At 57.3% G+C, this 57,671-nt stretch carries 51 protein-coding genes (1 of these 51 only partly in view); 16 read left to right on the forward strand and 35 right to left on the reverse strand.

All coding sequences use genetic code 11. The annotated features are described in order from the left end of the window. The 10 genes from ABLQ08_RS10685 to ABLQ08_RS10730 all read right to left on the reverse strand — a co-directional run. Window positions 1-1,280 carry the 5' portion of an NAD(P)H-dependent oxidoreductase subunit E gene (locus ABLQ08_RS10685; RefSeq protein ID WP_352941634.1) on the reverse strand. 601 nt of this gene lie to the left of the window's left edge, so only the first 1,280 of its 1,881 coding nucleotides appear in the window; its start codon is at window positions 1,278-1,280; its stop codon lies off the left edge, out of view. 207 nt (window positions 1,281-1,487) lie between these two features. Further along, complete coding sequence (hypF, locus tag ABLQ08_RS10690) at window positions 1,488-3,800, reverse strand: carbamoyltransferase HypF (RefSeq protein WP_352941637.1); 2,313 nt, start codon at window positions 3,798-3,800, stop codon at window positions 1,488-1,490. A 121-nt stretch (window positions 3,801-3,921) separates the two neighbouring features. Then, on the reverse strand, window positions 3,922-5,079 hold the full coding sequence (locus tag ABLQ08_RS10695) for a M56 family metallopeptidase (protein ID WP_352941640.1): 1,158 nt from the start codon (window positions 5,077-5,079) through the stop codon (window positions 3,922-3,924). Then, window positions 5,066-5,461 carry a BlaI/MecI/CopY family transcriptional regulator gene (locus ABLQ08_RS10700; protein WP_352941643.1) on the reverse strand — a complete coding sequence of 132 codons (396 nt, stop codon included), beginning with the start codon at window positions 5,459-5,461 and terminating at the stop codon, window positions 5,066-5,068. Before ABLQ08_RS10700 ends, ABLQ08_RS10695 begins: the two co-directional genes overlap by 14 nt. A 181-nt stretch (window positions 5,462-5,642) precedes the next feature. Then, window positions 5,643-5,921 carry a DUF2160 domain-containing protein gene (locus ABLQ08_RS10705; RefSeq protein WP_352941646.1) on the reverse strand — a complete coding sequence of 93 codons (279 nt, stop codon included), beginning with the start codon at window positions 5,919-5,921 and terminating at the stop codon, window positions 5,643-5,645. Further along, entirely contained in the window at window positions 5,921-6,718 is a 798-nt protein-coding gene (locus ABLQ08_RS10710) for a carbohydrate ABC transporter permease (protein WP_352941649.1), read from the reverse strand. Before ABLQ08_RS10710 ends, ABLQ08_RS10705 begins: the two co-directional genes overlap by 1 nt. An 11-nt stretch (window positions 6,719-6,729) precedes the next feature. Further along, window positions 6,730-7,596, reverse strand: a complete 867-nt coding sequence (locus tag ABLQ08_RS10715; protein ID WP_352941652.1) for a carbohydrate ABC transporter permease — start codon at window positions 7,594-7,596, stop codon at window positions 6,730-6,732. After that, on the reverse strand, window positions 7,593-8,684 hold the full coding sequence (locus tag ABLQ08_RS10720; protein WP_352941655.1) for an ABC transporter ATP-binding protein: 1,092 nt from the start codon (window positions 8,682-8,684) through the stop codon (window positions 7,593-7,595). The genes ABLQ08_RS10715 and ABLQ08_RS10720 overlap by 4 nt, the downstream gene beginning before the upstream one ends. Before the next feature lie 11 nt (window positions 8,685-8,695). Next, window positions 8,696-9,760 carry an ABC transporter ATP-binding protein gene (locus ABLQ08_RS10725; protein ID WP_352941657.1) on the reverse strand — a complete coding sequence of 355 codons (1,065 nt, stop codon included), beginning with the start codon at window positions 9,758-9,760 and terminating at the stop codon, window positions 8,696-8,698. 128 nt (window positions 9,761-9,888) lie between these two features. After that, on the reverse strand, window positions 9,889-11,628 hold the full coding sequence (locus tag ABLQ08_RS10730) for an ABC transporter substrate-binding protein (RefSeq protein ID WP_352941660.1): 1,740 nt from the start codon (window positions 11,626-11,628) through the stop codon (window positions 9,889-9,891). Window positions 11,629-12,183: 555 nt separating this feature from the next. Between ABLQ08_RS10730 and ABLQ08_RS10735 the strand changes: the two genes are divergently transcribed. Continuing rightward, the gene (locus ABLQ08_RS10735; protein ID WP_352941663.1) at window positions 12,184-13,239 is read left to right on the forward strand and encodes an NAD-dependent epimerase/dehydratase family protein; all 1,056 of its coding nucleotides are present in this window, start codon (window positions 12,184-12,186) and stop codon (window positions 13,237-13,239) included. A gap of 230 nt (window positions 13,240-13,469) precedes the next feature. Here ABLQ08_RS10735 and ABLQ08_RS10740 read toward each other — a convergent pair whose 3' ends face one another. From ABLQ08_RS10740 to ABLQ08_RS10750, 3 genes are all read right to left on the reverse strand, one after another. Next, on the reverse strand, window positions 13,470-14,606 hold the full coding sequence (locus tag ABLQ08_RS10740; protein ID WP_352941665.1) for an ABC transporter substrate-binding protein: 1,137 nt from the start codon (window positions 14,604-14,606) through the stop codon (window positions 13,470-13,472). A gap of 146 nt (window positions 14,607-14,752) precedes the next feature. Next, window positions 14,753-15,607, reverse strand: coding sequence for a tryptophan 2,3-dioxygenase (locus tag ABLQ08_RS10745; RefSeq protein WP_352941668.1), 855 nt, complete (start codon window positions 15,605-15,607; stop codon window positions 14,753-14,755). Window positions 15,608-15,802: 195 nt separating this feature from the next. Continuing rightward, entirely contained in the window at window positions 15,803-16,906 is a 1,104-nt protein-coding gene (locus tag ABLQ08_RS10750) for an ABC transporter substrate-binding protein (RefSeq protein ID WP_352941671.1), read from the reverse strand. Between the two features lie 311 nt (window positions 16,907-17,217). Here ABLQ08_RS10750 and ABLQ08_RS10755 point away from each other — a divergent pair, with 311 nt between their 5' ends. From ABLQ08_RS10755 to ABLQ08_RS10770, 4 genes are all read left to right on the forward strand, one after another. Continuing rightward, entirely contained in the window at window positions 17,218-18,126 is a 909-nt protein-coding gene (locus ABLQ08_RS10755) for a hypothetical protein (RefSeq protein WP_352941673.1), read from the forward strand. Window positions 18,127-18,237: 111 nt separating this feature from the next. Further along, window positions 18,238-21,570 carry a DUF2126 domain-containing protein gene (locus ABLQ08_RS10760; protein WP_352941675.1) on the forward strand — a complete coding sequence of 1,111 codons (3,333 nt, stop codon included), beginning with the start codon at window positions 18,238-18,240 and terminating at the stop codon, window positions 21,568-21,570. A gap of 41 nt (window positions 21,571-21,611) precedes the next feature. After that, entirely contained in the window at window positions 21,612-24,017 is a 2,406-nt protein-coding gene (locus tag ABLQ08_RS10765; RefSeq protein ID WP_352941677.1) for a circularly permuted type 2 ATP-grasp protein, read from the forward strand. 42 nt (window positions 24,018-24,059) lie between these two features. Next, window positions 24,060-24,935 (forward strand): transglutaminase family protein, encoded by an 876-nt coding sequence (locus ABLQ08_RS10770; protein WP_352941679.1) that lies wholly within the window; start codon window positions 24,060-24,062, stop codon window positions 24,933-24,935. A 12-nt stretch (window positions 24,936-24,947) separates the two neighbouring features. On the opposite strand, the gene ABLQ08_RS10775 is transcribed toward ABLQ08_RS10770, so the two are convergent. The 9 genes from ABLQ08_RS10775 to ABLQ08_RS10815 form a co-directional block, all read right to left on the reverse strand. Beyond that, the gene (locus ABLQ08_RS10775; RefSeq protein ID WP_352941681.1) at window positions 24,948-26,006 is read right to left on the reverse strand and encodes an ABC transporter ATP-binding protein; all 1,059 of its coding nucleotides are present in this window, start codon (window positions 26,004-26,006) and stop codon (window positions 24,948-24,950) included. Between the two features lie 14 nt (window positions 26,007-26,020). After that, window positions 26,021-27,310, reverse strand: coding sequence for an MGH1-like glycoside hydrolase domain-containing protein (locus ABLQ08_RS10780; protein ID WP_352941682.1), 1,290 nt, complete (start codon window positions 27,308-27,310; stop codon window positions 26,021-26,023). A gap of 40 nt (window positions 27,311-27,350) precedes the next feature. After that, entirely contained in the window at window positions 27,351-28,583 is a 1,233-nt protein-coding gene (locus ABLQ08_RS10785; RefSeq protein ID WP_352941684.1) for a carbohydrate ABC transporter permease, read from the reverse strand. After that, window positions 28,580-29,884 (reverse strand): carbohydrate ABC transporter permease, encoded by a 1,305-nt coding sequence (locus ABLQ08_RS10790; RefSeq protein WP_352941687.1) that lies wholly within the window; start codon window positions 29,882-29,884, stop codon window positions 28,580-28,582. The genes ABLQ08_RS10785 and ABLQ08_RS10790 overlap by 4 nt, the downstream gene beginning before the upstream one ends. A gap of 182 nt (window positions 29,885-30,066) precedes the next feature. Beyond that, window positions 30,067-31,416, reverse strand: a complete 1,350-nt coding sequence (locus tag ABLQ08_RS10795) for an ABC transporter substrate-binding protein (RefSeq protein ID WP_352941690.1) — start codon at window positions 31,414-31,416, stop codon at window positions 30,067-30,069. 2 nt (window positions 31,417-31,418) lie between these two features. Continuing rightward, window positions 31,419-32,525: a LacI family DNA-binding transcriptional regulator gene (locus tag ABLQ08_RS10800; RefSeq protein WP_352941692.1), complete on the reverse strand. Its 1,107-nt coding sequence runs from the start codon at window positions 32,523-32,525 to the stop codon at window positions 31,419-31,421. A gap of 386 nt (window positions 32,526-32,911) precedes the next feature. Beyond that, window positions 32,912-33,322 carry a D-ribose pyranase gene (rbsD, locus tag ABLQ08_RS10805; RefSeq protein WP_352941695.1) on the reverse strand — a complete coding sequence of 137 codons (411 nt, stop codon included), beginning with the start codon at window positions 33,320-33,322 and terminating at the stop codon, window positions 32,912-32,914. Window positions 33,323-33,345: 23 nt separating this feature from the next. Continuing rightward, window positions 33,346-34,527, reverse strand: coding sequence for a GAK system CofD-like protein (locus ABLQ08_RS10810; protein ID WP_352941697.1), 1,182 nt, complete (start codon window positions 34,525-34,527; stop codon window positions 33,346-33,348). 132 nt (window positions 34,528-34,659) lie between these two features. Then, window positions 34,660-35,916: a glycerate kinase type-2 family protein gene (locus tag ABLQ08_RS10815; RefSeq protein ID WP_352941699.1), complete on the reverse strand. Its 1,257-nt coding sequence runs from the start codon at window positions 35,914-35,916 to the stop codon at window positions 34,660-34,662. A gap of 200 nt (window positions 35,917-36,116) precedes the next feature. Here ABLQ08_RS10815 and ABLQ08_RS10820 point away from each other — a divergent pair, with 200 nt between their 5' ends. Then, a complete protein-coding gene (locus tag ABLQ08_RS10820) occupies window positions 36,117-36,506 on the forward strand; it encodes a DUF427 domain-containing protein (RefSeq protein ID WP_352941701.1) in 390 nt (129 codons plus the stop codon). Window positions 36,507-36,512: 6 nt separating this feature from the next. On the opposite strand, the gene ABLQ08_RS10825 is transcribed toward ABLQ08_RS10820, so the two are convergent. The 7 genes from ABLQ08_RS10825 to ABLQ08_RS10855 all read right to left on the reverse strand — a co-directional run bounded on the left by ABLQ08_RS10825 (window position 36,513) and on the right by ABLQ08_RS10855 (window position 41,116). Then, window positions 36,513-36,950, reverse strand: coding sequence for an SRPBCC family protein (locus tag ABLQ08_RS10825; protein WP_352941703.1), 438 nt, complete (start codon window positions 36,948-36,950; stop codon window positions 36,513-36,515). Then, on the reverse strand, window positions 36,943-37,290 hold the full coding sequence (locus ABLQ08_RS10830) for an ArsR/SmtB family transcription factor (protein ID WP_352941705.1): 348 nt from the start codon (window positions 37,288-37,290) through the stop codon (window positions 36,943-36,945). Before ABLQ08_RS10830 ends, ABLQ08_RS10825 begins: the two co-directional genes overlap by 8 nt. Window positions 37,291-37,361: 71 nt before the next feature. Continuing rightward, the gene (locus ABLQ08_RS10835; RefSeq protein ID WP_352941706.1) at window positions 37,362-37,733 is read right to left on the reverse strand and encodes a phosphate acetyltransferase; all 372 of its coding nucleotides are present in this window, start codon (window positions 37,731-37,733) and stop codon (window positions 37,362-37,364) included. Further along, window positions 37,730-38,119 carry a MaoC/PaaZ C-terminal domain-containing protein gene (locus ABLQ08_RS10840; RefSeq protein WP_352941707.1) on the reverse strand — a complete coding sequence of 130 codons (390 nt, stop codon included), beginning with the start codon at window positions 38,117-38,119 and terminating at the stop codon, window positions 37,730-37,732. The genes ABLQ08_RS10835 and ABLQ08_RS10840 overlap by 4 nt, the downstream gene beginning before the upstream one ends. Window positions 38,120-38,121: 2 nt before the next feature. Then, a complete protein-coding gene (locus tag ABLQ08_RS10845; protein ID WP_352941709.1) occupies window positions 38,122-39,663 on the reverse strand; it encodes an AMP-binding protein in 1,542 nt (513 codons plus the stop codon). A 42-nt stretch (window positions 39,664-39,705) separates the two neighbouring features. Next, a complete protein-coding gene (locus ABLQ08_RS10850; protein ID WP_352941712.1) occupies window positions 39,706-40,479 on the reverse strand; it encodes an enoyl-CoA hydratase/isomerase family protein in 774 nt (257 codons plus the stop codon). A 10-nt stretch (window positions 40,480-40,489) separates the two neighbouring features. After that, entirely contained in the window at window positions 40,490-41,116 is a 627-nt protein-coding gene (locus ABLQ08_RS10855) for a TetR/AcrR family transcriptional regulator (RefSeq protein WP_352941714.1), read from the reverse strand. Window positions 41,117-41,620: 504 nt separating this feature from the next. On the opposite strand from ABLQ08_RS10855, the gene hemA reads away from it, so the two are divergent. From hemA to ABLQ08_RS10905, 10 genes are all read left to right on the forward strand, one after another. Further along, the gene (gene hemA, locus ABLQ08_RS10860; RefSeq protein ID WP_352941717.1) at window positions 41,621-42,838 is read left to right on the forward strand and encodes a 5-aminolevulinate synthase; all 1,218 of its coding nucleotides are present in this window, start codon (window positions 41,621-41,623) and stop codon (window positions 42,836-42,838) included. A gap of 622 nt (window positions 42,839-43,460) precedes the next feature. Further along, the gene (locus tag ABLQ08_RS10865; RefSeq protein WP_352941720.1) at window positions 43,461-44,195 is read left to right on the forward strand and encodes a DUF1194 domain-containing protein; all 735 of its coding nucleotides are present in this window, start codon (window positions 43,461-43,463) and stop codon (window positions 44,193-44,195) included. 165 nt (window positions 44,196-44,360) lie between these two features. After that, complete coding sequence (locus ABLQ08_RS10870; RefSeq protein WP_352941723.1) at window positions 44,361-45,608, forward strand: cation:proton antiporter; 1,248 nt, start codon at window positions 44,361-44,363, stop codon at window positions 45,606-45,608. A 74-nt stretch (window positions 45,609-45,682) separates the two neighbouring features. Next, window positions 45,683-47,293: a glutamate synthase-related protein gene (locus tag ABLQ08_RS10875; protein WP_352941725.1), complete on the forward strand. Its 1,611-nt coding sequence runs from the start codon at window positions 45,683-45,685 to the stop codon at window positions 47,291-47,293. 19 nt (window positions 47,294-47,312) lie between these two features. Further along, window positions 47,313-49,289, forward strand: a complete 1,977-nt coding sequence (locus ABLQ08_RS10880) for a thiamine pyrophosphate-dependent enzyme (protein WP_352941727.1) — start codon at window positions 47,313-47,315, stop codon at window positions 49,287-49,289. An 82-nt stretch (window positions 49,290-49,371) separates the two neighbouring features. Then, a complete protein-coding gene (locus ABLQ08_RS10885; protein ID WP_352941730.1) occupies window positions 49,372-49,593 on the forward strand; it encodes a hypothetical protein in 222 nt (73 codons plus the stop codon). Then, on the forward strand, window positions 49,590-49,763 hold the full coding sequence (locus ABLQ08_RS10890) for a hypothetical protein (protein WP_352941732.1): 174 nt from the start codon (window positions 49,590-49,592) through the stop codon (window positions 49,761-49,763). The genes ABLQ08_RS10885 and ABLQ08_RS10890 overlap by 4 nt, the downstream gene beginning before the upstream one ends. After that, window positions 49,760-50,827, forward strand: a complete 1,068-nt coding sequence (locus ABLQ08_RS10895) for a Rieske 2Fe-2S domain-containing protein (RefSeq protein WP_352941735.1) — start codon at window positions 49,760-49,762, stop codon at window positions 50,825-50,827. Before ABLQ08_RS10890 ends, ABLQ08_RS10895 begins: the two co-directional genes overlap by 4 nt. Beyond that, window positions 50,824-51,585: a hypothetical protein gene (locus tag ABLQ08_RS10900; RefSeq protein WP_352941738.1), complete on the forward strand. Its 762-nt coding sequence runs from the start codon at window positions 50,824-50,826 to the stop codon at window positions 51,583-51,585. Before ABLQ08_RS10895 ends, ABLQ08_RS10900 begins: the two co-directional genes overlap by 4 nt. Beyond that, window positions 51,582-51,827, forward strand: a complete 246-nt coding sequence (locus tag ABLQ08_RS10905; RefSeq protein WP_352941739.1) for a hypothetical protein — start codon at window positions 51,582-51,584, stop codon at window positions 51,825-51,827. The genes ABLQ08_RS10900 and ABLQ08_RS10905 overlap by 4 nt, the downstream gene beginning before the upstream one ends. A 2-nt stretch (window positions 51,828-51,829) precedes the next feature. On the opposite strand, the gene ABLQ08_RS10910 is transcribed toward ABLQ08_RS10905, so the two are convergent. The 6 genes from ABLQ08_RS10910 to ABLQ08_RS10935 all read right to left on the reverse strand — a co-directional run bounded on the left by ABLQ08_RS10910 (window position 51,830) and on the right by ABLQ08_RS10935 (window position 57,571). Continuing rightward, window positions 51,830-52,624, reverse strand: coding sequence for an alpha/beta fold hydrolase (locus tag ABLQ08_RS10910; RefSeq protein WP_352941741.1), 795 nt, complete (start codon window positions 52,622-52,624; stop codon window positions 51,830-51,832). After that, complete coding sequence (locus tag ABLQ08_RS10915; protein ID WP_352941743.1) at window positions 52,621-53,682, reverse strand: branched-chain amino acid ABC transporter permease; 1,062 nt, start codon at window positions 53,680-53,682, stop codon at window positions 52,621-52,623. The genes ABLQ08_RS10910 and ABLQ08_RS10915 overlap by 4 nt, the downstream gene beginning before the upstream one ends. Window positions 53,683-53,698: 16 nt before the next feature. Beyond that, window positions 53,699-54,727, reverse strand: coding sequence for a branched-chain amino acid ABC transporter permease (locus ABLQ08_RS10920; RefSeq protein ID WP_352941745.1), 1,029 nt, complete (start codon window positions 54,725-54,727; stop codon window positions 53,699-53,701). Continuing rightward, complete coding sequence (locus ABLQ08_RS10925; RefSeq protein WP_352941748.1) at window positions 54,724-55,449, reverse strand: ABC transporter ATP-binding protein; 726 nt, start codon at window positions 55,447-55,449, stop codon at window positions 54,724-54,726. The genes ABLQ08_RS10920 and ABLQ08_RS10925 overlap by 4 nt, the downstream gene beginning before the upstream one ends. Continuing rightward, complete coding sequence (locus ABLQ08_RS10930) at window positions 55,449-56,219, reverse strand: ABC transporter ATP-binding protein (RefSeq protein ID WP_352942592.1); 771 nt, start codon at window positions 56,217-56,219, stop codon at window positions 55,449-55,451. The genes ABLQ08_RS10925 and ABLQ08_RS10930 overlap by 1 nt, the downstream gene beginning before the upstream one ends. Window positions 56,220-56,371: 152 nt before the next feature. Beyond that, on the reverse strand, window positions 56,372-57,571 hold the full coding sequence (locus ABLQ08_RS10935; RefSeq protein ID WP_352941751.1) for a substrate-binding domain-containing protein: 1,200 nt from the start codon (window positions 57,569-57,571) through the stop codon (window positions 56,372-56,374). Window positions 57,572-57,671 lie beyond the last annotated feature (100 nt).

Genomic DNA, 57,671 nt, shown 5'->3' on the forward strand with positions numbered 1-57,671 from the left:
AGTTTGGTGCCGTGCGACCCATCCGTTCCCATGTCATGGAACCATTGCGCCCCGCGATCGAGAACTCGGGCAGCATGACAGAAGGTCTCCACGTTGTTGACCACGGTCGGATAGCCGAGATAACCGCGATTGACGGGAAAGGGAGGACGGGTTTTCGGCTCACCCGGCAACCCCTCGCAGGAGCTTATCAGCGCACCTTCCTCGCCGCAGATATAGGCACCGGCACCCAGTTGCAGGCGAACGTCGAAATTGTAGCCCTTGATGCCCAGGATGTCCCGGCCCAGCAAGCCCCGCCGCCGCCGGTCCTCCAGAACCTGTTCCAGGTGTTCGCGCAGATAGACATATTCCCCACGCAGATAAAGGATGCCCTCTCGCGCGCCCACCGCGCGTGCTGCAATGGTCATACCTTCAATGACGAGATGCGGACGCTCCGTCAAAAGCACCCGGTCCTTGAAGGTGCCCGGCTCGCCTTCATCCGCATTGCAGATCACGAAGTGTTTCTCGGCCCGTTCACTGGCAGCAAAGCGCCACTTTCTGCCGGTGGCAAACCCGGCCCCACCGCAGCCGCGCAGCCCGCTTTCTTCAATTGCGGATATGATCTGTGTCGGCCTCATGCCTGCGGCCTTGTTCAACCCGGCCTCATCCGGCACCGGACCAAGCAGCACCTCCCCTGCATGCCGGATGTTGTTGTCCACCATCCGCAGGGCCTGCTCGAGGGGTGTCAAATTGCCAAATCGATCGCTGACAAGTTGTTCCGGTGTTTGGCCTGCCTTCAGGGCTTCGGCGCAAGCCTTCGCCGTTTCAGGTGTCAGCCTGGTCAGCACCACGTCATTGATCATCGCGGCAGGCGCCTGATCACACATGCCAATGCAAGGGGTGTATTCCAGGGAGAACCTGCCGTCTGGTGACGTTTCCCCTACAGCAACACCGAGCGCTTCTTCAAAAGCGGATGTGACGGCTTCAAGTCCCGCGTAGCGATCCACGATGTCGTCGCACAGCCGGACCGTGATCTGTCCTTTGGGAGTTAGTGACAGGAAAGAATAGAAACTTGCAACGCCTTCGACTTCGATCCGGGTCAGGTCCGTTTCTGCAGCGATCAGGTCCATGCTTGACGCGGATATGCAGCGAAACCGATCCTGCACTTCGCGCAGAATATCCAGCATGCGATGCTTGTCATTGCCGAAGGCCCCGCAGATCCTGGAGATCTCGTCAGCAGATGCAGGAGCAACTTCTCGCCCGGGGCCGTTCACCCCGCCGGAACCACCGCGACCATTTTCCATGGCGCATCCTCTCCCAATTTTCAGGTGCGGCGCGTCACCGCTGAAATCAATTTGAAAGGGATGGACGTCTCCATGCAACCGGAAACTGCCAATCCGATCATAAAAACCTCGAACACCCTTACGTTTTCAAAGGAGAGGGTTATGGTCAATGAGGCATGTCAACGTGTCGGGTTCGAAGATGAATTTCAGAAAATCAATGCATACCCATCAGCGTGCGAAATGGCGCGCTGCTGCAACAACCGCCTGACCGAGGGCCAATCCACCATCATTGGCAGGAACAAGCGTCTGGTTCAGAACCTCATGACCGCTTGCTTTCAGTCGTGAGGTTACTCCGTCACGCAGAATGGCGTTCTGAAAGGCGCCGCCGGAGAGCACGATGCGATCGGCTGGCCGCGCACCAGACTGCTCCAGGGCCGACACCAGCCCGTCGATCAATCCGAGATGGAAACGTGCTGCAATCCTTCCGGCAGAAACACTGCTCTTGAGATCGCCGATCAGTGCCATCCAAAGCTCCTGGAACGATATGACGACGGGAAGCGACGTCGACACCTGGAACGGATATCCCTGCTCCGTGCGCATGTGCGGCCGGGCCAGAGTTTCAAGAAGCATTGCAGCCTGACCTTCGTAGCTTTGACAGTCAAACCTGATCCCGAGAGCAGCTGCAACGCTATCAAACAACCGGCCAGCGGAGGAAGACAGCGGTGCATTGACGCCTCTTTCGATCATCCGATTGAGCAGTTCCAACGGCTTTGCTTGAACAGCATCGCGCAATCGGGTTCCGTGCAGTCGGTCGAGATAATCTGGACCGAAAGTTGTGTGAAGATGCGCTGCAAGGTTCCTCCAGGGCTCCCGCACCGCCGCATTTCCACCCGGCAAGGGAACCGGACGGAAATGACCCAGTCGCGTGAAGCCGGACAAATTCCCTTTCAGAAATTCTCCTCCCCAGACCGTACCGTCCTCACCCCAACCAAGACCATCAAGTATGCACCCGAAAACGGGGTGACTGAGGACCATCGGGTTTTGCTGTTCGGCAAGACAGGCTGCCATGTGGGCGTGGTGGTGCTGCACATCAACGAGTTTGGCTCCGAACTCCTTTGCAAGCGCCTTTCCGTGCGTCGTCGAAAGATACTGCGGATGGCAGTCGACAGCGACGATCTGCGGACGGAACTGATAGAGATCGCAGTAGAGCCGCAGCATCTTCTTGTAGTCGGCAAATGTCGCTGCATCTTCCAGATCCCCGATATGCTGCGACAGGACTGCATTGCGGCCGTTCAAAAGACAGAAAGCGGACTTCAGCTCACCTCCCATGGCAAGCACCTTTGGCGCAGCTGCAAATGTCTGCGGCAGGTGAATGGGTACGGGCGCAAGGCCACGGGCCCTGCGCAGAACCGTGGGGCCGGATCCATCGAGCCTCAGCACACTATCATCGAGCCGATTGACGATCTCGCGGTCGTGCATCAGAAGCCCGTCGACAATTCCTTCCAGACCGCGCCTTGCCTGGTCATTGTCTGTCTCCTGCGGGTTTTCAGACAAGTTGCCTGATGTCAGTACGATCGGCCGATCGAGCTGTCCAAGAAGCAGATGATGCAGAGGCGTATTCGGCAACATGAAGCCAAGCCGGTCGTGACCATCTGCAATGCCGTGCGCAAGCTGCTCTCCGTCTTTTTGCAAAAGCAGGATCGGTGCAGCGGAACTCTCAAGCAGATCCGCCTCCTCATCGGACAAATGGCAATAGGAGCGGATCTGATGAAGATCCCGGGCCATCAACGCCAGAGGCTTGTCCGGTCTTAGCTTGCGCCGGCGCAGCTCCTCTACGGCCCTCTCGTTGCCAGCATCCACGGCAATCTGGAATCCGCCCAGACCCTTGATCGCCAGGATTTCTCCTGCGTGTAGTCGATTGGCTGCGGCCGCGACCGGATTACCGGAAACGGCTTCACCACCCGATGTTTCGAACCATAGTTTTGGACCACATTCCGGACAGGCGATTGGCTGCGCGTGAAACCGGCGGTCTTCGGGATTTTCGTATTCCGCGCGGCACTCCTCGCACATCGGAAAATCCGCCATGGAGGTCGAGGTCCGGTCATACGGAATGTGCCGCAAGATCGACAGGCGGGGCCCGCAATGTGTGCAATTGGCAAACGCATATCCATGCCGGCGGTCTGCCGGGTTCAGGACCTCTGCAAGGCATTCCGGACAGGTGGCGGCATCCGGAACAGCACCTGTTGCAACCTCGCTCTCGTGACTTTCTTGGATCAGGAACTCGCCGGCATGCAGGTCACCGGAAATCTCAGCAAGTTCGATCTGATCGATACGCGCCAGCACCGGCAAGTCGTCACTTAACCGGTCTAGGAATGTCCCGACCGCAACAGCAGATCCGCACACCTCGATCAGAACACCACGCCCGTCATTGAGGACATATCCGGACAGCGACAGGTCCCGCGCCAGCTTCCAGACGAACGGCCGGAAACCCACACCCTGCACCAATCCCTTTACCCGAACGCGTTTGCCGATCTGTGTCACGTGCTGAAACGACCTTCAAAAAAGCTGCTCCTTTCAGAGCCGAATTGGCACCTGAAATCAAGCAGCTTCCAAAGCGTCCGGCGGGATCTGCAGGAGCCGGGCAGCAAGCTGCCCGGATTGATCAGCGTAGCGGACGTTGCCCGAAGGAATTGATCGTTTCCAGCCGCTCCAGGTTGACGATGGCAGAAAGCATCAAACGGTCCTGGCTCCAGTCGGCAGGTTTCTGGATGGACATCGAGATCAGCAGGATCACGGCGATCATCGGCAGAACAGCAAGGCAGGCAAGCCCCCAATGCGGGCGAAGACGGTTCGTTTCCAGAAGGGCTTCGACCCGGCGCCGGAGCTTCTGGGCAGGCGACCGGCGTAGCAGACGATCCTGCACTTCGAGCAGGGCCACAGAAGCGACATTGCCCACACGATCACGGGCGGTCTGTGCCTGCCGCTTGCGCAATCCTGCCTGCGCGGCACGCAGCAGGCACATGCAGTAAGCCTTCAGGTCGACCTGGCTGTGTTCGGCAACCTTCTGGTCGCAAGCCAGCTCACGCAGCCTCTCGACCTCCGACTTCCAGACATAGAAGAACGGATTCCAGAAGAAGAATGGCCGCAGAAGCTCCAGACCGATTTCCCAGGCAACATCACCCTGACGCAGATGTTGAAACTCGTGCTTGAGGACAAGTTTCAGGTCGTCAGGCTTTGCCAGCAGCTCCGATGGAACGACGACATAATGGCGAATGAGCCCACGGGCCGAGAACGGGACAATTGCCCTGTCGGACAACAGAAGCTGCACCCGGCCGTTCCGGCGCCAGTCATGGCAGGTCGAAAGCATCCGGTTCAAACGCACGAAGTTGATGACCAGTCGCGTTCCAAAACCAATGAAGCCGGCAATCAGGAACAATGCAATGCCGAGCCCCAGACCGGGAGTCATCGTCAGGATGCTCTCGGTGAAGCGACTTCGAAGTCCCAGGAGCGCCTGAAAGTCTTCCGCCGGAAGAGCAATGCCGCCACGCAGGTACTGCGAGACCGCATAATCCGCCAGATTGATCGAAAGCGCTGCGGGAACCATTTCCACCACCAGCAAGTGCTGATAAACGGCAACGACTGCCGGAGACAGGATGATGACAGCAAAAAGCCCGTTCAAAAGTCCCAGTTGCACCGTGAATGCAAGCCGTCTTCCGAAGCGGGCCATACTCAGCTTGACCGTCAACCACACCACCGCCGTAAGGGCCAGCGTGATGTTCAGATCAATGTAAATGTCAAAGACCTGGTTAAGTAGCGTCATCTGTCCTCCTCCTGTCCAGCAACGCTCTAATTTCCTCCAGATCGTTCTCCGATAGTTCGTATTCATCAACGAGCCGCGCCACCAGAGATGCGGGCGTGCCGTCGAACAGCTTGTCAGAAAGATTTCTGAGAGAACGGGACTGGTAGGTGTCCTTGGTCAGCCGAGGGGAATAGATGAATGTTTTGCCTTCTTTCCGGCTGTCCACGAAGCCTTTTTCATCCAGGATCCGCATGATGGTGGCACAGGACGTATAGGCCAGTTTTCTCTCCGGCGGCAGACATGCAAGGATGTCCCGCACGGAGCCCTCGCCGAGCTTCCAGAGTTCGGTCATGAACTCCAGTTCGACTTCGGTCAAAAACTCGTTGCTTTTACGCTTTCTCATTACTGCCCTGCACCGATTGCGGTATGGATGTGGCCAGGAGCGAGAGATATCAGACTGTCTCTGATTGACGTCCTCTCCCCCCAACGCACCTATTCATGCACCATAAAATCAAAAATTACTATTCTTTTAGTCGTCAAACATTCAATGCCATGCCCCGACAATCAGGGGCATGGCAGTATGGTCAAACCTTCCAGAAGCAGAACACACCCCAGCCAAGGCTAAGTGCCAGTGGCCACCAGAGCGGATAGCCGATCAGGCCCAGCCAGGCGAGGAAGATATAGGCGGTTCCGAGCAACGTTATGAAGAGACGGTCGCCCCGTGTCGTCGTCAGCCCCAGAACTCCCCGGCGGGCATCCCCACCCGGAAACTTGATTTCCAGAACCGTCAGGATGCCAACAGCCGTGAAGATCCCGACAAACAGAAGCGCCGTCGGCCATGTCCATGCCATCCAGCCAAGCATTACACCCTCCCCAGGGCAAAGCCCTTGGCAATGTAGTTACGGACAAAGTAGATGACGATGGCGCCGGGAATGATGGTCAGGGTCCCGGCGGCCGCCAGAAGCCCGAGTTCATAACCGGCGGAGGAAGCGGTCCGGGTCATCACGGCGGCAATTGGTTTGGCGGCGACCGCAGTCAGCGTCTTGGCCAGCAGCAGCTCCACCCATGAGAACATGAAGCAGAAGAAGGCAGCGACACCAACGCCGGACTTGATCGCAGGCAGGAAGATCGTCACGAAGAACCTCGGGAAGGAATATCCGTCCACATAGGCTGTTTCATCCAGCTCCTTTGGCACGCCCGACATGAACCCTTCCAGGATCCAGACCGCCAGAGGCACGTTGAAGAGGCAGTGAGCGAGCGCGACAGCAATGTGCGTGTCGAACAGACCGACGGCCGAATAGAGCTGAAAGAACGGCAGGGCGAAGACGGCGGCGGGCGCCATCCGGTTGGTCAGCAGCCAGAAGAACAGCTGCTTGTCGCCGACAAAGGAATAGCGCGAGAACGCATAGGCGGCAGGCAGTGCCACCAGAACGGAGATCACCGTGTTCATCGTCACGTAGATGATGGAGTTGATGTATCCCCAGTACCAGGTCGGATCCGTGAAGATCTCGATATAGTTGGCAAACGTCCAGGTTTGCGGAAACAGGGAGAACCCGGCCAGAATCTCGTTCGTGGTCTTGAAGCTCATCGCGACGAGCCAGTAGATCGGCAACATCAGGAAGAGGATGTAAAGCGCGGGAACCAGGCTTTTCATGCGCATGATGGTTCTCCTCAGGATTTGTTATCGTTCAACGTCATCAGCGTGTAGAACAGCCAGGAGGCGAACAGCGTGATGGCGAAGTAGATGAGCGACATGGCAGCTGCCGGACCGAGGTCGAACTGACCAAGAGCAATCTTCACCAGGTCGATGGAAAGCAACGTGGTGGAGTTACCCGGTCCGCCACCGGTCAGAACGAACGGCTCGGTGTAGATGTTGAAACTGTCCATGAAGCGCAGCAGAACCGCGATGGTCAGAACAGTCTTCATCTTGGGCAGCTGGATGAAGCGGAAGATGGCCCAGTTCGAAGCGCCATCGATTTCGGCAGCCTGGTAATAGGCGTTCGGTATTGAAACCAGACCGGCATAGGCCAGCAGGACCACGAGCGATGTCCAGTGCCAGACATCCATGATGATGATGGTCACCCAGGCAGCAACCGGGTCCTGGGTCATGTCATAGGAAATGCCCAGTGTGTGGTTCATGAAATATCCGAGCAGACCGATGTCCGGCAGAGTGAAGATGTTCCACATTGCACCGACCACGTTCCACGGGATCAGCATCGGCAGAGCCATCGTCACAAGACAGAACGGAACCCACGGCCCCTTCTTCGGCATGGCGAGCGCAATCGCGATCCCCAACGGCACCTCGATGATCAGGATCATGAAAGTGAAGAAGAATTGTCGGCCGAGCGCATTATGGAAACGTTCGGATTTCAGCACCTGCTCGAACCAGTCCAACCCCTGCCAGAAGAACAGGTTGTCGCCAAAGGTTTCCTGGACCGAGTAGTTGACAACGGTCATCATCGGAATGAGAGCGTTGAACGCCACCAGCAGCAACACCGGCGTCACGAACCACCACGCGCGTTGATTTTGGGTCTTCATTGGGCACCCTCCCCTGGCGTGCTTGCCAGCCAGCCGTCTTTGTAAAGCCGGGTCTGGGACTGTTTGAATTCAAGGCTCACGGCATCACCGGCACTCGGTGCATCGCCGTCCAGGATTGCATGAACACGGCTGTCATGGGCAATGGCTTCCACCACTTTGTGGCGTCCGATATCCGCAACCTTGCGAACCTGGGCGGCAATGCCGTTGCCGTTGGTCGACACGGATACGAACTCCGGACGAATGCCGATTTCCGCTGCCCCGTTGCTGACCCCGCTGGCAGGTCCTTCCAGGCGGATCTGTTCACCGCCGAAGAAGGCCGCGCCATCCCGGACATCGCAGGGAAGCACGTTCATGCCCGGCGAGCCGATAAAGTGACCCACGAAGGTGTGGGCGGGCCGCTCGAACAGTTCCACGGGAGTGCCGATCTGGACGACTTCACCTTCCTGCATCACCACCACCTGATCGGCGAAGGTCAGCGCTTCGGTCTGGTCGTGGGTCACATAGATCATGGTCGCCTTCACCCGCTGATGAAGCTCCTTCAGCTTGGAGCGAAGCTTCCATTTCAGATGCGGATCGATCACGGTCAGCGGTTCATCGAACATGACGACATTGACGTCTTCACGAACGAGGCCTCGGCCCATGGAAATCTTCTGCTTGTTGTCGGGTGACAGGTTTGCAGCCCGCGTCGACAGCATGTCGGTGACTTCCAGCATCTCGGCAATCGAAGTGACACGGCGCTTGACGATGTCTTCATCCCGCCCGCGGTTGCGAAGCGGAAAAGCCAGATTGTCGTACACGGTCATGGTGTCGTAGATGACAGGAAACTGGAACACCTGCGCAATGTTGCGCTTTGCCGGCGGCAATGCCGTCACATCCTGATCGTTGAACAGGATCTTGCCTTCAGAAGGCACAAGCAGACCGGAAATGATGTTCAGCAGTGTGGACTTGCCGCAACCCGATGGTCCGAGAAGCGCATAAGCACCGCCGTCTTCCCAGGTCAGGTCGATCTTCTTCAGCGCATAATCCGCATCGCTTTGCGGATTGGGCTGATAGCTGTGCCGCAGGTTGGAGAGTTTGATTTGTGCCATGAGTTCTCTCCTCAAGCCGCCAACTGGCCGTCAGGCGCAAAGAAGAAACAATGGCTCGGATCCAGATAGAATGTGTGGACTTCGCCGACGAAATAAGGATGGACACCCGGAGACAGCGACACCCACGAATGGCCGTCCATGTCGAAATGGGCACTGCTTTCAGAACCACTGAGTTCCGTCACCTGGACGTGCCCTTCGAGGCGCACAGTATGATCGGTCGATTCAACCGGCATAACGTGATTTGGCCGGATCGCGAGCGTGTAAGGTCCGTCCGATAAAGCGGCAACGGCGGGCGAGGCTGTCCAGCGGACGTTGTCGCTAAGGATAACCGTGTCACCCTGCTTGGTGACGGGCGCGACATTGATCGGAGGATTGGAGAACACCTTCGCAGCGTCCAGGTCCTTCGGATTGCGGTAAATCTCGGCGGTCGGACCGAATTGAACGACATTTCCATCCGTCATCAGGGCTGTCTGGCCACCGAGCAGGAGCGCTTCTTCCGGTTCGGATGTCGCGTAAACGACAACCGCACCTCGGCCTGCGAACAGTTCCGGCAGCTGGTCACGCAATTCTTCGCGCAGCTTGTAGTCAAGGTTCGCCAGCGGCTCATCAAGGAAGACCGCGTCACTTTCCTTCACGATCGCACGGGCAAGCGCCGTACGCTGCTGCTGGCCACCGGACAGCTCGTTGGGCTTGCGGTTCAGATAGGGTTTCAGTTTGAGGATGTTCGCCGCTTCTTCCACCCGGCCCTCGATTTCCGACTTCGCAACACCCGCAATTTTCAGCGGTGATGCGATATTGTCGAAGACCGACATATGCGGGTAGTTGACGAAAAACTGGTGCACCAGACTGATATTGCGCTTTTGCGCTGAAAGGCGGGATACATCCTTGCCATTCAGGATGATCTGCCCGGCTGCCAGGCTGTCGAGGCCGGCCATCAGTTTGATCAGCGAGGTTTTGCCCGAACCCGTTTCCCCGAGGAGAACGTTGAAGTGGCCGGGATGAAGGGTCAGGCTCGTGTCTTTGACATGCGTAATGCCTTGCACGCGCTTGCTGACGTTTTTTAGTTCAAGAGACATGAAATCTTGCCCGCGTCCGCACTGGGTCTACTCTTGCGAAGCTCCGGCTTCGCCGCCCGTAACAATCGGATCGGTGAGGGACCGGGGACTTCGCCCCGGTCCGGATGTTGCTAGAGCTTTGCTCCGGCTTACTTCGTTGCCCAGCGGGCAACCAGTTCGTCGTAGTTCACGGTCTTGCCCTGCGGCTTCTCGTTTTCGAGTTTCGCCTTGGGAGCACCTGGCTTGTTCAGCCATTCCTGCGGATCCGACTCTTCGTTCAGACGCGGGCCGCAGCCACCGTAAACATTGGCACGTTCGTCAGCCTGCTGCATGCGGGCCATGACGATGTCCATTTCTTCCGCAAGGCGATCCATCGCTTCCTGCGGTGTGAAGGCACCGGAGTTCACGTCGCCGATCTGCTGCCACCAGATCTGAGCCAGCTTCGGATAATCCGGAACGTTAATGCCGGTCGGGGACCAGGCAACACGGTCAGGCGAGCGGTAGAACTCGACCAGACCACCAAGCTTCGGTGCGCGCTCGGTGAAGGACTCGTGATTGACGGTACTGTCGCGAATGAAGGTCAGACCAACGTGACTCTTCTTGGTGTCGACTGTCTTGGAGACAACGAACTGAGCATAGAGCCATGCGGCTTTTGCGCGGTCTTCCGGAGTGGACTTCAGGATCGTCCAGGAACCCACGTCCTGATAACCGACCTTCTGGCCTTCTTCCCAGTAGGGACCATGCGGGCTCGGAGCCATCCGCCACAGCGGGTTGCCCTCGTCATCCACGGTGTTGTTGCCTTCGGACTTCGGCTTCACCATGTCCGCGGTGAACGCGGTGTACCAGAAGATCTGCTGGGCAACGTTGCCCTGGCTGAGAGCCGGCAGGGACTGGTAGAAGTCAAAGCTCGCAGCACCTGGAGGTGCATAGTTGCGGAGCCATTCGTCCCACTTGCGGATCGCGTAGACAGCCGCCGGGCCGTTTGCTGCACCACCGCGGGAAACGGAAGCACCAACCGGGTTACAGGTGCCTTCCTCCATGCGAATGCCCCATTCGTCGACCGGCACGCCGTTCGGCTCACCCTTGTCGCCGGCACCGGCCATGGAAAGCCAGGCATCGGTCATGCGCCAACCAAGGTCCGGAGCACGCTTGCCGTAGTCCATGTGACCGTAGATGGCAACGCCGTCGATTTCCTTGACGTCCTTGGAGAAGAATTCGGCAATGTCCTCATATGCGGACCAGTTGACCGGAACGCCGAGCTCGTAGCCGTACTTGTCCTTGAAGGCCTTCTTCAGATCTTCGCGCTCGAACCAGTCCTTGCGGAACCAGTAGAGGTTCGCGAACTGCTGGTCGGGCAGCTGGTAAAGGTCGCCATCCGGACCGGTGGTGAACTGGGTACCCATGAAGTCGCCGAGGTCGAGACCCGGGTTGGTAACGTCCTTGGCAGCGCCCCCCATCCAGTCGGTCAGGTTGTAGGCCAGCTGCAGGCGGGAATGGGTGCCGATCAGGTCGGAATCGTTGACATAGGCGTCATAGAGGTTCCGGCCGGTCTGCATCTGGGTCTGAACAGCCTGAACCACTTCACCTTCACCGAGGATCTGGTGATTGACCTTGATGCCTGTGATTTCTTCGAACGCCTTGGTCAGAACTTCCGACTCGTAAGAGTGTGTCGGAATGCCTTCGGACAGAACATTGACTTCCATGCCCTTGAACGGCTCTGCGGCGTTGATGAACCACTGCATTTCAGCAAGCTGCTCATCTTTGCTCAGAACGGATGGCTGGAATTCCTGGTCGATCCACTTCTTTGCCGCAGCTTCGTCGGCAAAAGCAGACCCTGCTCCCGCAAGTACAGCACCAGCTGCAACTGCGGAGAGTAGATACTTACGCATCTGCGTCTCCTCCCGTGAGAATTTAAGAGCCGTGTTTATCCGGCTCGGCATACATGGCCACACCGCCGCCATGTTGTCAAACTAATTTTTTAGTAGATTTTCAATTTGATGGAAGTGAGGTTTAATTTATTGTTTTTAATTATCTTTTTCCATCAACCCTTCCCTGAAACGGGCAACTTCATCGCGACAAAACAACCGTGCAATGAAGTCAGTGTGGCACAATTTTGACAAGAGCTGTAGTGAAAATTGAAGTTTCGGGTCTTTCAGATTGGGTGCGAAGTTGGTTCTTAAAAGCTTCGTTTGCATTGCAAAACGAAAATATAAGAAAGTTTTTGCAATGCAAAATCACCATCGCAGCGCCTCACTTGGCGCGATCTGCAAGCAAATTGGCACCTCTTGCTTGGACGCAAGGCCTTCAGAGCTCTATCTCTCAGCCGCCGGCCAGAGCCTTGTCTTTGGCCCGATGGGTTCGTCCACTGCCGTGACCCGGATGCTGCCGTTGGCGGGGGCAGCCACTCGATGCATGATCAGATGAGCGTTGCGAGGAACAGAAGAATGAACATCTCCACCGATGCACCGGTTCTGGTAACCGGTGCAAGCGGATATGTGGCCGGCTGGCTGGTCAAGGAATTGCTCGAGGCGGGCTTGACCGTGCACGCTGCTGTCCGCAACCCCGGCAACACCGCGGGTTTGGATCATCTGACGAGTATTGCGGGCAGCGCACCTGGAAAAATCAGGTTCTTCAAAACCGATCTGCTCGATGAAGGCTCTTACGCAGAGGCCATGAGGGAATGCTCCGTCGTCTTTCACACGGCATCCCCTTTCACCGTAAACGTCAGGAACCCGAAGAAGGAGCTGATCGACCCCGCTGTCAAAGGAACCCGCAACGTTCTTGAAACAGCTATCAAGACACCGTCAGTGGAGCGGGTCGTCGTGACCAGCTCCTGCGCTGCGATGTACACGGATGCCATGGACTGCCGTGTGGCCCCGGGTGGTGTTCTGACAGAAGATGTCTGGAACACGACCGCTTCTCTTTCCTATCAGCCCTACAGTTATTCCAAGACTCTGGCCGAAAGGGAGGCCTGGAAAATTGCGGCCAGCCAGGACCGGTTCAGGCTCGTCACCGTCAACCCGTCTCTTGTCATCGGCCCGGCGCTCTCGAAAAAACCGACTTCGGAGAGCTTCAACATCATTCGACAGATGGGCGACGGCACAATGAAACAGGGAGCTCCGAAGCTCGGAATTGGGGCCGTCGATGTTCGCGACCTTGCCAAGGCACACCTTGCAGCAGGTTTTCTGGAAAAAGCCGAAGGCCGGCACATCGTGTCCGGTCACAACACCAACCTTCTGGAACTCGGCAAGTCGCTCATCGAAAAATATGGCGACCGCTACCCGATACCGCGCAAGTCGCTGCCGAAATGGATTGTCTGGGCAGTCGGACCGATCGTCGGAGGCATTCCGCGCAAGTTCGTCAGGAACAATGTCGATGTAAAATGGAAGGCGGACAATTCCAAATCCAAGCGCGTTCTAGGCGTTACCTACCGCCCATTGCAAAGGTCCATGGAAGACATGTTCGAGCAGATGATCGAAGCGGGTGTGTTCAGGAATTAGAAACGGATTCCACGTTGACCACCGTCATACCAACCGAGCGCAACGCCAGCTGGAGCCGGGAGATGCAAGCTTTTGTCATTTGGATAGATTAACTACAACAGACTAGGGCTCCCCGGCCCCGGATCTTCGCTACGCTGCGTCCGGGATGACCAATTATAAGATTGTTGCCCCAAAAAAAGCGCGGCCTCACGGCCACGCCTCGTGTTTTTCAAATTGGCCTCTATAGGAGCCTACATCTTACAGTCAGCAGCATAGGCGTCCGAATGTCCGCTCATTGCGGTGCCGATGATCTTGTTGGTGTAGACGTCGCCTTCCTTGATCACTTCGCGAACGTAGATGTCCTGAACCGGGTGGTGGTTCGGACCGAACACGAAGTCACCGCGTGTCGAGCTGAAGTCCGCAGCCTCCAACGCTGCCCTGAAAGCGTCGGCGTCTTTCACGTCGGCCTTTGCCATGGCTGACAGAAGCAGGTTGGCAGTGTCGAAGCCCTGTGACGCATAAAGAGACGGCAGGCGGCCATATTCGGCCTGGAAGCTTTCGACAAAGGCCTTGTTGGTATCGTTGTCGATATCCTTGTTCCACTGGCTGGTGTTCTTCACGCCAAGAGCCGCATCGCCAACAGCCTGCAGAATGCCCTGATCAAAGGAAAATGCAGGGCCGACAACCGGCAGATCGATGCCGCTGTCGGCATATTGCTTCAGGAAGGAAATCCCCATGCCGCCGGGCAGGAAGAAGAACACGCTGTCGGCACCGGAGGCGCGGATCTGGGCGAGTTCGGCCGCGTAATCGGTCTGCCCGAGCTTGGTGTAGATCTCGCCGGCGAGGTCGCCGTCATAAAAGCGCTTATAGCCGGTCAGGGCGTCTTTGCCGGCCGGATAGTTCGGGGCGAGGATGAAGCTCTTCTTGTAGCCTGCCTCCTTGGCATAAGCACCCGCGGCTTCATGCAGGTTGTCGTTCTGCCAGGCAACGTTGAAGTAGTTCGGATGGCAGCCCTTACCGGCTAGCGCGGACGGCCCAGCGTTCGGCGACAGGTAGAACTTGCCTTGAGCAGTGACGGCAGGCACGACCGCCATCGCCAGATTGGACCAGATGATACCCGTCAGGACATCGACTTTTTCCGATTGAACCAGCTTGTCGGCGAGCTGCACTGCGATGTCCGGCTTACGTTGATCATCTTCGACGATAACCTCAATGTCGTCATTGCCGGCTTGTTTGACCGCCAATAGAAAGCCGTCGCGCACGTCAATGCCAAGACCAGCGCCACCGCCGGACAGCGTCGTGATCATTCCCACCTTGACCGGTTCGGCAAGTGCGCCACCGGACAAAATGGCAAGCAGGCTTGCAGCTGCAGCAAGTCGTTTCAACATCTGGATATCCCCTCTTTAATATTCCATGAAGGCTTTCTGCTGAAGCCATTGGATGAACACTCTATCGGCACAATAGCCGATGGCAAACCGGCATTTGGAAGGACCGGTTAACGGGAGACCGAGTGTCGAGCCGCCCCTGCCTCTTCTTAAAGCGCTGTCCTGACGTGCCAGAGTTCGGGAAACAACTCCACTTCGAGCATGCGTTTCAGATAGGAGACGCCCCCTGTTCCGCCGGTTCCCCGCTTGAAACCGATCACCCGCTCAACCGTTGTCACGTGATTGAAACGCCAGCGCCGGAAGTAGTCTTCGAGGTCCACCAGTTTTTCACCCACTTCGTACAGTGCCCAATAGCGCGAGGGATCCCGGTAAACAATCTGCCAAAGATCCATGATTGCCCGCACTTCCCGATGCGGTTCTGCACTTGGTTTGGCAGTCACTTCCTCGGGAACCTCAAGCCCCTGCCGACGGGCAAATGCCAGAACAACCTGATAGAGACTTAACCGGGCGAGCTCACCTTGCAGCAATGCAAGACTTTCCGGGTCGTGCTCGTGCGGCTTGGTCATCACCAGATTTCGGTTGCCGAGTGCATACTCGATCAGACGGTATTGCAGGGACTGGAAGCCGGAAGACAAACCCAGATCGTCGCGAAACTGCGTGTAATCGCTTGGCGTCATCGTCCGCAGAACATCCCAGGCGGAGTTGAGTTGCTCCATGATACGGCTGACCCGTGCAAGCAGTTTCATCGCCTCGGGCATATGGTCAATGGAGATTGCATTCCGAGCAGCATTGAGTTCATGCAGCATCAGCTTCATCCAGAGCTCCGATGTCTGATGCTGGATGATGAAGAGAAGTTCGTCGGGTGCGTCGGATAGAGTTTTCTGCGCCGTCAGGATCTGCTGAAGACCAAGATAGTCGCCATAGGACATCTTGTCCGAAAAGGCCATTTCAGCGCCTTCGGATTCCGGGTCATAGGCACCGCCAGTCTTTTTCTTGTCCGTCATTTCTCTCTCCCACCGGGCTCTCCAGCCTCTCAAGGTTCTATACCTTTGTTACAGGTCTATTGAACAGAAGAGATTTCAGTATCTTAGGGACGGGCTGACCTCGGGCCCGCTCAAATCGGCAAGAGTGGCGAGAACGCTGTAGGTTCTGAAGAAAGATCCGGTTGCCGCCTGCTGGCTTCGTGCAGACACTGCGCGTCAGCTTCCGGCCGCTTCCAGTATCGCCCGGGAGGAAAAGTCATAGTGACTGTTTCCATTTGTGGTTTTGCAGAAGCGGGAGAAATCGATTTTCTCCCAGTTACCGTCTCCAAGCTTGGACAGGTATAGATCGACGTTTTCAGGCGTGATCGGCGACATCTTGAACAGAACGTCGACAAACATTTCGCCGTCAAAGCTTCTGAAAAAATGATCGCGAAGCATGACGATTGACCACGCGCCGGCAAAGAAATGTCCGCCATGGGTCATGGTCATCTTACTGTCGCTGACGGCCTGCATACCGCGAACGGACCAATTAAGGCCCGAGAACAGAATATCTTCACCCGGAATCCGTCCCGCTTCGATGGCGGCTTTTTGCGCTCCGAACGCGATCGCATCATTCGCACCCCAGACAACATCGACCTTGGTACGGGCCAACACACTCTGGGCACGCTGATAAGCGGTTTCTTCGTTCCAGTTCACCGGAATTGCATGAACGAGCCGGACGTCCTGATTGTCCGCCACAGCTCTCATCATGCCAAGTTCACGTTCCAGCCCGGCAGGTGTGCTCGTATCTCCGGTCAATGCCAGAAGACGGATCTCGTCCTTTTCAGGATCGAGCGCACGAGCACGCTCAAACAGCGACTGAGCCATTTCGTACCCGGCGGTTTCGTTATCCGGAACAATGGACGCAACAACGTTATGCAGATCTATGTTCCGGCCTTCCAGAATGAATTTCTGCTTCGGCGTCAGCTTGTTGAGCAGAAAAAACACCTTGCTGGATTTCCCGGCCAAAAGCTGCATAAGCCGGGCTGCGGCCTGGTTCTCGTTGACCAGAATGAAATAGTCGGGAAGATCTCCCTCTTCCAACCGCTGCTGGAGCAACTCTTCCATTGCGTAGGGTTTGCGATTGGCGTTCAGTATTTCCAGATCGACGTTCAGATCCTCGGCAGCAGCCATCATGGAACGAGAGACTTCACCCCAAAAGCCGCTCTTTCCGCCAGGATTAATGAATGTAACGTTGAAATCGGCGGCCTGGACGAGGCCGGAAAACATGCAGACAAACCAAACGCCCAACAAGCGAGCGACCATCATCTTCTTTTGCATCGCGCCTCCGATGATGTCCCGATGTCTTGTGCACCGGCAACCATTCCTGCAGATCGCATCATAACCACAACACGCAAATCCCGCAGAACTAGCTCGTACTTACACACATATTATCTCCGATATGTGTGGATCAATGTGAATGAAAACCAGTTTGCCGCCGCGAAACCTGAACCATCATTCACCTTGAGCTTATTTCACCGGCTCACGGATTGCTACCCCTTTAGAAAGTCACGCGAATTTACCGCTAGGTAAGAAAAGCAACCGCACACTCCCGGCCAGGATTTCGGTTGAAGGGCGGCATCGGATCTCAAATGCTCAGACTTTTCGCAGCATGCATGTTGATTGTTCTCGGTTTTTCTGCGTTCGCGCCAGCGCAAGCCGAATTTCCCATTCCTGCGAGAATTGTCACACTCAAGCCCCATGGACAGGAAGACGGCAGGTACAGATATGTGGAAATCCTGCTCGAAAAAATCCTCGGAAAAGCCGGTTCGCAAGCCAAGGTCGCACAGGCCCAAACCCGCTATTCCAGGGACAGGCTTCTTCAGGAGTTGATCAAGGGTGAAAACATCCATGTGATTGCTGAAGCCCCCAAACCCGGTTGGGAAGAACAGTTGCTGCCAATCCGGATTCCGATCAGAAAAGGACTTCAGGGCTACCGGCTGTTTCTCATAAACAGACAAGATCAGGCAGCATTGGCCAATGTGAACTCACTGGAAGAACTGCAGGACTTCGCCACCGGCTCCGGAGCGCAATGGTCGACACGCAGCGTCATGGAGCAGGCTGGTTTTCAGGTCGTCACCAGCGAAGACTACGAGGCTCTTTTCAAGATGCTCAAGCTGAGGCGTTTCGTAACATTTGGCCGGGGGATAAACGAGGTCTTCAAGGAGCAGGAAAGTTTTGCAGGCGGCAACGGGGATCTGATCGTCGAAAAAACCTTGTGCCTCTTCATACCACTTCCGACCTACTTCTTTGTCAGCCCCGCCCATCCCGAACTTGCAAAACTCATCGAGCTCGGACTGAAACAGATGATTGCGGACGGCTCTTTCGATCAGCATTTCCTGACATTTCATCATGCCGATCTTTCTCGCGCGAACCTGAGCAAGCGCAAGATCTTTTCGATCTCCAACCCCAATTTGAGCGGTCAGACGCCGATCGGCGAGCCCTCCTATTGGCTCGATCCTGCATCGCTTGGAGACCTGCAACAGGAAAACGACAGTTGAAATTGGTCAGGATGCTCAAGCAATTGCCCGGAGAATAGCGTGGTACTGAGAGGAATTTTGTGAAAACCTAGAATCCGGCTTTCTACTCCAGTAGCTGATCGGGGTCTTGGTATGTCCATTCAAGCAAGCGTCTATCACCTGACCCATTACCGTTACGACCGTCCGGTCACACTGACACCCCAGATAATCCGGCTCCGCCCTGCCCCCCACAGCCGCACGCGGGTGCTGTCACACTCCTTGAAAGTGTCGCCTGCCGGTCATTTCGTCAATCACCAGCAGGATCCTTACGGCAACTGGCTGGCAAGGTTCGTCTTTCCCGAGCCGGTTCGCGAATTCAAGATCGAAGTGGATCTTGTTGCGGACATGACGGTCTATAATCCGTTCGATTTCTTTGTGGAGGAAAGCGCTGAAGAATGGCCCTTCAGCTATCCGGAAGAGCTCCGCGAAGACCTTCAGATCTATCAGCGAACAGAGCCGCTCGGCCCTCATTTGAGGGCCTTTCTTGAAAAGACGCCGCGAGACAAGCAACGAACCGTTGACTTCATCGTTGCCTTGAATGCCCGGGTTTCTGAAGAGATCGGTTACGTCATCCGGATGGAGCCGGGCGTACAGACGCCGGAAGAAACTTTTGAAAGAGGAACCGGTTCGTGCCGCGACAGCAGCTGGCTTCTGGTTCAGGCACTTCGGCATCTGGGATTTGCCGCCCGTTTCGTCTCTGGCTACCTCATCCAGCTGAAACCGGATCTGGAGGCTCTGGATGGTCCCTCCGGCACGGACCACGATTTCACCGACCTTCATGCCTGGGCGGAGGTCTACCTTCCCGGCGCCGGCTGGGTCGGCCTTGATCCGACATCCGGCCTGCTGACGGGGGAAAGCCACATACCGCTGGCAGCTACACCCCATTATTCAAACGCCGCGCCGATCGTCGGAATGGCCAGCAATGCGGAAGTGGATTTTTCCTTCGACATGAAGGTTGCCCGCGTCGCCGAACACCCGCGCATTACCAAGCCTTTTTCGGAAGAGGCATGGACAGAGTTGAACAGGCTTGGAGAAGAAGTCGACCGGATTCTGACAGGAGAAGATGTCCGCCTGACCATGGGCGGCGAACCAACCTTTGTTTCCATCGACGATTTTGAATCTGACGAATGGAACACCGATGCCGTCGGCCCGACGAAACGGCAACGGGCGGACACCTTGATCCGCAAGCTGCGCGCCCGTTTCGCCCCTGGTGGGTTTCTCCACTACGGACAAGGCAAATGGTACCCGGGAGAAACCCTGCCCCGCTGGACCTTTTCACTTTATTGGCGCCGGGACGAAAAGCCGATCTGGCATGAGCCGGAGCTTATCGCGGAAGAAGGCGACGACACCGGCGCGAACGCGGCGAATGCACAGGCGCTTATGCAGCATATCGCACGGCATCTGGACGTCGATCCGGACTATGTTCTTCCAGCATATGAAGATCCCGCAGTCTGGATGGTGAAAGAAGCCAATTTGCCGGAAAACGTCACCCCCGGAAATTCGGAATTGGAAGACGCCGAAGCCCGCCACAGAATTGCACGGGTCTTTGACCGAGGGCTGACAACACCTGCCGGTTTCGTTCTTCCGGTTCAGCGCTGGCAATCAAGGTCGAGTGAAAGCCGTTGGCGCTCGGAGCATTGGAAATCGCGCCGCAAGGAACTGTTTCTGGTTCCCGGTGACAGCCCGGTCGGCTACCGGTTGCCGCTGGAATCCCTGCCTCATGTGCCTCCAGCCCGATACCCGTACACGAACATAGCCGACCCGACGACCCCACGGGACGAGCTGCCGGACTTTCCGATCGATCACACGCAAGACCGAAGACAGGAGATCGCCAGCTTCACTGCCGCCGAAGCACATCAGGAACTGCAGGAACAGGAACTTCGACACGATGATGATGGTGAAGGGGCAGTGCGCACAGCAATGTCCATCGAACCGCGTGACGGCCGGCTTTGCGTGTTCATGCCTCCGGTGGAACGGATCGAGGACTACCTGGAACTGGTTTCAGCTGCTGAAGCGGCAGCAACCGATCTGGGTATTCCGGTACATATCGAGGGTTACCCTCCTCCGCCTGATCCACGCATGAACGTGATCCGCGTTGCACCCGACCCGGGTGTCATCGAAGTGAACATACACCCGGCTGCCAGCTGGCAGGAATGTGTTTCGATCACCGAAGGCGTCTATGAGGAAGCCCGGCAGTCTCGTCTGGGAGCCGACAAGTTCATGATCGACGGCAAGCACACCGGAACAGGTGGCGGAAATCACGTCGTTGTCGGTGGTGCCGCACCGCTCGACAGCCCGTTTTTGCGCCGACCCGACCTGCTGCGCAGCCTGATACTTCACTGGCAGCGGCACCCCAGTCTTTCCTATCTGTTCTCGGGATTGTTCATCGGCCCGACGTCCCAGGCTCCACGTATCGACGAGGCACGTCACGATAGTCTTTACGAGCTCGAGGTGGCGCTCAGCCGGATCGGCAGGCCGGAAAACGGTCCTCCGCCATTTCCCTGGCTCATTGACCGCCTATTGCGCAACATGTTGGTGGATGTCACCGGCAACACGCACCGGGCCGAAATCTGCATCGACAAGCTGTATTCACCGGACGGTCCCACGGGCCGTCTCGGTCTTGTGGAGTTTCGCGGATTCGAGATGCCGCCCGATCCCCGCATGAGTCTTGCACAGCAATTGCTGTTACGTGCCATGATTGCAAGGTTCTGGCAGCAGCCGATATCAGGCAACCTGACCAGATGGGGCACAACGCTCCACGACCGTTTCATGCTGCCCCACTATGTTTGGGCAGACTTTCTGGAGGTCCTGCGCGACCTGGACCAGCAAGGCTTCCCCATACGCTCCGAATGGTTCGAGGCTCAGGCCGAATTCCGGTTCCCCTTCTGCGGCGAAACCGAAGTGGACGGCGTCCATCTGGAACTGAGGCAGGCACTGGAGCCTTGGCACGTGCTCGGCGAGACCGGCGCCATAGGAGGCACCGTGCGCTACACCGACAGTTCAACAGAGCGCCTGCAGGTAAAACTCACGACGGGCGATCCCGAACGCTATACCGTCACTTGCAACCGACGCATGCTGCCCCTTCAAAAAACAGAAACGAATGGCGTATCCGTCGCCGGCGTCCGCTACAAGGCCTGGCAACCAGCCATGGCAATGCATCCCACCCATCCGGTTGACGCGCCGCTGACCTTCGATATTTTCGACCGCTGGAGCGGCAGGGCCATTGCCGGTTGCGTTTATCATGTGGCCCATCCGGGTGGCCGGAACTATGAAACCTTTCCGGTCAACGGAAATGAGGCCGATGCCAGGAGGCTTGCCCGGTTCGAGCCGCACGGACACACTCCAGGCCTTTACACGCCGCAGGAAGAACGGCCGCATCCGGAGTTTCCGTTGACCTTGGACCTGCGGCGGCCTCAGTATATCTAACAACTTCCGGAACTTGAGGCATTTGCCCCTGGGATGAACGAATGAGCTTGGACGAAACCGCAAAAGATCCAGGATACAAATTGCTGAAGTCGTATCAGCCCTATCCGGATGTTTCGGATGAACTCCTCGATCCGGATGGGCAGGTCCGCCCGGTCTGGAGGCCCTTCCTGAACCACCTGAACTCATTGACGTCTGATGAGATCACCGACCGGTTCGCGCGTGGCAACCAGTATCTCAACGATGCCGGCGTCTATTTCCGGCAATACGGTCAGGACGGCGCCCACGAACGGGAATGGCCGCTCAGTCATATCCCCGTTGTCATCAGCGAAGACGACTGGACCATCATCGCACAAGGACTGGTCCAACGCGCTGAACTGCTGGAACATGTAGTTGCGGACCTTTACGGCAAAAACAGTCTCGTCAGCGAAGGCTATCTGCCCGCCGGCCTGGTTGCCGAAAGTCCGGAATGGCAGCGCCCGCTGGTCGGTATCTCTCCAAAATCCGGGCATCATCTGCATTTTCTGGCATTTGAGATCGGCCGCGGTCCGGATGGGAGATGGTGGGTGCTTTCCGACAGGGCTCAGGCCCCGTCCGGGGCCGGGTTTGCACTGGAAAACCGTGTTGCCACCGGCAGGGTCTTCAATGAGTTTTTTGCCAAGGCGAATGTTCATCGCCTGGCCGGGTTCTTTCGCCGGTTCCGCGATCATCTCGTTGACCTGCGCGACGAGACGGACAGCCGGGTCTCCATCCTGACCCCTGGCCCGCTTAACGATACCTATTTCGAACATGCCTATATCGCCCGGTATCTCGGCTTCATGCTGCTGGAGGGTGAAGACCTGAGCGTCCAGGATGGCCGGCTGATGGTACGCACCGTCGCGGGCCTGAAACCGGTCAGCGTGTTGTGGCGCCGGCTTGATACGGCATGGTCCGATCCGGTTGAACTGAACGAATCCTCGCACATCGGCACCCCGGGTCTGGTTCAGGCAGTCCGGCAGGGATCGGTGACGATGGTCAATGCCCTGGGCACCGGCATATTGGAAACCCGCGCCCTGCTCGCTTTCCTGCCGCGTATCAGCGAGCATCTTCTTGGAGAAAGTCTGAAACTGCCTAACGTCGCGACCTGGTGGTGCGGTGAAGAAGGCACAAGAACCTATGTAAAAGAGCATGCTGAAACGATGATGTTCAGCCCTGCCCTGTCGACGGCCCTGCCGTTTTCTTCCGCGCAAACGGACTTCATCGGACGGGATTTCGGAAAGTTTCACAAAGGCATTCTTGAAACCTGGATTGACAGCCAGAGCCAGAACCTTGTTGCTCAGGAAGCGGTGACTCTATCCACGACGCCCGCCTATCAAGACGGCTTGCTCGTTCCCCGCCCGATGAGCCTGCGTGTGTTTCTGGCAAGAACCTCGGACGGATGGGAGGTCATGTCGGGTGGTTTTGCCCGGATCGGGCGGAGTGAAGACGCAAGCGCCATTGCCATGCAGGCCGGTGGCTCGGCAGCCGATGTCTGGATCGTCGGTAGCAAAACGCCGAAGCAGGAAACCCTGCTTCACCAGACGGAGTCACCGTTTTTCAAATCGCAGGCAGGAGCCTTGCCATCACGTGCCGCTGACAATCTGTTCTGGCTCGGTCGTTATGTGGAGCGAGCAGAAGGTGCCGTCCGGCTGTTGCGTGCCTATCACACCCGCTTGCTGGAAACCGCGGACCCGGAAGCGCCCCTGGTTGCTCAAACGGCCGATTTTCTGGAAAGCGTCGGGGTCGCTCCGACATCTGCGCCGCCCATTCCCGAGGGACTTTGCGCGATGCTGCAGTCAGCGGTCGTCAGCGCAAGCAAGGTCCGGGACCGGTTTTCGGTCGACGGATGGCTGGCCCTGAACGATCTTGCCCAAACCGCAAATGGTGCAAAGCGAGCGATGCGCTCGGATGCGGATGTTCCCAGAGCAATGGGTCTGTTGTTGCGAAAGATCACCGGTTTTTCCGGGCTGGTTCATGAAAACATGTACCGCTTCACCGGATGGCGTTTCCTGAGCATCGGCCGGGCTCTTGAGCGCGCGCACAGGATGGCGGATCTGCTATCGGTTTTCACAGCACCGGATGCCCCGGAAGGATCGCTTGAACTGCTGCTTGAAGTGGGCGACAGCGCCATGTCGATGAGCCGACGCTATGCGGTATCGCTCAGCAAAGCCACGGTGCTGGATCTGCTGGCAATGGATCCCAAGAACCCGCGCTCCGTCATGTATCAACTGACCGACATGAAGGAGCATATCAGCGTTCTGCCCGATGCAGATGAACACGGCTACCTGTCCGATCTGGCCCGGTCAGTTCTCCAGGCGCACACGGCCCTGGCAATCGCAACGGCTGAAACGTTGACGCCAGAAGCCCTTGCAGACTTGCGTGATCAAATCGGTTATCTCTCTGTGGAACTGACAGATGCCTATATTCGCTGAAGCCACGGCCCCATTGACACGCCCAACTTTCACGAGGCAACAGTGCTTTACGATCTGAGCCTTGAGATCATCTATGACTACGCCACTCCGGCCAATTCCGGACGGCACGCCCTGCGTTTGTTGCCTGCCAACCTTGAAGGCGAACAGCGGCTTGTTTCTGGAATCATCCGGCTGTCTCCCGGACCAACGGAGCGCCGGGACAGAACCGATTTCTACGGCAACGCGGTTACCGACGTGGTCTATCGCAAGTCTCACAGTGAATTGCGTTTCAAGCTGAAGGCCCGGATTGATCGCACTGCGACACCGGCGGAACTCGACATCTCGCCGCCTCTGAATGCACTCGGCCGGGAGCTCGCCGCCATCCAGTCACTCGGCCCGGAAGAGCCGGTCCATTTTCTGGCGTCTTCACCACGTCTGCCGCAGGCACCTGCCTTTGCCGTTTATGCGGAAGAACACCTGAACCGCAGCATGAGCACCATCTCGGCGGTCGAATCCATTGGCAAGGCACTGCATCAGGACATGACCTTCGACGTGGAAGCAACCACAGTCGACACCCCCGCGCTGGAGGCATTCGAAAGACGGCACGGCGTGTGCCAGGACTATACCCACATCATGATCGCATGCCTCAGAAGTGTCGGCATCCCGGCGGGTTATGTCAGCGGTTTTCTGCGGACCATTCCGCCGGAAGGGCAGCCCCGCCTGGAAGGCGCCGATGCCATGCACGCGTGGGTGCGGGCATGGTGCGGTATCGAAATCGGCTGGATCGAATACGATCCGACCAATGCCTTGCGCGTCGGCCAGGACCATATCGTCGTTGCCAGGGGCCGCGATTACGGCGATACCGCCCCTGTAAAAGGCGTCCTTCGGACGTCAGGTTCCCAGACCACCAGTCACAAGGTCGATGTCGTTCCTCTTTGAGCAGCTTTCCCGTTATCGAATGGCCTGGTCCTTGCCGTCAAAAAAGTGCATCCGGCTTTCATCGAACTTGAGCCCGATACGCGTACCTTCGTCGATCGTCTCGCTGCCGTTGATGCGCACGAGGATCGTGTCCAGGCCGTCCAGCGCCACGTAAAGGAACGTGTCCGCACCGAGATATTCAGCAACTTCCACTGTTCCCGCGCAGTGCCCTTCCGCCGATCCGACCACATGGATGTGTTCCGGCCGGATGCCGAGTTTGACCGGTTTGTGCTGGAGACCGGCATGCGGATAACGGCCACCGCCATGTCCCTTGAGAGAGAACTGGCCGCCTTCAACGGAACAGGGCAACACATTCATCTTCGGCGAGCCGATGAACTGGGCGACAAACAGATTGTCCGGTCGCTCGTAGAGTTCCCGCGGCGACCCGACCTGCTCGATCCGTCCTGATTGCAGCACCACGATCTTGTCGGCAAGCGTCATCGCCTCGACCTGATCGTGAGTGACGTAAATCATGGTCGTGCCGAGGCTCTTGTGCAGCCGGGCAACCTCGAACCGCATTTCCACGCGAAGAGCAGCGTCCAGATTGGACAGCGGTTCATCAAAGAGAAAGGCGCCGGGTTCGCGAACGATGGCACGGCCGATGGCAACTCGTTGACGCTGACCGCCGGAAAGCGCCTTTGGCCGACGGTCCAGGTACTCATCCAGCTTGAGGACATCAGCTGCCGCATTGACTTTGCGTTCGATCTCGTCCTTGGGCACGCCGGCTGTCTTGAGACCGAAACCGACATTTTCCCTGACTGACATATGCGGGTACAGCGCATAGGACTGGAACACCATTGAAAGACCACGCCCTGAGGGTGGCAATGCGGTGACATCCTTGTCGTCGATTTCGATGGTGCCGCGGCTGGTTTCTTCCAATCCGGAAATCAGACGAAGCAAGGTGGATTTCCCGCAGCCGGAGGGGCCAACGAAGATCACGAACTCCCCGTCCTTGATGTCCAGATCGATGCCCTTGATGACCTGGAGATTGCCGAACCATTTCTCGACTCTGTTGAGCTGGATTGCTCCCATGTTCTCCCCCGATCCTAAGCTGCTTGTTGGGTATGTGAGGGCGATGCCCAGGCAAGCCAGATGGCTGCGGTCCAGGAAAACGTGCCGCCGCCGGCACCGGCACCCGTTTCCGGGCTGAAATATTCCGCAAACCCGCTTGCTGCGATGAGGCCGCCTGTGTCCGCACGCAGCTTTTCCGCCCGCGCCAGATCGCCTGCTTCGGCAAATCCCCGAGCGATCATGTAGTTGATCATGGCCCAGACAGGCCCGCGCCAATACCGCAGCGGCTCGTAGCTCTGGTGATCCGGATCATAAGACGGCATCAGATAGCGGACCTTGCCCGCGATCCGGTCGAAATGCGCCTGCAACGCACCAAGCGTTTCATCTCCTGTCAAGCCGGCATAGGGAGCCAGAAAGGCTGCGCTTGAAACCCCATCCGCCATTTTGCCGGACCGTTGATCGACTGCGACATGAGCCTTCAGTTCCTCGTGCCAGAGCGTTCTGGCACCTGCTTCCATTCTGGAAATCCAGCCGCGAATTTCTTCCGCTTCCTCTGTCTTGCCCAATTGCTCTGCAAGAGAGAGGAGGTCCCGGTTCGCCCTCAGGAAAATAAAGGTGACACCGGGATCGGCGACAAAGAATGGACAGGTTCTGGCGACTTCAGCCGGATCCCAGTCGACCGCCCGGCATGCAGCCATGATGCTTAAGTAGCGGTCGTAATCTTCCTTGTGAGGGCGCATGGCCGGATCGACATGCGAAGTATCCTTGCGCTCGTAAGGTCCGATGTCCTTGACTTCCACGGCCCGCAAGGCTTCATCCCAGTCGGGAAGATTGTCGCGGCCCGATTCCCACGGATGGATGACAGCCAGAACGCCGAGCCCTTTCGGATCTCTGTAGGTGAGAAACCAGCTGTGCCAGTTCATCAGGTTCGGCAACAGCGCCGCTGCGCGTTCCAGGGCCTTTCCGCTAGGGTCCGCATTAACGAGATCGCGGATGACCGTTGCCGCCACCGGCGGCTGGGAATGACCGGAGCTCGGGATCGGTCCCCCGTCTGTTCCCCATACGGATGGTCCAGGGAAATAGCTCGGGTCGTCCTTGCGGAAGAGAATATGCGGTACCATGCCGTCGCGCCATTGGCCTTCGAACAACATCTCGACTTCACGCCAGGCACGGTCCTGATCGAACGTGGCGAAACCCAGGGCAACAAAAACCGAATCCCAATTCCACTGATAAGGGTAGAGCCCTTTGGTCGGGATCGTATAGCCGCCTTGATCGTTCTCGATCAGGATGGACTTGGCTGTCTGATCTAATTCTGCGTGAGACACAGGTAACTCCTTGGGCTGCTTTTACGCCCGTGTTGAATATTCAGCCCTTGACACTGCCGGCCGTGAGACCTTGGACCAGGAAGCGCTCGAACCAGAGGAAAATGACGAGGACGGGCACGGTCGCGATTACCGCGCCCGCCATCAGGTGCTGACGAGGCACCTCGGAGGAATTGAGGGACACGACACCACGCGACAGGGTGAAGATGTCCGGATTGTCCAGGAACATGAACGCAAACAGGAACTCGTTCCAGGCGATCATGAAGACGTAAAGGGAAACGGATGCCAGTGCGGGCAAGGACAGCGGCAGCGTGATTTTCAGGATCACACCGATCCGTGTCAGACCATCCATCAGACCGGCTTCTTCCAGTTCCGACGGCAAACCGCGGAAATATCCCTGCAGCATGTAGAGCGCGACCGGAATGGTCGTTGCCGGATAAACGATCAGGAGGCCGGTCAGGGTGTTGCGCAGGCCGAGCTGGGAGAACACCGCGTAAAGCGGGATCACCAGAACGATGGCCGGTACCATGTAGATCAGGAGAACCGACCGCGCCAGCATAGCCTGTCCGGGAAATCGCAGGCGGGAAACCGCATAGGCACCGGGTACGGAAAACAACAGGGTCAGGACAACTGTCGACACCGACACATAGGTGGAAACCAGCAGATAGCGGCCGAAATTGAACTGGGTAAAGAGCTCCACATATGAGCGGAACAGCCCATCCAGCCCCTTGGAAAAGTCGATCGAAAGATCCAGGGGATTGGCCAGAAGGGTTTGCTGGCTCTTCAGCGAGGTCATCACCATGACGTAGAACGGCAGAGCAACGATGATCGTGAAGATGACAAAACCAATGCCCTTGGCAATGCGGATGTAAATGAGCTCACGCTCGTAGCGTGTCAGGGCACCAAGGCGTGCATCCGACAGGCTGATGGTGTTGGCGGCGGTCACGCTGAAGACAAACAGGATCACAGCCAGCCCCTGCCAGACAGGCACCGTGCTCAGCGGCAATGTAAACGGCGCTGCGAAAGACGCCACCATCAGCGCCAGGAAGACGGTGATCGCTGACAGCGCCCAGGCGGGAAGTCCTCCAGCACTGTCCGAAGACTTGCGCCAAACAAAGATCAGCGCGCTCAGAAGACCGGCAATACCGGCGGCCGTTGTCTGCGGCAATGCCACTTCACCCGTGATGAGTGTCAACGTGACACCGATGACAACCATGGCTGTAACGCCCCAGATCAGGCCGGTGACGGCAGTGAGCAGAACACTCGCTGGTCTCATAGCCCTTCCTCCTTCGGTGAGAAGCGGATGAACAAGGTCGCGAAGGTGACCAATACGACGAACACAACAACCGCGACCGCCGCCCCTGCACCCAGGTTGGACAGCGCAAAGCCTTGTTCATAAACATCCACGGTCAGCGTCCGCGTGCCGGCATTGCCGCCGGTCAGCAGGAAAATGTCGTCAAACTTGTTGAACGTCCAAATGAACCGGAGCAGGAAGAGCACCGACAGAATGCCCATCAGCTGCGGCAGCGACAGGTACCAGAACTGCTGCAACGGCGTGGCTCCATCCATTTCGGCGGCCTCGTACATGTCGGTGTTGATGGATTGCATGCGCGCCAGAATGAACAGGAATGACAGCGGGAAGTAACGCCAGGCCTCAAAAGCGATTACCGTGGTCAGTGCCAGGGGAAACTCGAACGGAATGCCGAATATGGAAAAATCGATGGCTCGCTGGCCGAAGAAGTTGATGGGATCGGCGACCACGCCCATCTTCGTCAGGAGTGCATTCACGGTTCCGGAAAACGGATCGAACAGCACGACCCAGGTAAAGGCTACAGCGATCACCGGCGAGACGTAGGGAAACAGAAAGAGCCCGCGCATGAACCCGCGACCGACAAACACCGTGTTCAGAAGCTGCGCCGCAAAGAGCCCGAGCACGAGCGCACCGCCCGTTCCAAAGATGGTGTAGTAGAACGTCACTCTCAGAACCGACCAGAATTCATCGGCACTGAAGATCCTGGAGAAATTTTCCAGCGTGAAATCGAAGTTGGTCAGGATGTTGTTGGCTTCACCGGATACCACCGGACTGCTGGCACGTTCAGGTCGGTCCTCTGCAAGAAACGTGTCCGTGACCGTTCCTTCAATCCTGAGCCGCTCCCGCCAACCCGGTTCCACAGTACCGATGGTGCAGGTCATGGCCCGTCCATCAAGCGCACACACATCCGGCAGGCTCTTAATGTCAAACCCTTCGGGGATCTCATCTTTCACGACGACGTTTCTGATTTCCTCTTCCTGTGAGGAATTGCGCAGCCGGTATTCCAGTGTGGCGCTGTCCCCTGCGGCTTCAGGTCGTCCACGCAAACGCTCGTTGACCAGCACGGTCGGTGGACGCAGATCTGCGAGTTGAACCGGCTTGACGCTGATCCAGAAGTTGGCCAGCAGAGGACCGGCAACGACCATCAGGATGATGGCAAACGTCGGTGCCAGCATCAGGTAGGCCAGCCACATTTCGCGGCGCTGCATTGGGCCGATGCCCTTTGGCGGGCCCAGGAATACGGGCTGTTGGTCTTGTGTGCTCATTAATCCGGCTCTGCATTGGTGCCAAATGCGGGATCAGGCAAAAGGCATCGAGGCATACGCTCCCCGTTCTCCCGGAACTGCAAATGCCGGGATCACGGAAGATTGGGACCGGGCGCTTGGCGGGCAGGTGCCCGGTCCTTGATCGTAAGAAGGGTTCCGCCCGATTGGGGCGGGCTCAAACGTTACTGGATCTTCGCCAGTTCCTCATTGAGCTTGGCAACCGTCGCCGCTGCGTCACGCTCATCGTCGATGTATTCACGCACCAGCCTGTTGATCGCCTGGCTGTTGATGATCTTGGACGCAATTGACAGCTGCCCTTCCTTGACGCCCCAGCGACTGGCGGTATCGAGACCGGAGACAATGGTCTTGATCGTTTCCGCATCGTAGAGTTCCGTCAGCGGCGCCTTGCGGTCCACACCAACCGGCAGTTTTGCCCAACCGTCAACGAACTGGGTTGCATTGTCCTTGGTGCCACGACGGATCGGGAACTTGCCTTCCGGTGCAATCGACAGCGTGGACATGTAACCATCGTCCATCGAGAACTCGACAAACTGCATCGCAGCTTCCGTGTCAGCATCGTTGGTAATGCCGAAGTAACGCACGTCGGCCCAGGCCGCACCGTCCGGATTGGACGGCCCACTCAAAGTGGTAACGACGCCGGTCTTGGAAGCCAGTTCCTTTGAGGTCGGATCGTCGGTAATGGTCGGAGGCGCGCTGTCGCGAAGACCTGCAAGCTCATCCAGAATGAACGGGGACCAGATGATCATTGCTGCCTTGCCGGCGAAATAGAGTTCGCGGGATTGTTTCCAGAAGAGATCTCCCGGAGGTGAAGCTTTGGCAATCGCCTTGTAGAACTCCAGAGCCTCAATCGTCTTTTTCTCGTCCAACGCCTTGAAGCCGCTACCGTCGACAGGCGTTACGCCATTTGCCAGCAGCACATGCTCCAATACCTGGCTCATGAAGTTTTCATCGATTTTCGTTGCCGCGACAAATGCAAACATCTCCGGCGGGTTGTGCAATTTTTCGACGGCGGCCAGGATGTTTTCAAAGCTGTCAGGGGCCGCAAGTCCGTTTTCATCGAAAAGGTCCTTGCGGTAGACAACCATCTGGGTCCAGCCATCGACCGGAACAGATGCGATGCCCCCTTCGACGGCAGCCATGGCGACTGCGCCCGGTGCAAAGGTCTCCGCACCAAGGTTTTCAAAGACTTCGGTTGCAGCTTCCGTATCCAGAATGCCGGCCTCTGCCCAAGGCAGCGCGTATTGCAGCGGATGATAGACAACGTCCGGCAGATCACCTGCCGCGAAAGCTGCCGTTGCGCGTGTGCCCAGATCCGACTCCGTCACCGGAATGACTTCAACCTCGATGCCGGTTTTGTCCTTGAACGCCGCCGCCATTTCTTCCTGCTTGGCCAAACGTTCAGGCTGCTCTTCCGTTGTCCAGAAACGCAGTGTGTCGGCCTGTGCCGTTGTCAGACCGAACGCGAGCACACCCGCGATGGTCGAGGCCAGGAATTTAGTCCTCCCAAACATAATTACTCTCCCTTACTGCCAGGAATTGGCTGTTGGTTCAGCCGGTTCCGGAGCACATCTGCGAGCGCTTCCGGTGTCATTGTTGGCGGGCCGTCAGAAGCCCTCCGAATGAGGTTTGCTTTCGCAAGAGCCTGCAAGCTCGTCGGATCCTTGCCGTCGAGCACATCGATCAGCATGCGGGCAACATGACCGCCCGCGTCCTGGGCACTTTGCGAAAATGTTGTCAGGGGCGGGTCCAGATATTCACCGACCGGCAGACCGTCATAACCGATGACCGTCACGTCCGAGCCGGTCGCCAGACCAAACTTCCGGCAGAACTGCACGGCGCCGATCGCCAGCGCGTCCGTTGCGCACAAAAGAGCGGTCGGCGGTCGTTCCAGTGACAGCAATGCCTTTGCCCCGGCAAAGCCCCCTCTTTCATTCAGCGCCTGCAGCGATTCCAGACTTTGGTCGTGCGGCAGGCCGAGCGCCTCCAGGCCCTGCCGGTAACCTTCCTGGCGCTGCAGGGCGAAATTGAGCTCCAGAGGTCCGCCGACATATCCGATCCGCTCATGTCCAAGGCTGTAGAGATGGCGCACGCCGTCAGCGAATGTTGCCTCATTGTCGATGTCGAACCAGGCATAGTTGGAAGGATCACCCGTGCGCCCATGGGCAACGAACGGGAAGTTCTGCTCCTTCAGATAGGCTATTCGAGGATCCTGAACCTCGGTTCTGGTGACGATGAACCCATCGACCTTGCGCCGGGCAATCAATCGCTTGAGGCTTTCGATCATATGGTCGCGTGAGTGGGTGGTCGTAACAAGGAGATCCAGCCCGAGCTCATCCAGGGCACGGGCGATACCGTCAATGAACTCCGCCAGGAAAGGGTCTGCTCCATTGCCCTGACCGACAGGAATGATGATGCCCAGTGTGTCCTGCCTGCCGCGCTTCAGATTGCGAGCCGTTGCCGACGGCTGATACCCCAGGTCCTTGACAGCCTTGAGAATGCGTTTGCGCGTTTCTTCGGAGATATCGGTATAGTTATTGAGGACCCGCGACACGGTTCCTTTGGCAACGCCGACATGACGTGCCACATCGTCAATCGTGACGGAACCACGTAAACGCGACATTGATCCTCCCAGAGGGCTTTCCCAGCCACCAAACCTTTTTCGGTAAATTTCGAACCGAGGTAGAAACCGCCTTTTTTGTTGAAAAAATTGTTACAAAACCGATTTTGTAAGTCAACAAAATCGGTTTTGTGATCGCGAACTATTTTTTCCGCACTGCGGGAAGATGCTGTCGCTACAACAAAACCTTCATTCGATTGGTTTTGGGAAAATCAACTGCGCTCGGGCAAACACCGACCTGCATCAAGATGCAGGCGCCGAAGTACTGCACAGGTTGGTCGGGGAGATGTAATGACATTTGCCAGTGATCGGACCTGGAAGCCGGAATACAAGTCCCGCCCCTGTCACAGGTAAGTTCCGGATCGCGTTAGACGGAATAATCCTTCTTTCTAGAAAGGCACGCCGGAGACCAGGATCACGTTCGCATAAGGAGTGCATTCCTCGGTTCGTATGACCACCTTTGCCAGGCTGGTCCGTTCCTTGAAATCGGCATGTGACAGACGAACGTGTTCAATGGGCTTGCCTGTTTCCGCGGCCCAATGGGCAAGTTTCACCTCGATACGCGTGGTGAGGTCGGGCGCCGCTTCGTCAGCGAATATCGCCTGCTGGACAACAAGTTCGTGAGCGAGTGCATCAAGGACGTCAAAAAAGCCGGGTATTCCTGGAGATACCGCCAGATCGATGACCGGGACACCCTCCGGCACGGGCAAACCGGCGTCCGCAACGACAATTTCGTCCGTATGTCCAAGAGAAGCAACCAGGTTGCTCAAGTGACGGTTCAACAGCGGAGTGCGTTTCATGACATTGCTATCCGGATAAGGTCTCAGGTCAGCGATACAAGGGCTTCACAAAGCGGAACAGGATCATAGTAAGGTTCCGATTGCCTGCTGATGAGATCCAGCTTCAGCACCGTGATCCCCTGCCCGGTAATTCCCAAGACCTCTGCATCCGCAACGCTCCGGTCGACAATAACGAAATTGAGCAAATTCTGTACCGGACAATCGGCTCCCGCATCCCGACGTAAATAGCGAAGCATCTGGCTCACCTTGTCCGCGACCGTCATGTTACCGGTCTCCGGATCGTCCCCCAATCCCGGCACATAAACCTTTGGAACCGTCCGGCTGGCAATGGCTTTGCCCACTCCCTCGGGCAACAGATTCGCGATCAGACTGGTGTAAAAGCTGCCCGGCGCGTAGCAGATCAGGTCGGCGGAATGCATGAGGCTACGGTTCCGACCTGGAAATTCGGCATGGGCATGCGCAGTGTCATTCAGCCCGCGGTTCAGAAAAAGATTCGTGATCGAAGTTTCCAGCGGCGGTTGCTCTTTACCCGTCAACCGATGTTGACCGACCACGACCTCTCCGCTTTCAAGTTCCGCGCCCAAATGAAGATTGGCATCGGCCACTGCTCGTACTGTGCCCTGAACACCAACGAGTTTGGACACCAGAAAGATGATCGGCTCCAACTGCTGGTTCTGATTGAGATATCCGCCCGCAAGGATAAGGTTGCCGATACTCGCACCACGCAAATCGAAACTCTGCGGACATTCGCTCTGGAACACCCGAAGCTGGTTCTGGATCAGCATGCGCATTGGTTGCTCGATCGCGTCCACCAAAGGATGTGTGCCTGCAATCATGTCAGCCAGTTCACCGGCAAGGTCGGATCTGTCCGCAGCCTTTGTGAAGCGGTGGGTAAACAGGCGGAAAGTGTCCGGATGCCCGAGCACGGTCTCGTCCGCAAGCGCCATCATCCGGCTCCTCAGGTCGCCAATCGCCGGCATGTCAAAGGCAATCCGCAATCCTTGTGAACTTCCGCCAGAATCGAATGGCGTAACCAGATGAATGGAGTTGTGCGTATAACGCTTCAGGCACTGAGCCACACCGTTCAACGCCGAGCCACCGCTCAGAAACAGAAGCCGCGGCCCCAACTTCGGATTGGACAGAAAGCGCTCGATCCGGAAGGGATCGGGCATGCGCACCGCGCGGGTGATGGTGACTTCAGACATTCCAGCCCCTGATCGGGAGAAGACCAAACGCGTGCCGTGAAAGGCAGAGCCCCGAACACATAGCAGCGAAGTGTTTACAGATTAATCAGGACTCAAATTTGTCGACTTTCGATTTTTGGATCCGCATCTTGCTCATCCGATCCAGATTGCCCGGAAATCATTCACATTGGTCAACGTAGGACCCGTGACGACCTGATCATCAATCTTCTCGAAAAACCGGTGCGCGTCGTTGTTTTCCAATGCCTTGGCTGCAGACACTCCCTTGGCCTCCGCCTTTTCCAAGGTATCCGGCCCTATCATGGCACCCGCGACTTCTGCCGCGCCATCGACACCATCCGTGTCACAGGCGATGGCATGAATTCCTCCAGCACCTTCAAGGGCCAGCGCAAGAGCCAGCGAATATTCTGCGTTGGGTCCACCAACTCCGTCTCCGGTGCGCGTGACAGTCAGTTCACCACCGGAAAGCAGAACAAGCGGCCGGTCACCCTCGGCTCGTTCACTTTGGCGCAGCAAGGCGAGCTCGGCATGCGCGCGTGCAACTTCCCGCGCTTCGCCCTCCAGGGCATCTCCGAGCAATTCCACATCGCACCCGTGTTCGATGGCCATGACCTTGGCCGCCTCAAGAGATTGCGACGGTGCTGCGAAGACCGTATTGGTCACCCGCGAGAGCTTTTCATCCTGCGGGCGCAGCACACCGCTCGGGCCCTCAAGAGCTTTTCGCACGGAGGCCGGCACATCCACGTTCCAGCGCGCCAGGATCGCGGTGACATCGTCGGTCGAACTTTCATCCCCGACTGTCGGTCCGGATCCGATCTCCGCCGGATCGTCCCCGGGAACGTCTGACAAGAGCAAAGCCAGCATTCTTGCCGGATAGGCCGCCGCTGCAAGCTGCCCTCCCTTCACCCGGCTCAAATGCTTGCGCACGAGATTCATCTGACCGATCGGCGCACCTGAACTCAGAAGGTTCTGGTTGACCGCCTGTTTCTCCGCGAGGGTTATGTCGCCGGCCGGAGCTGTCAGAAGCGCCGAGGCTCCACCTGAAATGAGAGCCAGAACAAAGTCGTCTTCACCCAACCCTTCGAGCAGTTCCAGCAGGCGCCGCGTCGCGACAAGACCAGCCTCATCAGGAACCGGGTGAGCGGCTTCCACAACTTCGATTCCCTGGCAGGGGCGGGCATATCCATATCGGGTAACCACCAGCCCCTCACACGGTCCCCAGGCAGCCTCCACTGCTTCAGCCATTCTCGCAGACGCCTTTCCGGCACCTATGACAACAACACGGCCTTCCGGTTTTTTCGGCAAGTGAGCAGACAGGCTCTGCATCGGGTCTGCAACATCCACTGCCCGCTGAAACATCTGCCTCAGCAGCTCTGGTGTTCTTTGGGCCATCTCGTCACAACCTTTCAACTCACTAGCGTTCGAAGTGTTTGAGCGCTGTTTTCAAGTGAATTTCAAGGCACTTTTTATCAATTTCGGTCTTCTGCGGCACAAATCGAGCCAAAACAGTGTTCACGGGAATGTTAGAAATGAGCTTTTGCGATCGCAATGTCCTGACACCACGTTCTGGACAAATCTTACAGGAGTGCAAAATGACGGCCCTGACATCATCCGCATTTGAAACGGCAATCCGCAACCCGGACAATCCGGATCATCTCATGGTGATAAAGGATGTCCCGCGCCGGGTTCGCATTTATGCAGGTGACACATTGCTGGCGGATAGCGTCAATGCAATTCGGGTCATGGAGATCGGCAAAACCGTCTACGACCCTGTGATTTACATCCCGGAGAGCGATCTGACGCTCCGATTTACCCCGGTCGCCAAATCCACTTTCTGCCCGATCAAGGGAGACGCCAGTTATGTCGCCCTTGGTGGTGAGGAAGTCGCATGGGTCTATAAATCCCCGATCAGCATGGCGAGCCGTCTGGCATCGCATTTCGCGTTCTGGCCGACCAAGACCCGTCAGGTGGAAGGTGAATAAGACAGGTCAGGCGGCCTCTTCGCCTGCAACGAGGGGGCCCAGACAGTCGACGATGCGGTTCCAACCGCCTTCATGGTTGTCCCGGCTTTCCTGGGAAGGAAACTTGACGTGAGTCAGCGTCAACTCCGTGCCGCCGTCCACCTCGTCAAACTCAAGCGTCACAACACTGTCGGGCTCCGAAAACGGGCTTTCCCAGGTGAATACCAACCGGCTATGGGGGCTGATTTCCTTGTAGATTCCTTTGTGAGGGATCTGCTGATCGCCCGCCTGCATGATGATCTCGAAGGCACCACCGACCTTGGGATCGGTTGTTGCCTTCGGCACGCTCATATCGGGTCCCGGGGTCATGAACCTTGCGAGAATCTCAGGATCAAGCCAGGCATCGAACACACGCTCTGCCGGAGCCGAAAACTTTCGTGAAACAACCACACTCAATTCACTCATCGCCTGTCTCCCTTGAGAGCATATCGTCCAAGGCATCGAGGCGCTGGGTCCAGATGGACCTCAAGTCCTGGAACCATCTGTCGATCTCGCTGACCGGGCCCATATCCGGCTCGATCAGGTGTTCCCGCCATTCGGTCCGGCGGCGCACCAGCCCCGCCGCTTCCAGGATCTTGATATGCTTCGACACCGCATTCAGGCTGACGTCAAAATGCTTTGCAAGATCGGTCACCCGGGTCGGACCGTGCTGAACCAGCAAGGTCAGGAGCTCCCGTCGCCTCGGATCACTCACCGCTTTCAGGATTTCAGTGAGTTTTTGATCATCAAGCCTTCGTTCAACCATATGGTTGAATTAATACAAACAAGATCATCAGTCAACCTTTTAGTTGAATGAATTAATATGGAACGGCCAACCTATTCCTTGCCGACATCCTCGACATAAACCAGAGCGCGACCCTGACAGATCCGCGTGCCATCGGCCGCTTCACAAACGGTTTCCAGATCGACCAGATGCTTCTCCGGACGCAAACGCGTAATCGTGACCGACGCCGTCAGTTCCTGACCGACGGGGGCAGGCACAAGAAACTCAAGGCTCTGCTTCAGATAATTCGTCCCGCGGCCTGGCAACTCCACCCCCAGAAGATAGGAGAACAGTCCTCCGACGAGTGGGCCCGGCACATCTGTTGGAACGTTGCCCAAATCGCCCGACAGCAGCGCAAAATCACGCATGTCCTGTTCCGAATAGGTCCGGGCGATTTCCGCCTTTTGTCCGAGTTCCAGGGTCATGAAGCATCTCCCAGGTTACAGGTTCCCGACAGGGTAAGTGCCCCATCCGCGCTTCTCTTGACTTCCACCAGGATCTGACCGGGTTCAGCGGGATTTTCGGCAAACGAAAGCGTCAGCTCTTCATCCGCATAGGAAGGGTTTGGGAACATCAACGTCTGCATCACATGCTTCCGGCCCGGATACAGAGCCTGAAGATGCCCGAACACGCGGGTGTAAAGCAGCATGCCGTGCGAAACCGTGCGGCCGAAGCGGGTACGCGCAGAGAACTCCGGATCCACGTGGATGGGATTGTCGTCTCCTGAGAGCGTTGCAAAGGCATCGAAATCGGATTGCCGGGGCGTCCAGGTAAAAACGGCACTCGACAGCGTGTCGGCGGAGAGGCTCATGCTCACGCATCCTCCGGAGTTTTTGCGGTTGAAAAATTGTCTTTCAAAATATTCTTGCGCACTTTTCCCGCAGCCGTTCGCGGCATGTCTTCAACAACGGAAAAGCTTTTCGGGATCTTGTAGGGAGCCAGATGTGTCCGGCACCATTCCGGCAGACGGGCGATGTCGAGACTTTCCCCGGGACGAGCGATCAGAAAGGCAGCGCCAACTTCACCCCATTTTTCGTCCGGCACTCCGATGACGGTCGCCTCGAGAATGGCGGGATGACTGACGAGAACCTTTTCAACTTCAGCCGGATAGACGTTCTCGCCACCGGAGATGTACATATCCTTGATGCGGTCGACGATGTAGTAGTAGCCATCCTCGTCACGCCGCGCGACATCGCCCGACTTGAGCCAACCGTCGACCGTGAATGTCGCGGCCGTGGCCTCGTTGTTGTCCATATATCCCGGCGTAATATTGGGACCTCGAAACTGAAGCTCGCCTTCACCGGGCCCCTCGACGATCCCGCCGTCACCATCAGCCAACCGGACATCGGTCAGAATTTGCGGCTTGCCGACCGAACCGATCTTTTCGGCTGCATGGCCTGCATCCATCAAAAAGACCGTTGGCCCCGTTTCCGTCATTCCCATGCCGTTGCAAATGGTCACGCCACGGTTCTGAAACTCGATCAACAGGTGTTTGGGAACAGGAGCCCCACCGCAGCCGAGGGAACGGACGCCGGAAAAGTTCACCCCGGAAATCCCTGAGGCCAGCGACATTGCCTGATAGATGGCCGGAACGCCGAAGAAGCAACTCACCTTGCCCTGATCGATAAGACCCAGAACGATATCGGGATCGAACTTTCGCAAAATCGTCGAGGATCCTCCATTGAGGAATATCGGTAATGTCGGCAGATTGATCCCGGCCGTGTGGAACAGAGGCAGAAAATTGACCCCCGCTTCACCGGTCGAGAGCCCGGTTGCCTGGCAATAGTTGATCGTATTGGCATACGCCATGCCCGCTGTCTGGATGACGGCTTTCGGCAGGCCGGTTGTGCCGGAGGTAAAGAGCAGATACCAGGGCGCACTGGCTTTGATCCGTCCGCACCCGATCGCGGCAGGGCTGGCATGTCGCAGAAGTCCATCAAGCGCACTGTTGGCAGTCACTGATGCGCCTATCGGCAATACGCTGATTTCAGTCGCTTGGACAAGTTCTGCCGCAACGGCTTCAAAAGCCTCATCCGCAAAAATCAGTTTCGCCTTCGAGGCCTCTAGCACCGGCTTCAGTTCTGCAGCGGGTTGCCGCCAGTTGAGCGGCACCAGCAGGATCCCTGTTTTCTGCGCAGCAAACAGCAGAACGAAAAAGTCCGGATGATTGTGGCAAAGCACCGCGACACGGTCACCTCGCTCAAGTCCGTTTTCCAGAAGCAGGTTGCCCAGTCTGGTTGCCCGGCTGTTGATTTCGCAAAACGTAAAACTGCGGCCGGTTTCATGGTCGGCAAATGCCACGGCATCCGGTGTCAGTTCGGCGCGCTTCGCCGCCATGTCAGTTAGAAACTCCATGTGTCCTCCCAACACCTGGTGTTTGAATTTCCATTGCGTTTGTCAGGCACGTTTCCTGGTGAAATTCTGCATGCCTTCCAAGGTTTCAGGCCGTGCCACCAATTCAAGAAATCGGGACTTCTCCTTTTCGAGGCGTCGCCGTACCAGACCGCGACGCTGATCATCCCAGATGCTCTGGCGGGTCGCCCGGTGAGTTTGCCGGTAGCGTCCGGCGATCCCGTCGACCCATGTTTCAATCCGGGCCTCAAGCTCTGCCCTGGTACAAACATCTGCTGCCAGTCCGAGCTCAAACGCCTCGGCAGCAGCAAGACGTTCGTTCAGATACTGGATCTGCAAGGCTTTTGCGGTTCCGACCCGTTCCGGCAAAAGAGCGGTCCAACCGCCGTCCGGCCCGAAACCGACTTCAGAATAATAGGGTTGAACAAAGGCCTGATCCGACATCGCCACCATATCAGCGGCCAGCATCAGGCCGGTTGACCCGCCCGTGACAGGTCCATTGACGGCTGCAAGGACGGGGGCAGGAAAGGCAAGAAGGTCCAGGAGTGCTTCATGCAGCTCCGTCACCAGACCGTCTGAATAGGAAATCAGCTCTTCGCGCGAAGACGCATTCGCCAGAAATCCGGAAATATCACCCCCGGTTGAAAAGCTTGGTCCGCGTCCCGATAGAACCAATGCAACCGGCTGCTCCTGAAGAGCCGCCGCAATTGCGGCCCGCAAGGCGGCGAGCAGTTCGGGCACGAGAGCATTGTGGCGCTGCGGACGGTCCAACCACAGCCAGAGCGCTCCTTGCCTGCTCTCGGCTTCAACCATGCTCATGTCCGGCCTCTCACGGCTTCAGACCGTTGGCAATCAGGTCATAGGCAGTGTCGACGATTTCTCGGATCGATTTTTCCGATTTGAAGACAATCAACTGTTCGCCGAGGGCACGCGCGATGCCCATGAGCGCCCAGGCGCGCGTCTCCACGTCGCCCTTCGAGATCTGCCCGGCCTTTTCGGCAGCTGAGAGCCCGCTGCAGTACCCGGCGGAGAAGGTGACGTAATATTCGTGATAGGCTTCCGGATCGACAAAGAGTGCTTCCTGAACAATCCTGTAGAGATCCGGATGCGCGCGAACAAACTCCAGAAACGCCTGAAGACCGGCTTTTTCCGCGTCAAGTCTGTTTTCTATGTCCTGGGTTGCTTCGGCAATTGTGTGCCGAACCAGGCGTCCCATTTCCAGAACCAGTTCGGAAAAAACCTCCTCCTTGGTTTTGAAATAGATATAGAACGTTCCTTGGGCGACACCGGCCTCACTGGTAATGTGGCCGATGGAGGCGTCGTTATACCCTTTGGCCCCGATAACCCGCTCGGCTGCGCCCAGTATCGCCTTGCGCGTTGCTTCTCCCCGCGCTGTTTTGGGCTGGTTTCCCGGCGCCTGTCGATGCGCTTCTGCTTGTCCGGCCGATTTTCCCACGTCCGGTTCCTCCCAAGTTCATGAAACATGAATCAGTATTCATGTTTATGGTGTGAAAGCAAGAAATTCTTTGAGCGAGCCAGTGGTTAAATGCTGAGCGAGACCGGAGCATTACCGTCTGTGACACGCGCCGGACTGTTCAAGAACCTGACAAGGAAAGAGAGCTTTTGCCGATTCTGTTCGCGTCTGAGGCAGATCTACAGCTTCAGCTTTAAACACTTGCTCGAAAAATCCGACTAATTTTCCACTCTCAGCCGAGCGACAATCACCAAGCAAAATCAGACGCATTCCCGGCAATTTTCCGGCTATGACTTTTGGACGCATCAACGCCAATTGACCTTGATCAAGGATAAAAGTTTGGTAATGCAGTTTTGAATAGCTAAAAGTTACCTGCTAGGCTGAAACATCGCTGCAAGGTCTCGGACGTGAAAAGCCGCCTGGACGCGAATAGGGCGGCACATAATGAGAGGCGCTGGCAAGGGCCAGCGAAAGAGGACCGGTATCATGGACGTGAATGCGTATCTCGAAGAGCGCCTTAATAAACTTCATGACAATGGCAATTACCGGATCTTCGCCGACCTGGAACGACAGTCCGGCGACTTCCCCCGCGCCAAACGCTACCGCGAAGATGGCACCGTTCAGGATGTGACCGTCTGGTGTTCCAACGACTATCTCGGCATGGGCCAGCATGAAAAGGTCGTCGGAGCGATGCAGGACGTTCTCGCGAAATGCGGCGCAGGTGCAGGTGGCACCCGCAACATTTCCGGCACCAATCACTATCATGTGCTTCTGGAACAGGAACTGGCGGATCTGCATGCCAAGGAAGCGGCCCTGATCTTCACATCAGGTTACGTCTCCAACTGGGCGGCACTTGGCACGCTTGCATCTCAGGTTCCGGGCATGATCGTTTATTCCGACAGCCTGAACCACGCTTCGATGATCGAGGGCATCCGCCACTCTCGCGCCGAAAAGCGCATCTTCAAGCACAACGACGTTGCCGATCTGGAGCGCCTGATGGCTGCCGACGATCCGGACGCGCCGAAGCTGGTCGCATTCGAAAGCGTCTACTCCATGGACGGGGACATCGCGCCGATCAGGGAAATCTGCGATGTCGCCGACAAGTTCGGCGCCATGACCTATCTGGACGAAGTTCATGCGGTCGGCATGTACGGCCCCCGCGGCGGCGGTGTTGCCGAACGTGAAGGCCTGATGGACCGTCTGACAATCATCGAAGGAACGCTTGGCAAGGCATTCGGTGTCATGGGTGGCTACATCACCGGCTCCAGGACGGTTGTCGACTTCATCCGTTCCTTTGCTTCAGGCTTCATCTTCACAACGGCGCTGCCGCCTGCACTGGCCGCAGGCGCTGCTGCCTCCATCCGGCATCTCAAGGACAGTCCTTTCGAGCGCAAGGCGCATAAGGACCGGGTCGCTCAGGTTCGTGCGGCGCTCGACAAGCGTGGCATCCCGCATATGGAGAATCCGAGCCACATCGTTCCGGTGATGGTGGGTGATGCCAAGAAATGCAAATGGATCTCCGACATTCTTCTGGAGACCTACGGCATCTACGTTCAGCCGATCAACTACCCGACCGTTCCGGTCGGCACCGAGCGCCTGCGGTTCACCCCGACACCACTGCACACAGATGCGGACATCGAACATCTGGCCAACGCGATCAACGACCTGTGGTCTCAGTGCGCATTGGCCCGCGCCGTCGCGTAACGGCAATCAAAGAGAATTCGATCAACCCGCCTTGGCAACAGGACGGGTTTTTTGATTTCTGACTGTCCTGTTTTTGAGTGGTTCGTCTGCGCGGACCCACAATTTCGGTCATTGCAGAACTTGATCCTGCAATCCATACCCTGTCCAATAAACGAACTCGAACTGTACAAGGGGAGACGAAATGGCCTGGATTGCAAGGTCAAGCCTACTGCAGTCCGGTTTAGATCGCTGCCGTCCCGTTAACATACAGATATCATTTGGATAACTTCAGTTTCTTGTTTACGTGATACAATACAAACTCACCGTATTTGTCATCCCGGCTGAAGCGTAGCGTAAGGCCGGGATCCAGTAGCCCCGGTGTCAGTTTGAACCGCAAACCTTTGTGTTTACTGGTTTCCTGCCTTCGCAGGAATGACAACAGAGCAGCCATTCGTAAGTCTCTTATACCCGTCGGAGCTAGACCAGAGAGCAGTGGATCAAGTCCTGCAATGACCTGGAACTGACAGTGAATGCCGGCGGACAATCCCTTGCCGTAGCTCGGGAATCCAACAACGCTCCTTTTCCTTTTTCTCCCCCCTGCCCTAGCTACTTGAGAGTGCGTTTATGAAGGGAGCGAAAAGAGATGCGGGTTTTCGTTGTTGTTGCAATCTGGATTCTAGCGCTCGCGAATCCCTCCCTGTCGGAAGAACTTGATCTGGAACTGGTCTTGCTCGCTGACGCAACCGGCTCGATCGATGATGCCGAAATCCGCTTCCAGAGATCCGGCTATGCCGAAGCGATCACGGATCCGTCAGTGCTGAATGCCATTGCCGGCAACGGTTATGGAAAGATCGCCATCACCTATGTCGAGTGGGGAGACCTGCTCTCGCAGGACGTCGTTGTCGAATGGACTGTGATCGACGGCTTGTCTTCGGCGCAGGAATTCGCAGGCAAGCTGATGGAGGCCCCGAGGCGGGCTTACGGGCGCAACGCAATCGGCGCAGCATTGCTGAAGGGCAAGGAGCTGATCGACGGAAACGACTTTCAGGGACTGCGACGTGTGATCGATCTGTCGGCCGACAGCGCCAACAACTGGAACGGCCCGACCATCGAAGAAGCAAGGCAAACCGTCGTTTCTTCAGGCATCGTCATCAACGGTCTGGCGGTTCTATGCCGCCACTGCTCCGGCCGTCCGGTCTCCTATGACCTGGAAGAACGGTTCTATAGCGACATCATCGGAGGACCTGCCGCTTTTGTGGTAACCGCCGACAGTCCGGAGACATTTGCCGATGCGGTTCGCAAAAAGCTGATACTGGAAATTGCCAGCCAGCCCGAGAAAGGGCACCGCATTCTCCGACAAATGGCGCACAGACAATAACGTTCGCAGGGTGTTCGGCTCAGCAGTCTCCGGCGAGGCGGAACTTCGAAAGCTACCCTTGCGGAAAATCACGATTGTCACACGCGAGTGTCATCGGCTTATGATTTGAAATGGCGTCACTGCCCTGTCCTTATACCGCCGTGGGCTTTGGGAGAGAGAACGTATATGGCCACCGGTCTTTTGATGCTGGCAATGTTTACGGTCTGTTACACCTTGCTGGCCAAAACCCTGTCCAACGGCATCCTGACTGCCCCGATTCTGTTTATCGGCTTCGGTTACGTCATGGCTCAAACCGGCCTGATGCCGCTTGCAGAAGCCGAGCACCTGCTGCACATCGTTGCCGAACTTGCCCTGATCATATTGCTGTTTCTGGACGCGGCCCAGATCAACCTGCAGGCCCTGCGCGAACGCCATCAATGGCCCCTGCGCATGCTGGTTATCGGTCTGCCGCTTGCAATCGTTATCGGCACCGCAGCCGCAGCGCCCTTCCTGTCTGCCTATCCGCTTATTGTCGCCGCCCTTGCCGCCGCTCTTCTCGCGCCAACGGACGCAGCACTCGGCCAGGCAGTCGTGACCAACAAAGCCGTGCCCGAGCGGGTTCGCCGTGCTCTGACACTTGAAAGCGGCCTGAACGACGGGCTTGCGTTGCCGGTCATCCTGCTCTTTGCCAGCCTGACCGCTGAAATGATGCACCAGGACACAACCAACTGGTTGCTTTTCGGTGCCAAGCAGCTGGTGTTTGGACCGCTTGTCGGCGGGATCACCGGCGCGGTTGGCGGAATTCTGTTTCTGGCTGCAAAGCACCGAAAGATGACCACCGCGACCATTGAGGGCATCGGCGCCATCGCCATGGCAGGCGGAGCTTACCTGGCAGCGGGAATGGTGGACGGAAACGGCTTTATCTCCGCATTCATCGCCGGACTGTTTTTCGGCAACGTCATCAAGGGTCAATGCGCCTTTATCTACGAGTTCACCGAAAGCGAAGGGCAGATGCTGTCCTGGGGAGCTTTTTTCCTGATCGGACTGGCCCTGTTGCCGGACGCCATTGCCCATCTCGATGCAGCTACATTGATCATCATCCTGGTCAGTCTCTTTGTCGTACGTCCGCTCGCCGTCTGGCTGTCATTGACCGGCACCGACGCCGCTCCGCTCACCAAACTGTTTTTCGGCTGGTTCGGCCCACGTGGCCTTGCCACGGCGCTCTTTGCTCTGCTGATCGTGGATCAGATCGACCACGAGATCGGCGAACAGCTTCTGAATCTCGCCGTCAATGCGGTCTGGATCAGCGCGGTCTTGCACGGCATTACCGCGGTTCCACTCGCAAAGTGGTACGGTACTCGTATGTCGGCACGGGAAGGAGCTGCGGAAATGGCGGAAGCACCGCCCATGCGACCCCAGATGCCAACGGACTGACCGCCGCATCACAAGACAAAAGACCATTCAGCCAAGGCCGCTCACCAACTAGAGGCCATTAGCCGGGGGAAGAAATGAAAAAACAAGTTGTTGCGAAACTGAGCACCTTGCCGGACCGGGAACCGCAATATGCGCTCGTGGCCGATGTTGATCTGGTGGTGGTCCGATTTGACGAAGACATATCGGTCTTTTACGGCCGCTGCCTTCACCGCGGCGCGTTGATGTCCGACGGTTATGTCGACGGAGACAATCTGATTTGCGGCGTTCATTACTGGGACTACCGGCTCGACAGCGGCGTCTCCGAATACAACAACTCCGAAGCCCTGCCGAAATTCACCAGCTGGGTTGAAGGTGACGATGTCCTGGTTGATGAAGAGGAAGTCGCAGCCTGGGCCAATGACCACCCGCAACCCTTCAATCGCGAGGCTTATCTCGGCCTTTACGCCGACACCAGCCACGGCACGGAAGAAGAGCCTTACAACGGCCTGATCCAGCAATACGCCCGCGACGGGTTGAGCAAAACAGGTCACCATGGCCGGGTCGATGCGATGGGTGTCCCCCGCACCCAGCTGCCGGACTGGGACGATATCCAGATCCTCACAGCACAGCTTCACCGCCCGCCCTTGCTGGACAACGATCCGGTCGACACGGAAGTCGTCATCGGTCCGAACGCCCAGAAGCCACTGCGGCTCAAGATCCCCCTTCTCGTATCGGACATGAGTTTCGGCGCTTTGTCGGAACCGGCAAAAGTGGCGCTGGCCCGTGGAGCCGAGCTCGCCGGGACAGGCATCTGTTCAGGTGAAGGCGGCATGCTGCCGGAAGAACAGGAAGCAAATTCCCGCTACTTCTATGAACTGGCTTCCGCCCGCTTCGGTTTCGAGTGGGACAAGCTCGGCAAGGTACAGGCTTTTCACTTCAAAGGTGGTCAGGGTGCAAAGACCGGCACCGGCGGCCATCTGCCCGGTGCAAAGGTAAAGGGAAAAATTGCAGACGTGCGCGGATTGAACGAAGGCGAAGACGCGATTTCTCCGCCACGTTTCCCGGATTGGACGGAGGTCTCGCAAATAAAGGAATTTGCCGATGAGGTCCGCAGCCGGACCGGGGGCATTCCCATCGGCTACAAGCTTTCTGCGCAGCATATCGAAAAGGACATTGACGCCGCCCTGGAAGTGGGTGTCGATTACATCATTCTGGATGGCCGCGGCGGCGGCACAGGAGCAGCGCCGATCATCTTCAGGGACAATATCTCGGTGCCGACGATCCCGGCCCTTGCCCGGGCCCGACGTCACCTGGACGGTCTCGGTCGCCCCGACATCACCCTTGTGATCACCGGGGGATTGAGAAAACCGGCCGACTTCGTCAAGGCACTGGCACTTGGCGCGGATGCGATCGCGGTTTCCAATTCCGCCATGCAGGCCATCGGCTGCATCGCCATGCGTGCCTGTCACACAAACAACTGCCCGGTCGGCATCGCCACGCAGAAACCGCATTTGGTGAACAGGCTGCAGATTGAGAAGTCCGCCCGGCAACTCACCAACTTCTTTGAAGCTTCGGTTGAACTGATGCAGGTGATGGCACGCGCCTGCGGCTACTCTCATCTCAATCAGTTCCGCCTGGAAGACCTGACCACCTGGAAACGCGAAATGGCGGACTTGGCGGGCGTTGCCTATGGCGGTGTTGCCTGATCAATTGAGGGAGGACGAAATGGACGCTCAAAATCTCGATTGGATCAAGGTGGGTCACGTGGACGATCTGCCGGAGGGCCGCGTTAAAACGGTGACCGCGCGAACCACATCGATCTGCCTGTCACATTTTGACGGCCAATGGGCTGCAATGGACAATCACTGCCCGCATCAGCGCGGACCGCTAGGCGAAGGTTCCATCGAAGAAGGTACCGACGGCAAATGCTGGATCCGCTGCCCCTGGCACGGCTGGGACTTCGATCCGTTGACCGGCGCTCCTCCGGGGGGCCATGAAGACAGCGGTCAGAAGATTTTCCCGCTCAAGATCGAAGACGGCGAAATCTTCGTTGGGCTGGAGCCGGAACCCGAACACGAACGCACCGCGACCGATGTCATGGCCGAAACCATGGTCAACTGGGGCGTCAAACGCATTTTCGGCATGGTTGGCCATTCCAATCTTGGCCTGGCGGATGCAATTCGCCTGCAGGTGAACAAAGGTAACCTCGGTTACGTCGGCATCCGCCATGAGGGCGCTGCCGCCTTCGCCGCTTCCGCCTACGGCAAACTTACCGGCAAACCGGCCGGCTGCCTGACCATTGCCGGACCGGGTGCGACCAACCTTCTGACCGGACTTTGGGATGCGAAAGTTGACCGCGCTCCCGTCCTCGCCCTCACCGGCCAGGTCCAGACACAGGTTTTTGGTCCGGGCGCCTTCCAGGACATTGATCTGAAGTCGGCCTTTGAAGCGGTCTCCAGGTTTTCGCAACCGGTCCTCAGCACCTCCAACCATGCTGAACTGATGTCTTTGGCTCTCAAGACGGCGCTGGTGGAAAGGGATGTATCCAATCTGATTTTCCCCGACGACGTCCAGACACTTCCAAGCAATCAGAAGGCCGGGCATCCGGAAGGACGTCTTGGTGGCACCGAAGTCTCTCCGTCGGCCAGCGACCTCGCCAGGGCCGTTGAAATGATCAATGAGGCAAAACGCCCGACGATTGTGCTGGGATACGGCGCCAAAGACGTCCGTGACAAGGTCATCGCACTTGCGGAAAAGATAGGCGCCCCGGTGCTGACCACCTTCAAGGGCAAGGGCCTTATTCCTGACACCCACCCGCTGGCCGCCGGTGTGCTCGGCAGGTCCGGGACGCCGATCGCCAGCTGGTTCATGAACGAAGCCGACCTGATCATCTCGCTCGGCTCGTCTTTCGCCAATCACACCGGCATCGCCCCTTACAAGCCGATCATTCAGGTGGATTTCGAGCGGATGCAGCTCGGCAAGTTCCACCCGGTCACCTTGCCGGTCTGGGGTGAAATCGGAACCTTCTGTTCCGCGATCCTCGACAAGGTCGGCAAGTCCGCCGATGCTCCGGACCAGGTGAAGGAACTTGCCGAACGCTGGGTGATCTGGCGTGAGGAAAAGGAAACCCGTCTCACGGAGGATCACGGCCAGGGCATTCATTCCGCCGCCGTCTTCAAGGCCCTGACCGAACTTTGCCCGGAAGATGCGATCATTCCGGTGGATGTCGGCAACAACACCTACTCCTTCGGTCGCTACTTCGAACCGCGCGGTCAGCGTATTCTGATGTCAGGTTACCTCGGATCCATCGGGTTCAGTCTGCCTGCCGCGCTCGGTGCCTGGTGCGCGACGCAGGACTTCGATCAGTTCAGGGGCCGGAAGGTGATCTCGATATCCGGTGACGGCGGCTTCGGCCAGTACGCGATGGAATTCACCACCGCCGTCAAATACGGCATGAACATCACCCACATCCTGTTGAACAACAGCGAACTCGGCAAGATTTCGAAAGAGCAACGCTCCGGTGAATGGCCGGTCTGGGAGACAAATCTGACCAATCCGTCCTTTGCCGCCTTTGCACGTCTGTGCGGCGGGCACGGTCACCGGGTGACCGACGCCTCGGAACTGAGGGAGGCCATTGGTGCCGCGATTGCCCATGACGGACCTTCACTTGTGGAAATCATCACCGACGCGGATTTGGTGTGATGATAATGTTGGGACTAACCTGTCATCTCGGCTTACGCTGGGATGACAAGCTTGCAGAGACCAATTTGGTTGGGGGAGTGCTTTGCAGACTGCCGCATTTCTGATCGACATCGGCTACTACTACCTGATGGCAGGTGGTGTTGTCGCAGCCCTGTTCCTGGTCATTGGCGTTGACCGTGTGGAACCCTCCGCGCGCGGGTCCTACGCTTTCCGCCCCCTGCTCATTCCCGGTATCTGCCTGATCTGGCCACTCGTTCTTTATCGATGGTACGTGCTTGAAAAATACGGGGAGGATCGCCGATGAAACGGGCTCACCGTACTGCGCATGCCCGAATCTGGACCATACTTGTGGTGCTGCTGCCGCTTGCCTTTTTCACGATCCTTGCCCTGCGCCAAACGCCACCGGCAGATCGCCCGGCCATCCTCATCGAAGCTCCGGCAGGTGACGAGAACAGCTCAGAGGGGGCTCAATGAGCGTTCAATACATGCCGGTCATCTGGAACCGGAACAAGATGTTCTACGATGCCGTACTGCTGGTTGCGGTCGCGCTTTATCTCTACGTCTTCATCCGCTTCGCCCCGGCCTTCGAGGACGTGACCAAGCCGATTGACGGCGCCATCCTGAGAATGCGCGCCTTCGGCAGCTGCGCTTTCCTGATGCTGACGATCATCCTGTGCATCGGACCGCTTGCGCGCCTCGACAGACGTTTTCTGCCGTTACTCTACAATCGCCGGCATTTCGGTGTCATGACGGCAGGTATTGCAGCTGTCCACGCCAATTATGTTCTCGGCTGGTATTACAGCTTCTCTCCGACCAACAAATATGTCGCCCTGCTGTCCTCCAACACCGACTATGGGCAGATCCTCGGATTTCCGTTCGAGACATTCGGCATTGCAGCCTTTCTCATCCTGCTGATACTGGCCGCAACCAGCCATGATTTCTGGTTGAGTTTTCTTGGAGCACCAATCTGGAAAGCGCTGCATATGTTCATCTATGCGGCCTACGTATTCGTTGTTCTTCATGTGGCTCTCGGAGCTTTGCAAGGACCGGCCGATCCGATTTTCACAAGTGTCGTCGCTGCCAGCGTGGTTCTGGTCTCAGGCCTGCATTTTGCAACGGGACGCATGGAAGCACGCCGGGATCGCGGCGAGGAAACTGCGAAAAAATCCTTGCAGGATCAGGGTTGGGTCGTTGCCGGTGAAGTCGACGAGATCGATGACGACTGTGCCAAGGTGGTAACGCTGTCGGAAGACGAGCGCGTTGCGATTTTCAAGTATGACGGCAAGCTGTCAGCCATTACAAACGCCTGTGCCCACCAGAACGGCCCGCTTGGCGAGGGCAAGGTGCTTTGGGGCTGTATCACCTGCCCCTGGCACGGCTACCAGTACAATCTTGCGGATGGTCGCGCTCCTGAACCCTTCACGGAGAAGATTTCGACCTACCGCCTGAAGCTGATCGGATCGACCGTGTTGCTGGATCCCAATCCCCAACCGCCGGGGACCTATGTCGAACCCGTTGTGATCGGAGCTGCGGCATGAGCTGGAAACAAACCAAAGACGCACCGTTTTACGTCGGCTACCTGAATACCGTTCCAAAGCAACTCGTTTCCTTCCTTGTCGTTTTCGCGGTGTGTTTTGTCGGCGGTCTGGGCCTTGCCGCACTGGCGCTCTCGTCAACGCAGAACGACCCCGGCAACGGCGGGTTCCAGTGGGGCAACCGTTTCGAACAGACAGGTCTTCTGGAGCTGCGGCCCTATCCGGTTTTCCGAATTCCTGCAGAAGGAGACAACCCTGCGCGGACCTACATGCTCTCAGGGCAAGGCAAGCGGGGCGTTTTCAACCAGGCAGAATCCAACAAAGGCAATTCGGTCAGTCTGCGCGGGGTTCCGGTCAACCGGGGTGATCTCACAATGATCCAGGTCGGCCGTGTCGACGCTTCCGAAGAACAGCTCGCAGGTTTCATGCCCACCGAACCGGTTCCCCTCGGACGATGGAAGCTGACCGGGGAAATCTGCGACGGCAAGTGTTACGCGGGCGCCATGCGTCCGGGACGGGGTCTCGCTCACAAGGCCTGCGCCGACCTTTGCCTGACGGGAGGCATTCCGCCTGTCTTCGTTTCTTCAGGACCGGTCGAAAACCGGAACTTCTTCCTGATGGCGGATAAGGAAGGCAATCTTCTCGGCGATGAAATCAAGCCACTGCTCGCGCTGTTTATCGAGGTCGAAGGCGACGTGGAACGGCTTGACGATCTGATGGTCTTCAAGGTCGATCTGGCAACGGCGAGGGTTTTGAAATGAGCGGCGAAACTCAAGGACCCGCCTGGCGGACGATCCTGATTTCACTGGTGCTGACGGCAGCCCTGGCAGCCATATCCTACTATGTCTGGACCTATTCCAATATCGGCGCGAACGAATTTGCCCGTGGCACTCTGCTCGCCGACCTTCGCTTCTTCGTCGGCATGCTTGCGGTTTTTCTGGTCCTGACATTTCTCGACCGGATCATCGAATTCGTGAAATCGAAAATCAGTGGCGGACATTGAAACTACGGGTCGATTAGTCGTAGCAGCAGTTCGTTGAACCGCGCAGGTTCTTCCAATTGCGGCGCATGACCGGATTTCTCGAAACGATGAAGATGAAAGTCCGGAACGTTCTCTTCGTGCCAGCGATGGACACCAGGACCATAAAGCTGGCTTTGCAATCCGGCCACCAGATGAAAGGGCAATTCGAGCGTTTTCAGCGTTTCGCGAAAGTCCTGCCGGGTCAGTGACGCCCACATGGGGCGCAGCAACGCCGGGTCTGCCCTGGCGATTTCGAGACGCGCAAATTCCAGAAGGTGCGGAGCCGGGTCCAGGTGCTCCGCATAAAGACGCCTGGCGATCCTGGACGGAAGCTTCTTCCAGTCGGCAACGATTGCATCCAGGAAGTGGTCGTTGAGTTCCGGTGTGAGCCCACTCAAGGTCCCGTTCTGCCAGTCAGGCGTATTCAGAACCTTTGGCGACATATCGAGGACAACAACAGCTGAAAACCGGTTCGACCCGTATCTCTCCAGCATGGAATAAGCAACCAGCGCTCCCATCGACCAGCCACACAAGATAATCTCGTTCAGCTCCTGGTCAGCAAGGTAAGCGTGAAGCTCATCGGCTGCAGCCTCAATAGTCATCGGGACTCGGTCGGCAGTCTTGCCGTGACCGGGCAGATCCGGAACGATGCAGCGTGCCCTAGATCCAAGCGCTTCCATCTGGGCCTGAAAAAACTGTCCGGGGCACGACCAACCGTGAACAAGTACAATCGGGCGTCCTTGCCCCTCATCGCGAATGTAAAGCACGTTGTTGCTCACGCACGTCCCGACCGCAATCTGCCTACAATTCCGCTCGGGAAGAAATAGACCGACAAAATAAACAAGACCCCCAGCCAGAGCAGCCAGCGTTCAGGCGCAACAAGCGTGGAAACGAAGGGAACCGCACTGGTGGCGTCAGCCGCGACACCCATCAGGTTCTGCAGGTATGTCTGGGCCAGAATGAACAGCGTTGCTCCGAGCACGGCTCCGTAAAGCGTGCCCATGCCCCCTATCACGACCATCAGCAATATGTCGATCATGATTTCCATGGAAAGCGTCGTTGCCGGGCCGGTGTAGCGCAGCCAGATGGCCAGCAGAGACCCGGCAAGCGCCGCCATGACAGCGGAAAGTACGGTGGCGGTGGTTCTGTACCAGACGACCCTGTAGCCGATGGCCTCAGCCCGGAATGCATTGTCCCGAACAGCTTTCAAGGTCCGGCCGAATGGCGAGTTGACGATCCGCAGCATGACCAGAAACAGGACCGCGGAAGCAAAGAAAACCAGATAATAGGCAAGCAGCTTACCGTTGATCCGAACGCCGAACACCTTCTCCTTGACCAACTTGAAAGCGGGCGTCAGCTCGCGCGGGATCTTGTAGTTGAGCCCGTCCTCACCACCGGTCAACCAGGACATCTGTGACACCAGAACGGCGAAGGCACTCGCCACCGCAAGCGTCACCATGGCAAAGAAGATTGCCTTCACGCGCAGGGAGAACAGCCCGATCGCCAGAGCGAACAGCGCTGCAACCACAGCCCCGGTCGCAGTTCCCCAGATCAGCGACCAGTAACTTGGCCCGGTCGCATTCAGTGCCAGGGCCGTGCCGTAAGCTCCGATGCCGAAAAACATCGTATGCGCGAAAGACACGATCCCGGAATAGCCGAGCAGAAGGTCATAGCTCGCAACCAGAACGATGAAGATGCAGATCCTTGCAGCCGTCTCCAGAGACTTGGTGCCGGGAAACAGGAAAGGCGCAAAGGCAAGCGAAACGAGGACGATCAACAACAGAACCGTCAAAAGCCCACTGCGCGGCGTGTCGCCGGAAAGAAGTCTTGTCAGCATGGTCTGGCTCCCGCTCCTACTTCGCCTTGACGACCGGATAGAGCCCCTGCGGGCGCCACATCAAAATCACAACCATCAGAGCAATGGTCGAAATCAGCGCAACTTTCGGCGCCAGGAAGGCCGTGTAATTGGCCAGAAGTCCGACAAGCAACGCACCGATGAAGCAACCTTCCACGGAACCGAGTCCACCGATAATCACGACAATGAACACAAGCACCATGATCTCCGAGCCCATATGGGCCGTGATGGTCTCCTGATAGAGCCCCCACATCACCCCGCCGAGACCTGCCAGCGCCGATCCGGTCATGAACACGATCAGGAACAGGCGGCGGATGCGATAGCCGAGCGCTTCGACCATTTCGCCGTTTTCGACACCGGCACGGACAAGCAGCCCCACCTTGGTGTTCTTCAGGATGTGCCGCATAGCCAGAAACAGCGCCAGTCCAATGCCGACCGCCACAAGCCGGTATTTTTCAATCGCCGCCTCGCCGATCACCAGCGATCCCTGAAGGGCCTCGGGCCTGGAAATATGCAACTCGTCCGGCCCCCAAACCACGTGGATCATCTGCTGGGCAACGATCAGCCCGCCCATTGTCACGAGGATCTGTTTCAAGTGTTCGCCATAAACGGGCATGACGATGACACGTTCGAATGCATATCCAAGCAGACCGGTCACCAGCATGGCGGCCAGAATGGCGATCAGAACTGCCGTCAGGTTCAGCATGACGCTCGGCGAGGCGGTCCAGCCCGCCAGCCACGCCAGAACGGTGAAGCCGACAAAGGCACCGACCGCCACAAAAGCCCCATGGCCGAAATTGATCACGTCCATCAAACCGAAAACGACGGTAAGTCCGGAGGCCATGATGAAGATCATCATGCCCATGGCGAGACCCGCCACGGTCAGGGTCAGCCAACTGGCCGGATTGCCAATCGCGGCCAACCCGGCAACCGCGAGTATCGGCACCAGCAGGACCGGAAGCTTTTGAAAAAACTGTTCCTTGAACGGAACCTTCTCGATGCGAGGTTTGATCGCGGTATCGCTCATTGATGCGCCTCCAGGCTCAGGCCCATCAGCTTTTCCTGCAAGGCAGCGTCGTTGACGAGTTCTTGCATGGACCCTGAATGAATGATGCGGCCGTCATCCATCACGGCGACGGTGTCGCCGATATTCGAGGCCATGGCGAAATTCTGTTCCACCAGCAGGATGGTCGTGTCTGTTTCCTTCAGCTCACGCAAGGCATCGGTCATCGCCTTGATGATCGCCGGTGCGAGCCCTTTCGTCGGCTCGTCGATAAGGATCAGACGACGCGGTTCGATGATCGCCCGCGCAACAGACAGCATCTGCTTCTGTCCGCCCGAAAGAGTTCCGGCAGACGCGTTCCAGAACGTGCCGATTGGAGGAAACAGCTCCTTGATCCATTGAAGACGCTTGGCATCAAGCGGTCCGTTTGCAGCCGCAAGGATCATGTTTTCCTCAACGCTCAGATCCGTGAAAATGCCCATGTCCTCCGGAACGAAGGCGATACCGCGCCGGGAGATTTCCGGTGTATCCAGCCTGGTAATGACATGATCCTCGAAACGGACCTCGCCCTGACTGGCGGTCCAGAGCCCCATGATGGTGCGAAGCGTCGTGGTCTTGCCCGCACCGTTTCGGCCAAGAAGAACCGTCACTCCGCCTTCCGGCACTTCGAGATCAACACCCTGAAGAATGTGATAAGGACCGATATGCGTGTGAACGCCGGACAGAGCAAGAAGCATATCTGTCATCACGCTGCCTCCGGCGCTTTGCCGAGATAGGCTTCCTGGACAACGGGCAACGCAATGACCTCCGCCGGCTCACCGTCGGCCACCAAAGCACCGTTGTGCAGAACGATGATCCGGTCAGCAAGACTGCGGATGACATCCATCTTGTGTTCTACCAGCAAGATTGTCCGGTCCATGTCCGCTTTCAGTTTCTGAATCAGGTCCAGAATAACCGGCACTTCATCAACACTCATGCCTGCCGTCGGTTCATCGAACATCAGAACCTGCGGACCGAGTGCGATCAGAAGGGCGACTTCCAGCTTGCGCTGGTCACCATGGGGTAGCGCGGAGACGATCTGATCGGCCTGATCGATCAGTCTCACTTCTGCAAGAACGTGATCGGCCCGCTCCAACAACTCGATGTGGCTTTCTGCAATCGAAAACAGATCAAAACCCTTGCGCGCCTTTGCCTGAACGACAAGGCGCACATTTTCCCGAACGCTGAGGGTCGGGAACAGATTCGTTAGCTGAAATGCCCTGCCGATGCCGCGGTCGGTCCTTTCGGGAACCGGCATTCTGGTGATGTCTTCGCCATTCAGAAGAACCTGTCCGTTGGTGGCAGGCAACTGCCCGGATATCAGGTTGAAGTAAGTGGTCTTTCCGGCGCCGTTCGGCCCGACAATCGCCGTCAGTGTGCCTCGGTCGAAACTGCAGGCCACATGATCGACCGCCACATGCCCTCCAAAACGGATGGTTAGGTCCCTGGTCTCGAGAATGGGATGTTCCTTGGCCACGGCAAAGGTTCCTGTCTGAGTGGAAATGGACAAGCGGAAGCTGGTCCGGCTGGCTTTTAACATACCAGCCGGATGAGGTGACTGTTCAATGGGACCTGATTGGTTGAGGCTTCGCCACGGCCCGCTGTGGGCCGTGATGCCCGACCGAAGTCTTACTGGTTGCGAACCGGAATATTCATGTCTTCGATTTTCAGTTCGCGCACCAGTTCCGGAATGCCCCATTCGACATTCGGGTCCACCTTGATCTTGAAGTGGTACATGGGCTGCAGCGCCTGGTGATCTTCTGCGCGGAATACCATCTTGCCCTTCGGCGTCTCGAATTCCATGCCTTCCATCGCGGTGATCAGGTCTTCGGTTTCCGTTGACCCTGCCTTGCGAATGGCGTCGACAATCGCGATCCCGGCGGACATTCCGCCTGCGGTGAAGAAGTCCGGCGGAGCATCGAAACGCTTCTGGTGCTCAGAAACCAGCCAGTCATTCACCGGGTTCTTGGGGATCTCGTAGTAGTAATACGTTGCCCCTTCCATGCCCGGAAGGTCCTTGTAAGCCTTCATGGCCGCCAGGATATTGCCACCTGTCGCTATCTCGACACCGAAGCGCTCCGGCTCCATCGCCTTGATCTTGCTGATCGGATTGCCACCACCGGCCCAGATCACGAACAGAAACTTGCGGCCCGGCTCGTCTTTCAAAGCGTCGAAAATGCGCTGCGCATTGGCGGTAAAGTCCTTGGTGTCGGTCGGCGCATATTCCTCGAACACAAGCTTGGCGCCGGTACCATCAAGCGCTTCCTTGAACGCGGCAACACCATCACGGCCGAAGGCGTAATCCTGTGCAAGCGTTGCGATTGAAACGCCTTCCTGACCGAGTGCGACCGCATTTGCAATCGCGTCCTGGGAAGAGTTGCGCGACGTGCGGAACACGTAGCGGTTCCAGTTATCGCCAGTGATGGAGTCAGCAACCGCAGGCTCGACGATCAGCAGCTTTTCATATTCTTCGGCAACCGGCAGCATCGCGAGAGCCACGCCTGAAGAGACCGGACCGACTGCGATGTCAACTTCATCGTCACCATAAGCTTCGGCCAGGGCTGCCTTGCCGATGTCAGGCTTCAATTGCGTGTCTTTCTCGATCACGACAATCTTGCGGCCATCGATTTCCATCGTGCCGTCTGTCGCATATTCCAGCCCCATCATCAGGCCGGTATGGGACTGCTTGGCATAGGCTTCGAACGGGCCGGTCTTGCCGTAGACGTGAGCGATCTTGATATCTTCTGCCGAGGCACCAGAAGTGCCTGCCGCCGCCAGGCTCAAACCGGCCAATAGCGGCACAGCCCAACGGAAAACACGTTTGGTCATGAATTCTCCTCCCAATGAGCGCTCTGGCCGGCACAAAAATCGAGACTGCTCCCACAGACTGCTTGAGCCGATATTTGCCTGACGCTGAGCCATATATGAA

This window comes from Roseibium sp. SCP14, assembly GCF_040329475.1.
In the GTDB taxonomy this organism is placed as follows: Bacteria; Pseudomonadota; Alphaproteobacteria; order Rhizobiales; family Stappiaceae; genus Roseibium.

Excerpts from the sequence above, each read along its gene's own strand:
- ABLQ08_RS10695 (WP_352941640.1), bottom strand. The coding sequence starts at position 5,079 with ATGACGCTACTTAACCAGGTCTTTGACATTTACATTGATCTGAACATC.
- ABLQ08_RS10700 (WP_352941643.1), bottom strand. The coding sequence starts at position 5,461 with ATGAGAAAGCGTAAAAGCAACGAGTTTTTGACCGAAGTCGAACTGGAG.
- ABLQ08_RS10705 (WP_352941646.1), bottom strand. The coding sequence starts at position 5,921 with ATGCTTGGCTGGATGGCATGGACATGGCCGACGGCGCTTCTGTTTGTC.
- ABLQ08_RS10710 (WP_352941649.1), bottom strand. The coding sequence starts at position 6,718 with ATGCGCATGAAAAGCCTGGTTCCCGCGCTTTACATCCTCTTCCTGATG.
- ABLQ08_RS10715 (WP_352941652.1), bottom strand. The coding sequence starts at position 7,596 with ATGAAGACCCAAAATCAACGCGCGTGGTGGTTCGTGACGCCGGTGTTG.
- ABLQ08_RS10720 (WP_352941655.1), bottom strand. The coding sequence starts at position 8,684 with ATGGCACAAATCAAACTCTCCAACCTGCGGCACAGCTATCAGCCCAAT.
- ABLQ08_RS10725 (WP_352941657.1), bottom strand. The coding sequence starts at position 9,760 with ATGTCTCTTGAACTAAAAAACGTCAGCAAGCGCGTGCAAGGCATTACG.
- ABLQ08_RS10730 (WP_352941660.1), bottom strand. The coding sequence starts at position 11,628 with ATGCGTAAGTATCTACTCTCCGCAGTTGCAGCTGGTGCTGTACTTGCG.
- ABLQ08_RS10735 (WP_352941663.1), top strand. The coding sequence starts at position 12,184 with ATGAACATCTCCACCGATGCACCGGTTCTGGTAACCGGTGCAAGCGGA.
- ABLQ08_RS10740 (WP_352941665.1), bottom strand. The coding sequence starts at position 14,606 with ATGTTGAAACGACTTGCTGCAGCTGCAAGCCTGCTTGCCATTTTGTCC.
- ABLQ08_RS10745 (WP_352941668.1), bottom strand. The coding sequence starts at position 15,607 with ATGACGGACAAGAAAAAGACTGGCGGTGCCTATGACCCGGAATCCGAA.
- ABLQ08_RS10750 (WP_352941671.1), bottom strand. The coding sequence starts at position 16,906 with ATGCAAAAGAAGATGATGGTCGCTCGCTTGTTGGGCGTTTGGTTTGTC.
- ABLQ08_RS10755 (WP_352941673.1), top strand. The coding sequence starts at position 17,218 with ATGCTCAGACTTTTCGCAGCATGCATGTTGATTGTTCTCGGTTTTTCT.
- ABLQ08_RS10760 (WP_352941675.1), top strand. The coding sequence starts at position 18,238 with ATGTCCATTCAAGCAAGCGTCTATCACCTGACCCATTACCGTTACGAC.
- ABLQ08_RS10765 (WP_352941677.1), top strand. The coding sequence starts at position 21,612 with ATGAGCTTGGACGAAACCGCAAAAGATCCAGGATACAAATTGCTGAAG.
- ABLQ08_RS10775 (WP_352941681.1), bottom strand. The coding sequence starts at position 26,006 with ATGGGAGCAATCCAGCTCAACAGAGTCGAGAAATGGTTCGGCAATCTC.
- ABLQ08_RS10785 (WP_352941684.1), bottom strand. The coding sequence starts at position 28,583 with ATGAGACCAGCGAGTGTTCTGCTCACTGCCGTCACCGGCCTGATCTGG.
- ABLQ08_RS10790 (WP_352941687.1), bottom strand. The coding sequence starts at position 29,884 with ATGAGCACACAAGACCAACAGCCCGTATTCCTGGGCCCGCCAAAGGGC.
- ABLQ08_RS10795 (WP_352941690.1), bottom strand. The coding sequence starts at position 31,416 with ATGTTTGGGAGGACTAAATTCCTGGCCTCGACCATCGCGGGTGTGCTC.
- ABLQ08_RS10800 (WP_352941692.1), bottom strand. The coding sequence starts at position 32,525 with ATGTCGCGTTTACGTGGTTCCGTCACGATTGACGATGTGGCACGTCAT.
- rbsD (WP_352941695.1), bottom strand. The coding sequence starts at position 33,322 with ATGAAACGCACTCCGCTGTTGAACCGTCACTTGAGCAACCTGGTTGCT.
- ABLQ08_RS10810 (WP_352941697.1), bottom strand. The coding sequence starts at position 34,527 with ATGTCTGAAGTCACCATCACCCGCGCGGTGCGCATGCCCGATCCCTTC.
- ABLQ08_RS10815 (WP_352941699.1), bottom strand. The coding sequence starts at position 35,916 with ATGGCCCAAAGAACACCAGAGCTGCTGAGGCAGATGTTTCAGCGGGCA.
- ABLQ08_RS10820 (WP_352941701.1), top strand. The coding sequence starts at position 36,117 with ATGACGGCCCTGACATCATCCGCATTTGAAACGGCAATCCGCAACCCG.
- ABLQ08_RS10825 (WP_352941703.1), bottom strand. The coding sequence starts at position 36,950 with ATGAGTGAATTGAGTGTGGTTGTTTCACGAAAGTTTTCGGCTCCGGCA.
- ABLQ08_RS10830 (WP_352941705.1), bottom strand. The coding sequence starts at position 37,290 with ATGGTTGAACGAAGGCTTGATGATCAAAAACTCACTGAAATCCTGAAA.
- ABLQ08_RS10835 (WP_352941706.1), bottom strand. The coding sequence starts at position 37,733 with ATGACCCTGGAACTCGGACAAAAGGCGGAAATCGCCCGGACCTATTCG.
- ABLQ08_RS10840 (WP_352941707.1), bottom strand. The coding sequence starts at position 38,119 with ATGAGCCTCTCCGCCGACACGCTGTCGAGTGCCGTTTTTACCTGGACG.
- ABLQ08_RS10845 (WP_352941709.1), bottom strand. The coding sequence starts at position 39,663 with ATGGAGTTTCTAACTGACATGGCGGCGAAGCGCGCCGAACTGACACCG.
- ABLQ08_RS10850 (WP_352941712.1), bottom strand. The coding sequence starts at position 40,479 with ATGAGCATGGTTGAAGCCGAGAGCAGGCAAGGAGCGCTCTGGCTGTGG.
- hemA (WP_352941717.1), top strand. The coding sequence starts at position 41,621 with ATGGACGTGAATGCGTATCTCGAAGAGCGCCTTAATAAACTTCATGAC.
- ABLQ08_RS10865 (WP_352941720.1), top strand. The coding sequence starts at position 43,461 with ATGCGGGTTTTCGTTGTTGTTGCAATCTGGATTCTAGCGCTCGCGAAT.
- ABLQ08_RS10870 (WP_352941723.1), top strand. The coding sequence starts at position 44,361 with ATGGCCACCGGTCTTTTGATGCTGGCAATGTTTACGGTCTGTTACACC.
- ABLQ08_RS10875 (WP_352941725.1), top strand. The coding sequence starts at position 45,683 with ATGAAAAAACAAGTTGTTGCGAAACTGAGCACCTTGCCGGACCGGGAA.
- ABLQ08_RS10880 (WP_352941727.1), top strand. The coding sequence starts at position 47,313 with ATGGACGCTCAAAATCTCGATTGGATCAAGGTGGGTCACGTGGACGAT.
- ABLQ08_RS10890 (WP_352941732.1), top strand. The coding sequence starts at position 49,590 with ATGAAACGGGCTCACCGTACTGCGCATGCCCGAATCTGGACCATACTT.
- ABLQ08_RS10895 (WP_352941735.1), top strand. The coding sequence starts at position 49,760 with ATGAGCGTTCAATACATGCCGGTCATCTGGAACCGGAACAAGATGTTC.
- ABLQ08_RS10900 (WP_352941738.1), top strand. The coding sequence starts at position 50,824 with ATGAGCTGGAAACAAACCAAAGACGCACCGTTTTACGTCGGCTACCTG.
- ABLQ08_RS10905 (WP_352941739.1), top strand. The coding sequence starts at position 51,582 with ATGAGCGGCGAAACTCAAGGACCCGCCTGGCGGACGATCCTGATTTCA.
- ABLQ08_RS10915 (WP_352941743.1), bottom strand. The coding sequence starts at position 53,682 with ATGCTGACAAGACTTCTTTCCGGCGACACGCCGCGCAGTGGGCTTTTG.
- ABLQ08_RS10920 (WP_352941745.1), bottom strand. The coding sequence starts at position 54,727 with ATGAGCGATACCGCGATCAAACCTCGCATCGAGAAGGTTCCGTTCAAG.
- ABLQ08_RS10925 (WP_352941748.1), bottom strand. The coding sequence starts at position 55,449 with ATGACAGATATGCTTCTTGCTCTGTCCGGCGTTCACACGCATATCGGT.
- ABLQ08_RS10935 (WP_352941751.1), bottom strand. The coding sequence starts at position 57,571 with ATGACCAAACGTGTTTTCCGTTGGGCTGTGCCGCTATTGGCCGGTTTG.